At 62.5% G+C, this 57,671-nt stretch carries 48 protein-coding genes and 1 pseudogene (2 of these 49 running past the window's edge); 13 read left to right on the top strand and 36 right to left on the bottom strand.

From position 1 onward, the window contains the following. A protein-coding gene (wbaP, locus tag HD883_RS13070; RefSeq protein WP_179584777.1) for an undecaprenyl-phosphate galactose phosphotransferase WbaP crosses the window boundary here: on the bottom strand, positions 1-989 show its 5' portion. The gene continues 481 nt to the left of window position 1, outside the view; 989 of the gene's 1,470 nt are visible here — the first part of the coding sequence; its start codon is at positions 987-989; the stop codon falls past the left edge of the window. A 493-nt stretch (positions 990-1,482) separates the two neighbouring features. Here wbaP and galE point away from each other — a divergent pair, with 493 nt between their 5' ends. The 4 genes from galE to HD883_RS13050 all read left to right on the top strand — a co-directional run bounded on the left by galE (position 1,483) and on the right by HD883_RS13050 (position 6,001). Continuing rightward, positions 1,483-2,532 carry a UDP-glucose 4-epimerase GalE gene (galE, locus tag HD883_RS13065; protein ID WP_179584779.1) on the top strand — a complete coding sequence of 350 codons (1,050 nt, stop codon included), beginning with the start codon at positions 1,483-1,485 and terminating at the stop codon, positions 2,530-2,532. 155 nt (positions 2,533-2,687) lie between these two features. Beyond that, positions 2,688-2,933 (top strand): hypothetical protein, encoded by a 246-nt coding sequence (locus HD883_RS13060; RefSeq protein WP_179584781.1) that lies wholly within the window; start codon positions 2,688-2,690, stop codon positions 2,931-2,933. Positions 2,934-2,999: 66 nt separating this feature from the next. Further along, entirely contained in the window at positions 3,000-5,201 is a 2,202-nt protein-coding gene (locus tag HD883_RS13055; RefSeq protein WP_306456306.1) for a YjbH domain-containing protein, read from the top strand. Between the two features lie 203 nt (positions 5,202-5,404). Beyond that, positions 5,405-6,001, top strand: a complete 597-nt coding sequence (locus tag HD883_RS13050; protein ID WP_218863152.1) for a hypothetical protein — start codon at positions 5,405-5,407, stop codon at positions 5,999-6,001. A 163-nt stretch (positions 6,002-6,164) separates the two neighbouring features. Here the strand turns inward: HD883_RS13050 and HD883_RS13045 are convergent, their stop codons facing one another. Further along, positions 6,165-6,533 (bottom strand): VanZ family protein, encoded by a 369-nt coding sequence (locus tag HD883_RS13045; protein ID WP_179584787.1) that lies wholly within the window; start codon positions 6,531-6,533, stop codon positions 6,165-6,167. 204 nt (positions 6,534-6,737) lie between these two features. Here HD883_RS13045 and HD883_RS13040 point away from each other — a divergent pair, with 204 nt between their 5' ends. From HD883_RS13040 to HD883_RS13020, 5 genes are all read left to right on the top strand, one after another. After that, positions 6,738-8,144 carry a phosphomannomutase/phosphoglucomutase gene (locus HD883_RS13040; RefSeq protein WP_373563363.1) on the top strand — a complete coding sequence of 469 codons (1,407 nt, stop codon included), beginning with the start codon at positions 6,738-6,740 and terminating at the stop codon, positions 8,142-8,144. An 11-nt stretch (positions 8,145-8,155) separates the two neighbouring features. After that, a complete protein-coding gene (gene pgi / locus HD883_RS13035) occupies positions 8,156-9,781 on the top strand; it encodes a glucose-6-phosphate isomerase (RefSeq protein WP_179584789.1) in 1,626 nt (541 codons plus the stop codon). Positions 9,782-10,581: 800 nt separating this feature from the next. Next, complete coding sequence (locus HD883_RS13030) at positions 10,582-12,039, top strand: capsule assembly Wzi family protein (RefSeq protein ID WP_179584791.1); 1,458 nt, start codon at positions 10,582-10,584, stop codon at positions 12,037-12,039. Between the two features lie 142 nt (positions 12,040-12,181). Continuing rightward, positions 12,182-13,189 carry a lipopolysaccharide heptosyltransferase I gene (gene waaC, locus HD883_RS13025; RefSeq protein WP_179584793.1) on the top strand — a complete coding sequence of 336 codons (1,008 nt, stop codon included), beginning with the start codon at positions 12,182-12,184 and terminating at the stop codon, positions 13,187-13,189. Further along, on the top strand, positions 13,189-14,511 hold the full coding sequence (locus tag HD883_RS13020) for a 3-deoxy-D-manno-octulosonic acid transferase (protein ID WP_373563362.1): 1,323 nt from the start codon (positions 13,189-13,191) through the stop codon (positions 14,509-14,511). The genes waaC and HD883_RS13020 overlap by 1 nt, the downstream gene beginning before the upstream one ends. Here HD883_RS13020 and HD883_RS13015 read toward each other — a convergent pair. The 21 genes from HD883_RS13015 to HD883_RS12915 form a co-directional block, all read right to left on the bottom strand. Next, on the bottom strand, positions 14,480-16,765 hold the full coding sequence (locus HD883_RS13015) for a polysaccharide biosynthesis tyrosine autokinase (RefSeq protein WP_179584794.1): 2,286 nt from the start codon (positions 16,763-16,765) through the stop codon (positions 14,480-14,482). The two genes, HD883_RS13020 and HD883_RS13015, sit on opposite strands and share 32 nt — an antisense overlap. A 12-nt stretch (positions 16,766-16,777) precedes the next feature. Next, positions 16,778-17,209 (bottom strand): low molecular weight protein-tyrosine-phosphatase, encoded by a 432-nt coding sequence (locus HD883_RS13010; RefSeq protein ID WP_179584796.1) that lies wholly within the window; start codon positions 17,207-17,209, stop codon positions 16,778-16,780. Next, on the bottom strand, positions 17,206-18,363 hold the full coding sequence (locus HD883_RS13005; protein ID WP_179584798.1) for a polysaccharide biosynthesis/export family protein: 1,158 nt from the start codon (positions 18,361-18,363) through the stop codon (positions 17,206-17,208). Before HD883_RS13005 ends, HD883_RS13010 begins: the two co-directional genes overlap by 4 nt. Positions 18,364-18,395: 32 nt before the next feature. Next, complete coding sequence (locus HD883_RS13000) at positions 18,396-20,618, bottom strand: YjbH domain-containing protein (RefSeq protein ID WP_179584800.1); 2,223 nt, start codon at positions 20,616-20,618, stop codon at positions 18,396-18,398. Positions 20,619-20,626: 8 nt separating this feature from the next. Continuing rightward, a complete protein-coding gene (locus HD883_RS12995) occupies positions 20,627-21,307 on the bottom strand; it encodes a hypothetical protein (RefSeq protein ID WP_179584802.1) in 681 nt (226 codons plus the stop codon). Positions 21,308-21,490: 183 nt separating this feature from the next. Continuing rightward, positions 21,491-22,675: a DegT/DnrJ/EryC1/StrS family aminotransferase gene (locus HD883_RS12990; protein WP_373563361.1), complete on the bottom strand. Its 1,185-nt coding sequence runs from the start codon at positions 22,673-22,675 to the stop codon at positions 21,491-21,493. Next, positions 22,672-23,343, bottom strand: coding sequence for an acetyltransferase (locus tag HD883_RS12985; RefSeq protein WP_179584804.1), 672 nt, complete (start codon positions 23,341-23,343; stop codon positions 22,672-22,674). Before HD883_RS12985 ends, HD883_RS12990 begins: the two co-directional genes overlap by 4 nt. Next, the gene (locus tag HD883_RS12980) at positions 23,336-23,974 is read right to left on the bottom strand and encodes a sugar transferase (protein WP_306455872.1); all 639 of its coding nucleotides are present in this window, start codon (positions 23,972-23,974) and stop codon (positions 23,336-23,338) included. Before HD883_RS12980 ends, HD883_RS12985 begins: the two co-directional genes overlap by 8 nt. After that, positions 23,971-24,858 carry a hypothetical protein gene (locus HD883_RS12975; RefSeq protein ID WP_179584806.1) on the bottom strand — a complete coding sequence of 296 codons (888 nt, stop codon included), beginning with the start codon at positions 24,856-24,858 and terminating at the stop codon, positions 23,971-23,973. Before HD883_RS12975 ends, HD883_RS12980 begins: the two co-directional genes overlap by 4 nt. Before the next feature lie 40 nt (positions 24,859-24,898). Next, positions 24,899-26,062 (bottom strand): hypothetical protein, encoded by a 1,164-nt coding sequence (locus HD883_RS12970; protein WP_179584808.1) that lies wholly within the window; start codon positions 26,060-26,062, stop codon positions 24,899-24,901. After that, positions 25,965-27,176: an O-antigen ligase family protein gene (locus HD883_RS12965; protein ID WP_179584810.1), complete on the bottom strand. Its 1,212-nt coding sequence runs from the start codon at positions 27,174-27,176 to the stop codon at positions 25,965-25,967. Before HD883_RS12965 ends, HD883_RS12970 begins: the two co-directional genes overlap by 98 nt. Beyond that, on the bottom strand, positions 27,173-28,399 hold the full coding sequence (locus HD883_RS12960; RefSeq protein ID WP_179584812.1) for a glycosyltransferase family 4 protein: 1,227 nt from the start codon (positions 28,397-28,399) through the stop codon (positions 27,173-27,175). The genes HD883_RS12965 and HD883_RS12960 overlap by 4 nt, the downstream gene beginning before the upstream one ends. Beyond that, a complete protein-coding gene (locus HD883_RS12955) occupies positions 28,396-29,739 on the bottom strand; it encodes a UDP-glucose dehydrogenase family protein (protein ID WP_179584814.1) in 1,344 nt (447 codons plus the stop codon). Before HD883_RS12955 ends, HD883_RS12960 begins: the two co-directional genes overlap by 4 nt. Positions 29,740-29,798: 59 nt before the next feature. After that, complete coding sequence (locus HD883_RS12950) at positions 29,799-31,781, bottom strand: polysaccharide biosynthesis protein (RefSeq protein WP_179584816.1); 1,983 nt, start codon at positions 31,779-31,781, stop codon at positions 29,799-29,801. Between the two features lie 422 nt (positions 31,782-32,203). Next, on the bottom strand, positions 32,204-33,301 hold the full coding sequence (locus HD883_RS12945; RefSeq protein ID WP_179584817.1) for a glycosyltransferase family 9 protein: 1,098 nt from the start codon (positions 33,299-33,301) through the stop codon (positions 32,204-32,206). Positions 33,302-33,464: 163 nt separating this feature from the next. After that, positions 33,465-34,367: a glycosyl transferase gene (locus HD883_RS12940; RefSeq protein WP_179584819.1), complete on the bottom strand. Its 903-nt coding sequence runs from the start codon at positions 34,365-34,367 to the stop codon at positions 33,465-33,467. Between the two features lie 37 nt (positions 34,368-34,404). Beyond that, complete coding sequence (locus tag HD883_RS12935) at positions 34,405-35,349, bottom strand: hypothetical protein (RefSeq protein WP_179584821.1); 945 nt, start codon at positions 35,347-35,349, stop codon at positions 34,405-34,407. Between the two features lie 17 nt (positions 35,350-35,366). Further along, positions 35,367-36,677 (bottom strand): TolC family outer membrane protein, encoded by a 1,311-nt coding sequence (locus HD883_RS12930; RefSeq protein WP_179584823.1) that lies wholly within the window; start codon positions 36,675-36,677, stop codon positions 35,367-35,369. Positions 36,678-36,689: 12 nt separating this feature from the next. After that, positions 36,690-37,370, bottom strand: a complete 681-nt coding sequence (locus tag HD883_RS12925; RefSeq protein WP_179584825.1) for a protein-L-isoaspartate O-methyltransferase family protein — start codon at positions 37,368-37,370, stop codon at positions 36,690-36,692. Positions 37,371-37,566: 196 nt separating this feature from the next. After that, complete coding sequence (locus tag HD883_RS12920) at positions 37,567-37,866, bottom strand: antibiotic biosynthesis monooxygenase family protein (RefSeq protein ID WP_179584827.1); 300 nt, start codon at positions 37,864-37,866, stop codon at positions 37,567-37,569. A gap of 17 nt (positions 37,867-37,883) precedes the next feature. Next, positions 37,884-38,858, bottom strand: a complete 975-nt coding sequence (locus HD883_RS12915) for a Bug family tripartite tricarboxylate transporter substrate binding protein (protein WP_257022162.1) — start codon at positions 38,856-38,858, stop codon at positions 37,884-37,886. Between the two features lie 267 nt (positions 38,859-39,125). Between HD883_RS12915 and thiD the strand changes: the two genes are divergently transcribed. Beyond that, a complete protein-coding gene (thiD, locus tag HD883_RS12910; protein WP_179584829.1) occupies positions 39,126-39,968 on the top strand; it encodes a bifunctional hydroxymethylpyrimidine kinase/phosphomethylpyrimidine kinase in 843 nt (280 codons plus the stop codon). Positions 39,969-40,005: 37 nt separating this feature from the next. Here thiD and HD883_RS12905 read toward each other — a convergent pair whose 3' ends face one another. Then, a complete protein-coding gene (locus HD883_RS12905; RefSeq protein ID WP_179584831.1) occupies positions 40,006-41,526 on the bottom strand; it encodes a carboxylesterase/lipase family protein in 1,521 nt (506 codons plus the stop codon). A gap of 407 nt (positions 41,527-41,933) precedes the next feature. Between HD883_RS12905 and HD883_RS12900 the strand changes: the two genes are divergently transcribed. Beyond that, on the top strand, positions 41,934-42,770 hold the full coding sequence (locus tag HD883_RS12900) for a fumarylacetoacetate hydrolase family protein (protein WP_179584833.1): 837 nt from the start codon (positions 41,934-41,936) through the stop codon (positions 42,768-42,770). Positions 42,771-42,774: 4 nt separating this feature from the next. Here HD883_RS12900 and HD883_RS12895 read toward each other — a convergent pair whose 3' ends face one another. The 4 genes from HD883_RS12895 to thiC all read right to left on the bottom strand — a co-directional run bounded on the left by HD883_RS12895 (position 42,775) and on the right by thiC (position 48,709). After that, the gene (locus HD883_RS12895) at positions 42,775-44,334 is read right to left on the bottom strand and encodes a carboxylesterase/lipase family protein (RefSeq protein ID WP_179584835.1); all 1,560 of its coding nucleotides are present in this window, start codon (positions 44,332-44,334) and stop codon (positions 42,775-42,777) included. Beyond that, positions 44,327-45,466 (bottom strand): serine hydrolase domain-containing protein, encoded by a 1,140-nt coding sequence (locus tag HD883_RS12890; RefSeq protein WP_218863154.1) that lies wholly within the window; start codon positions 45,464-45,466, stop codon positions 44,327-44,329. Before HD883_RS12890 ends, HD883_RS12895 begins: the two co-directional genes overlap by 8 nt. 313 nt (positions 45,467-45,779) lie before the next feature. Beyond that, positions 45,780-46,577 carry a thiazole synthase gene (locus tag HD883_RS12885; RefSeq protein ID WP_179584837.1) on the bottom strand — a complete coding sequence of 266 codons (798 nt, stop codon included), beginning with the start codon at positions 46,575-46,577 and terminating at the stop codon, positions 45,780-45,782. Positions 46,578-46,768: 191 nt separating this feature from the next. Continuing rightward, positions 46,769-48,709: a phosphomethylpyrimidine synthase ThiC gene (gene thiC, locus HD883_RS12880; RefSeq protein ID WP_179584839.1), complete on the bottom strand. Its 1,941-nt coding sequence runs from the start codon at positions 48,707-48,709 to the stop codon at positions 46,769-46,771. A gap of 338 nt (positions 48,710-49,047) precedes the next feature. Here thiC and HD883_RS12875 point away from each other — a divergent pair, with 338 nt between their 5' ends. Then, a complete protein-coding gene (locus tag HD883_RS12875; protein WP_179584841.1) occupies positions 49,048-50,232 on the top strand; it encodes an alpha/beta hydrolase in 1,185 nt (394 codons plus the stop codon). 69 nt (positions 50,233-50,301) lie between these two features. Here HD883_RS12875 and HD883_RS12870 read toward each other — a convergent pair whose 3' ends face one another. Genes HD883_RS12870 through HD883_RS12860 form a run of 3 tightly spaced genes read right to left on the bottom strand, consistent with a single transcriptional unit; the run spans position 50,302 to position 52,555 of the window. Next, positions 50,302-51,111 carry a substrate-binding domain-containing protein gene (locus tag HD883_RS12870; protein ID WP_179584850.1) on the bottom strand — a complete coding sequence of 270 codons (810 nt, stop codon included), beginning with the start codon at positions 51,109-51,111 and terminating at the stop codon, positions 50,302-50,304. Beyond that, on the bottom strand, positions 51,108-51,806 hold the full coding sequence (locus tag HD883_RS12865; RefSeq protein WP_179584858.1) for an ATP-binding cassette domain-containing protein: 699 nt from the start codon (positions 51,804-51,806) through the stop codon (positions 51,108-51,110). The genes HD883_RS12870 and HD883_RS12865 overlap by 4 nt, the downstream gene beginning before the upstream one ends. After that, positions 51,803-52,555 carry an ABC transporter permease gene (locus HD883_RS12860; RefSeq protein ID WP_179584860.1) on the bottom strand — a complete coding sequence of 251 codons (753 nt, stop codon included), beginning with the start codon at positions 52,553-52,555 and terminating at the stop codon, positions 51,803-51,805. The genes HD883_RS12865 and HD883_RS12860 overlap by 4 nt, the downstream gene beginning before the upstream one ends. A gap of 176 nt (positions 52,556-52,731) precedes the next feature. Between HD883_RS12860 and HD883_RS12855 the strand changes: the two genes are divergently transcribed. Then, complete coding sequence (locus HD883_RS12855; RefSeq protein ID WP_218863156.1) at positions 52,732-53,787, top strand: substrate-binding domain-containing protein; 1,056 nt, start codon at positions 52,732-52,734, stop codon at positions 53,785-53,787. A gap of 136 nt (positions 53,788-53,923) precedes the next feature. Here the strand turns inward: HD883_RS12855 and HD883_RS12850 are convergent. The 5 genes and pseudogenes from HD883_RS12850 to HD883_RS12830 all read right to left on the bottom strand — a co-directional run. Then, positions 53,924-54,292, bottom strand: a pseudogene (locus HD883_RS12850) (hypothetical protein); the annotation flags it as partial. A gap of 15 nt (positions 54,293-54,307) precedes the next feature. Beyond that, complete coding sequence (locus HD883_RS12845) at positions 54,308-55,426, bottom strand: formate dehydrogenase subunit gamma (RefSeq protein WP_179588589.1); 1,119 nt, start codon at positions 55,424-55,426, stop codon at positions 54,308-54,310. Positions 55,427-55,657: 231 nt separating this feature from the next. Then, positions 55,658-55,885 carry a hypothetical protein gene (locus HD883_RS12840; RefSeq protein WP_179584864.1) on the bottom strand — a complete coding sequence of 76 codons (228 nt, stop codon included), beginning with the start codon at positions 55,883-55,885 and terminating at the stop codon, positions 55,658-55,660. Then, positions 55,882-56,547: a formate dehydrogenase FDH3 subunit beta gene (gene fdh3B, locus HD883_RS12835; protein ID WP_179584866.1), complete on the bottom strand. Its 666-nt coding sequence runs from the start codon at positions 56,545-56,547 to the stop codon at positions 55,882-55,884. The genes HD883_RS12840 and fdh3B overlap by 4 nt, the downstream gene beginning before the upstream one ends. Before the next feature lie 11 nt (positions 56,548-56,558). Then, positions 56,559-57,671 carry the end of a formate dehydrogenase subunit alpha gene (locus HD883_RS12830; protein WP_179584868.1) on the bottom strand. Its footprint extends 1,854 nt past the window's final position, so the window shows 1,113 of its 2,967 coding nt (coding positions 1,855-2,967); its start codon lies off the right edge, out of view; the stop codon is at positions 56,559-56,561.

The following is a 57,671-nucleotide window of genomic DNA, read 5'->3' as shown; positions in this document are numbered from 1 at the left end:
TGGCCGTAGAAGGCGTTTCCGCCGTCTTCACGCACCTTGTAGGCAAAGTACGCCAGCACGGGCGAAAGAAGCAGAAGCAGGAGGGAAGAGAAAACAATATCGAACGAGCGCTTGATCACCCGCGACGCCGTACGCTTCAAATTGGTGTTCAGGCGAAGCATCAGCACTTCGTGGCTGAAGAAGTGAGACATTTCGGCGCCATACAACGGCACGCCGCGCATGGCTGGGATCACCGAGATATCCCGAATGCCGTGTCGGGTCAGGTCCCGGATCCAACGGTCGCGCAGATGGTGTTCGTGGTGTTCAAGCGCGATCACAACCTTGACGTCGGCCAGGAGGTTGAAACTGCTGGCGTTGAAACCGTTCAGGATCGGGACGCTGGTGAGTGTCTGGGAACCAAGCGATTCTGCCGGCGACACATAGGCGATGACATCGAGTCCCATCAGCGGCTGGCTGCGCAGCGCCAGGCACGCTTCCTTGGCGTTTTCCCCGGTGCCTACGATCAGCGTCGGTTTTTTCCAATAACCCGCGCCGGTGAGGATGGTTTTGATCGCCCAGCGGCCCAAGGGCACGCATACCATCGCGGTGGCCCACGTCGTGAACCACCAGATTCGAGAAAATTGCCAGCCGATCAGGGCAATGAATGCCAGTTCGAGGAAAGCGACCAGCACAAGCGTGGACAGCACCTCGTGCAACTCGCTCCAGAAGGGTTTTCTGTACGCATAATGCCGGGCGCTTCCCCAGAACCAGAGAACGGCCGAGAAAACAAATGCGGCATGCGTAACCAGGGGGGAAAATATATTGCTGCTGTTAATGCCGATCCAGCCGGACGAAAAACCAGCAGACGTTGCCGTTGCGAGAGCAAGGGCACCCAAGCCGAAAGCTGTCAGGAAACTCACCAAGTCGGTCAGGCACAAAGCGTACTTGTTAATCCATCGCGCATTTAGCCGCGAGCCGCTTTGTAAAGGACTGAATAGTTCTGCTTTCATAGTGAGGTCTCAAACCATCGACGCACGCTGACGCCTAGTAATTTCACAACGATCTCATCCGCGAATCGCCGGTAGTCGGAGCAGCAATGTGTCGCGGGCCGCGGCAGTTCAGGTACAACACCACTGCTGCCAGTCGCTGAGAACGTGTCAGGCGCTCTCGTAGTGACCCATAAGCAATAAAAGCGCTCACCCAAGGAGCGCCTCTTTGCAACAACGGATTTTAGCCTAGAACGTAATTCGTATGGTTCCCACGGCCGAGACAGTGATTGCAACATAGTGAAACGGCTCGGTCCATCGAGTTGACAGGCAGGCCAGGCAATGGCATCGGGAAAGTACCATCATCCCTTGGCTGTAGAGACCGGGACGTCGTTGCCCCCGTCCATGTCATTGCGACTGCATGCGAGGGACGTGTGGGGATGTAGGTCTTAGTGACTGTGGTGTTTAGGCTGCAAACCATCGAATATCATCAAGCCTAATTCGGGACGGATGAAAAATGCAGAAGAAGTTGTTGGTGACGGGCGGCGCAGGTTATATCGGCAGCCATACCTTGGTGGAATTAATTGCCGCGGGATATGCCCCGATTGTCTTGGACAATTTGTCGAACAGCGATATCGAAGTGCTCAGGCGCGTCAAATCGCTGACAGGCGTCGAGGTGCCATTTGTCAAAGCGGACATTCGTGATGAGGCGGCGCTCGACAAGGTATTCAAAGATGCCGCGCAGGACGGCGACGCCATTGCCGCGGTGATTCACTTTGCAGCGCTCAAGGCGGTGGGCGAGTCGGTAGAAGATCCCTTGCGTTATTACGACAATAACGTGGGCGGTACCCGTACGTTGCTGTCGGCCATGCTGGCCGCGGGTGTGAACGCCATCATATTCAGTTCCTCGGCAACGGTGTACGGCGATCCTCAATTTCTTCCCTATACCGAACAGCATCCGCAAAAGCCCACCAACCCATACGGCTGGACGAAGTTTATGGTTGAGCAGATGTTGTCCGACGTCTGCGCATCCAATCCTTCCTTTTCGGCTGTCACGCTCAGGTATTTCAATCCGATCGGTGCGCATCCAAGCGGACAGTTGGGTGAGGATCCCAAGGGCTTGCCCAATAATCTCTTCCCTTTCCTGACCCAGGTCGCGGTAGGAAAACTCGAACGCCTGCGAGTTTTTGGAAATGACTATGACACGGTGGACGGAACGGGCGTGCGTGATTATCTTCACGTGGTGGATCTAGCGGTGGGTCATGTCAAGGCCGTGAAAGTCGCGGCCGAGCAGAAAGGGTTCCTTCCCGTCAATCTGGGTACCGGGCAGGGCACCAGCGTCTTGCAGATGGTCAAGGCCTTTGAACAAGCCTCCGGCAAAGAGATCCCCCTGGCGATGATGGATCGCCGTGCCGGCGACCTGCCCCAGTTCTGGGCGGATGCGTCCGAAGCGCATCGGTTGCTTGGCTGGACGGCTGAGCGTTCCCTGGAAGACATGTGCCGGGACGGGTGGAACTGGCAGCGGCAGAATCCCGATGGCTACCGCGCCAGTGGGGATGTTGCTTAGCGGTATCTGATACAAAATATCTGATGGTCTAGCCCTTCCGGCTTACGCGTCATGTTTACGCTTGAGGGGTTCCCCGGTATGATCAACACTCGGATTTCCGTGTATGCGCGTCGCTGTCCAGCGGGGTGCTGTTCAACTAATAGGGGGATTTACCCATGAAACTGACCCAGATCGCTGCATTCGCGGCTGCTGCTCTGTTCAGCGTTGCTGCTGTTGCTCAACAACCTGCTGCACCTGCAGCTAACAGCGGCTCCGCTGCTGGTGGCGTAGGTACCGGCGGCATTGCTGGCGTGTCCGGCGCTGCTATCGCTGGTGGCGTGTTGGCTGTTGGCATCGCCATCGCCGCTGTTGCCTCGGGTTCGAGCGACACGACGACCAGCCATCACCACGCTGGCCGTTAATCTGCGGCAACGCGGATAGCGCGGTAGCTTGCTTCTGCGCGACAGGCGGCTTCGGCCGCCTTTTCTTTGCCGGTTTTCTTTTGGTGGTTTCGGTTGGGCAATCTAACTTTGGCTAGACGACGCTCGGGATACCTCGCGTGCCTGTTGGCGCTCGTTCCGTGCTCCCTATGGGCTCAAGCCGCTCAGAACGGACTTACCGGTCTTATCAACACGCCCTCTGCACGCATGCAGGACGACGGCGTGTTCCGGATCGGCGTTACCCATGCGTCACCTTATACGGCCGGATTTTTCAGCTTGCAGGCGATGCCCTGGCTGGAAGCGACGGCCAGATACACCCAGATCGCTGGCGTCGACGGCGGACTGGGACCTGACTACGGCAGCTTCAAAGACAAGTCGGTAGGCGCCAAGGTGCGCCTGTTGGAAGAGGGTGCCTTCGGCATCGGCTGGCTGCCGCAGTTTGCCGTCGGGATGGATGACCGGGGCACGGGCACAGGGATTTTTGCCAGCGAATTTGTCGTGGCGAACAAGAAGTTCGGCGTCAATGGCGTCGGTGTGTTCGACGTCAGCGCAGGCTATGGCCGCAAGCGTCTGGATGGGGCTTTCGGAGGGGTGCGATTTTCCCCCCAGGCCCTTCCCAACTGGCGTCTGGTCGTTGAGCGGGACGCCACCAATTTTGCGCGCGACTTTGCCTCGGCTGAGTCAGGGGTCAATACTCGGCCGGTGGGCAAATGGAATGCCGCGGTGGAGTATACGAAGGGGCCCTTTACCCTTCAGTTGGGCTCGCAGTACGGCAAGCCCTCGGTCGCTGCCTACTTTTCGATTCCGTTCCAGGCCCGAGAATTCATCCCGAAGATCAACGAAGTGGGCCCCTTGGCGAAGGGCGCCTGGTACAGCGACTCTCCACGGCCCACAGCGGCCCAGTGGGACCAGGATCGCGGTTACCGCCAAGGCATGCTGGCGACCCTCCATGACGAAGGCTTTCGCAACGTAAAGCTGGCGTATCGCAATGGCACGATGGTGCTGTCATTGACCAGCGAGCGGTTCCGCTATCAGTCTCGCGGTATCGGCCGCGCGGCGCGTATTGCGCTGGCCTATGCACCGCTTGAGACAAAGGCGATGGAGATCACCTGGGAGAATCAGGACCTGGCCGGTGTCACTTATCGGTTCAGCAACGCTGAAGTACTTCAGCGCTATTTTGCAGGCCTGACGACACGTGAAGCATTGGCTGCCCACGTCGACATCCGCTATGCGGCTCCGCCGAAAACCGCTGCCCAGGCGTCGGACATCGACGAAGTGCTGGATGCCGTGGCATACGAGCGGCCCAAGGCCAATTTTGCGTTCAACCGCGATGGCAACCTGTTCAACTTCCGCCGCGAATCGTATGACCAGAGCCGATTCCAGATCAGCCCGTACTTCTCGACCTACCTGAACGACCCCAGCGGTGCGTTCAAGTACGACGTTGGCCTGGACTTCGCGGCACGTGTGCGCATCGCGCAGGGATGGTGGGCGGACGGAACTATTCGCACCGTGCTGTCGGAAAACGTGTCGGACGTGGTGCAGGAATCGAATTCCGAATTGCCCCATGTACGTAGCGATGCCGCCAAGTACAAGCGCGCGTCCAAGATTAAGCTGGACCGGGCGCTGCTGCATCGCTACTGGCAGCCTGCGGAGCGTATCTACACGCGCGCGTCTGCCGGTATCTACGAAGAAATGTTTGGTGGCGCAGGTGTGCAGGCCTTGTGGGTTGCGCCGGGTTCGCGCTGGGCGGTGGACGGGTCGTTCGACATGCTCAAGCAGCGTGACTACAAGGGCACGGGCTTTCTGGATTACCGGACTAACACCTATCTGATGTCGGTGCACCATCGGGTGCCGTGGCTGGATGGTGTGACGGTGACTGCCCGGGGCGGTCGTTTCCTGGCTGGGGACGAAGGCGTGCGCGGCGAGATCAAGCGCACGTTCAAGTCCGGCATGGAAGTGGGTGTCTGGTACACCGTGACGAACGGGCATGACATTCAAAGCCCGGGGTCGCCCGAGTCGCCTTACCGCGACAAGGGTGTGTTCATGCGCATTCCGTTGGCAACGATGCTGGCAACGGACACGGGTGCGGCGGCGAACTTCAGCCTGCAGCCCTGGACGCGTGACGTGGGCGCGATGGTTCGGTCGCCAGGCGATCTGTATGACCAGTTCGAACGCGGCATGCTGCAGAACGCGACGGAAGGCGATGGCCTGCGCAGCTTCAGCGATCTGATCGGGGAGGACGCGCCATGAAGGTCGTTCTTTTCGCAACGCGGGTCACTGGCGTGGCTGCGGCTATTTTGTTGACGGGGTCGTTGGCGACGGCGCAGGTAATTCCGTTGCCCGACGCGGCACCGCCTGCACCGGGTACTGCGCCGGCACTACAGCAGGCGCCGATTGCCCCCCCCTCACCCCCGCCGCCTCCCGCACCCACCTGCAAGGTGTGGGACGCCGAATTGCAAGTTTCCTACCAAGGCGGCTGCAAGGACGGCTATGCCGAAGGCCACGGCGTGGCGCGTGGCGTTTCCGGCGCCTATTACAACGGCACCTTCAAGGGTGGCAGCAAGGAAGGGCTCGGCCGCAAGGTCTACGCCAATGGTGACGAATACAACGGTAGCTGGGTATTCGATGCCCGCGAGGGCCCGGGCACCTACATCTTTGGTGAAGCGTCCTCGTGGCGTGGCGACCGCTCCGAAGGCCTGTGGGTGGCAGACAGGCGGCATGGCAAGGGCGTATATATCTTTGCGCCGGACAACATCCGCATGGAAACCAATTTCTTTGGCGGTGTGCCGATCGACCCGGCGCCACCCGCCATGGTGCAACGTCAGCGGGCGATGAAGGTGTTGTTGCCGGTAATTGGCGTGCCGGGCACGCAGGTGTGCTCGATTACCACGCAGGGCTCAACATCGACACGGATTGCTCGGGGCGTGGTGACCAATGTGCTGGAAGACCGGCTGCAGGTGAACATTACGACACCTGAAACCCTGCGGGTGAGCGTGTCCAAGATGAATCCGCGATGGGACAACATCACGGAATGGATGCCTTGCAAATGAGGGGCAGATAGCCCCGCTCAGGCCTTCGACGAGTCGCCAGCGTTGTTGGCGCACATCGTCATACTGCTGAAACTAACAGGCCTGTCATCACTGACAGGCCTGTTGTTTTATGTCTTGGCGGTACATACATCTCGGCGGATGACGGGTCATCCTGGCGGACCGATTATCCCGGCTGGTACGACCGCCGCGATTCCATCAGCCGCAGCAGGCCGACGGCGATCAGGGCCGCGGCGATGTCGCAGAACCAGTCCGACCAGCTGGGGGTGCGGTACGTGAACATGGACTGAACGCCTTCGTCGAGGGCGCCCATAAGGCCGATCGCCGCAACGGCGATCCGGCCGCGAAATCGATTGCTGGGGGACTGGCCCAGGTACAGCAGCCCGGCCAGGATGCCGTAGGCCACCATGTGCAGCACTTTGTCCGGGATGATCGAGGACAGTTCGTTCGCCTGGTTGGGAATCGAACCGATGCCGATCATCAACGCGAAGAACGCGAACGCGGCCAGAAAATAGATTTTTCGCAAATGCTTCATGCCTCCTTTATTGCCCATCCGTAGAGCCTCGGTCAACCCAGTCGGGCATCTGGACGAGGCGCATCAACTGCTCTTCCGCTTAGTATGGGACTTTACGGAGTAACCCTGAGTTCCAAGTAACCGGGCGTTACTCCATGCGTGCCGATTGCCGCGCCTATCGTGGATAATCGCCGTCTTTACATACAACATACTCAGGGGAATTTTGTGGGGGCTAACGCTGCTGATGGAACCATCGATATTGCCGCTTCGGCGTTCAAGGCCTATGACATCCGCGGGGTTGTTCCGTCACCCCTGAGTCCTGAATTTGCACGGCGCCTGGGCGCGTCGCTGGCCAATGCCGCGCACGAAGCCGGCGTAAAGGCTGTCGTGGTCGGCCGTGACGGTCGCCTGAGCGGTCCTGATCTGTCGGACGCGCTGCAGGAAGGCCTGCTGGCCGGTGGCGTCGACGTGATCGACGTGGGCATGGTGCCGACGCCGCTGGTGTACTTTGCCGCGAACACGACGCAGACGGGTACGGGCGTGGCCATTACCGGCAGCCACAATCCGCCTGAGTACAACGGCTTCAAGATGATGATGGCTGGCGTGACGCTGTATGGCGACGCCATCACTGGCTTGCGTACGCACATGCTGGAAAACACCCCGCAGACGACGCATGCCCGCGGCACGCGTACCGAAGTGGACGTGGTGCCTGAATATCTGGAACGCATCGTCAGCGACGTGAAGCTGGCGCGCCCCATGAAGATTGCCGTGGATTGCGGCAATGGCGTGGCTGGTCCGGCCGCGGTGCGTCTGTTCCGTGCGCTGGGTTGCGAAGTGACCGAGCTGTTCTGCGATGTGGATGGCAATTTCCCCAACCACCATCCAGACCCGGCCGACCCGCACAACCTGGAAGACCTGATCCGCTGCCTGGAAGAAACGGATTGCGAACTGGGCCTGGCATTCGACGGCGACGGCGACCGCCTGGGCGTGGTGACCAAGGGCGGCGAGATCATCTGGCCGGATCGTCAGCTGATTCTGTACGCACGTGACGTGCTGTCGCGCAATCCTGGCGCTGAAATCATTTACGACGTGAAGTGCAGCCGGTATGTGGCCGAAGAAGTTCGCGCCGCGGGCGGCAAGCCGCTGATGTGGAAGACGGGCCATTCGCTGGTCAAGGCCAAGCTGAAGGAAACCGGTGCACCGCTGGCAGGCGAGATGAGCGGCCACATCTTCTTCAAGGAACGTTGGTTCGGTTTTGACGACGGCCTGTATACGGGCGCGCGTCTGCTCGAGATCGTGTCGAAGAGCGCCAACGCATCGGCCGTGCTCGAGGCCTTGCCTTGCGCCACGTCGACGCCTGAACTCAAGCTGGAAACGGCCGAAGGCGAGCAGTTCAATGTGGTGAAGCGTCTGAACGAGCAAGGCAAGTTTGCCGGTGCGCGTGAAGTCATCACGATCGACGGCGTACGAGTGGAATACAAGGACGGCTTTGCGTTGGCCCGTCCTTCGAACACCACGCCTGTGGTGGTGATCCGCTTCGAAGCCGACGATGACGCCGCCATGGCGCGCATCCAGGCTGACTTCCGCTCGCAGCTGCTGCGTGTGGCCCCCGATGCTGTGCTGCCTTTCTGAGGTCTCGAAGGATGTCGGGATCGAATGACGCAGTCACTGCGGATAGGAATACGGGCGCAACGACCCCCTTGTGGGATGCGAACCCTGCGCCCGCGCCGTTGGCGGATACGCAGGCATGGCGGCAGTTCGTCGTGTCGGCGCAGCATGCGGACCTGACAGCCGCGACGCTGCGGATCGTCAAGGCGCCGCACGTGGCGGTTGACCTGAGCGCGCAGGCGCAGTCGCCGGCCTTGATGGCGGCGGGTGAAGCCTTGCTGCTTGAGCGCGGTTTCGACCCTGCGCGCGCCTGCTTGCTGGAAGGCGGCATGGCCAATTGCACCGAAGCGCGCCCCGCCTGGCACACCGCCTTGCGCAGCGCCGACGCATCGCTGCGCGTGGCCGACCAGGTGGCGACGGAGCGTGAACGTGTGCGCAACTTCGTTCGCCGGGCGGACGCGGAAGGGCGCTACAAGCATGTGGTGAACATCGGCATTGGTGGCAGTGACTGGGGCCCGCGTCTGGTCGTCAGTGCACTGGGCAATGCCGGCACGCGGCGCGAGATGCGTTTTGTGTCGAACATCGATGGTCACGCAATCGAGTCCGGCTTGTTGGGCCTGGATCCGCTGCACACGCTGTTTATCGTGTCGTCGAAATCGTTCAATACGATCGAAACGCTGCGCAATGCCGAACGCGCGATCGAATGGCTGCGCGCCGGCGGCGTGCAGGATGTGAATGCGCATATGGTGGCGGTCACGTCGAACGTGGCGGGTGCTGCCAAGCTGGGCATTACCGAAGACCACGTCTTCAAACTGTGGGACTGGGCGGGCGGCCGGTATTCGGTGTGGTCGTCGATCGGCTTGCCGATTGCGTTGGCATTGGGTGTCGAGACGCTGGATGGTCTGCTGCAAGGCGCGGCCGAGATGGACGCCCATTTTGCCAGCGCACCGATCAGCGAGAATGCACCCGTGCAGCTTGCATTGACGGCGCTGGTGAACCGCAATGTGTTCGGCTATCCGTCGCTCAACATTGCCGCGTACGACGCGCGCCTGACGAACCTGGCACCGTATCTGCAGCAACTGGATATGGAATCGCTGGGCAAGTCGGTGGACGTGTATGGCCGGCCTGTCAGCGTGCCGACCGGGTCGCTGGTGTGGGGCGTGTCCGGTACCGATGCGCAGCACACGTTCTTCCAGTGGCTGCATCAAGGCACGGATCCGACGCCCGTCGATTTCGTGGTGTGCCGCGAAGCGGATCACACGTTTGCCGAGCATCATCGTTTGCTGTTGGCCAACTGTCTGGCGCAACGCGAAGCGCTGCTGCGTGGCAAGTCGTTCGACACGCTGTTGCCTGAAGTAGCCAAGACGGAATCGGATCCGGAACGTGCAGCCTGGCTGGCGCGCCACAAGGTGCATCCGGGTGGTCGCCCGTCGACCTTGCTGGTGCTTCCGCGTCTGACAGCACAGAGTCTGGGCGCCTTGCTGGCCTTGTATGAACACAAGGTGTTCGTGCAAGGAATCGTCTGGGGTATCAATCCGTTCGATCAGTGGGGCGTGGAGTATGGCAAGGTGTTGGCCACGGGTATTGCCGAAGAACTGAACGGTGGGAAAACCAAGCCGCACGACGTGTCGACTGCCCATTGGGTGGATGAGTGGAAGTAACTGATGCGCAGCGCGCATAGGTAGAAAAGGCGTCCGATCGGACGCCTTTTTTCATATTCGGTACTTCGTGTTCACGGCCTCCAGTAGGTCACGTCGATCCCGCAGCGATATTCGAGGCCCGCGTTCTGACACGAGCACTGCGTTTGTGATGCCTGGCTCCAGCCCTGTTGCATCCACATGCGGCTATCGCGATCCGCATTGTTCGCGGCAATGGTGCACGCCCCGGCGGGGTAGGCGCTGACTGCGGTGTAGGTTTTAGTGAGAGTTGTCGCGGCCGACACGCTGAATGCCGTAAGCAAACCGGCGAGTATCCAAAGTCTTTTCATACTGTGCTCCATCCGCTTCTGGTGTGATCAGGCGGCTTAAAGATCGGCGTTCAAACGCCTGTCATCAAACGATGCGCAATGCGTAATTTTCCCCTGCGCGGCCGGAATATTACATTGGGAAGACGACGTAGTTCAGGACACGAAATTGCAACTGTTTGACAGTTCAAATGGAGCGCGATTGATGAGTAGATTTAGGCGCATGGCCGTGTTCGTGCTTCGCGATCTGGCCCATCGCTTCGCAGCTGCGTGCGATGCGTGAGGGCTTACATCCGATGACGTAGCACTACGTAGTTGAATCCCAAATAGTGCTAGCTTCTGGCGTCCATGGCTTCGGCCATCGTTAGAAAAAGCGCTCCGCCCATGTCGAAAAACTCCCGATCTATCGTCCGTACGCCCGTGCGGCGCCGTCCCCTGAACGTCACGCAATCTTTGCTCCTGCCTATTGCCATGTGCTCGGCAGTCGGAAGTTTCAGCGTGTCCCCACCTGCCTTCGCGCAGACCGCAGTGATGGTTGAGGCTGGCAATCAATCCTTGCGCGACGACATCCAGTGGCTGATCGATCGGGGCATCATCGACCTGACGACCTCGACGTGGCCCATGCCTCTTTCTGCGCTTGAATCGGCCTTGGCGTCCCGGCGTGTGGCGAACATGTCGCGGGGGGATCAACATGCCATGGCAGCGGTGGAATCCTATGTAGCTCAACAGCGGCGATCGTTCGTGGGCGTGACGGCAGGCCTTAACACCGACCGGGTGCCGCAGCTGGGCTTTGACGCCACGACACGTGCCCGTGCGGGCGTAGGCGCCTACGGCCAGGCCAGCACGGAAGGATTCGCGGGCAAGGTGCAGGTGAATGGCTTGGCCGACACGATCACCAACCGGCAATCCAACGTCAACCTGGAAGGCAGCTATGCGGCGGCAGCGGCCTTGGGCCAGGTGCTGTACGTGGGCCAGCTGGCGCACTTCTGGGGCCCGGGCCAGGACGGCAGCCTGAACTGGGGCAACGCGGCCACGGCCATTCCGGGCATCGGCTTGCAACGCGGCGCGCAGACGGCGTTCGAGAACAAGTGGCTGTCGTGGATCGGCCCGTGGGGCTATGACCTGTTCGTGGGCCAGATGCAGCACAACACCGCCGTCCCGCAGGCCAAGGTGCTGAACATGCGTGCGTTTGCACGGCCCGTCCAGGGCTTGGAGATCGGACTTTCGCGCTTCATCCAGTTCGGCGGCAAGGGCCGTCCGAACAACCTGGGTGCAGTCTGGGACGCGGTCACGGGCAATTCGAATATTGACGACCCCAACGCGATCGGCACGGATCCCAGTAATGAGCTGTCCGGCATTGATGCGCGGTACACCTTTTCGCTCGCCGGAAATCCCCTGACGATCTACACCCAATTGACGGGTGAAGATGAGGCCGGCGGGCTGCCGTCGCGCTATCTGGGCCAGGTGGGCGCCCAGTTCAAGCACATGGTCGGCACGACGCGGATGCAGTGGTATGCGGAAGCGGCGGACACCACCGCGCGGCGCCTGTTCGGCTTGCAAGACGGACTGCGTGGCTATGCCTACAACCACGGCAGCTACACCAACGGCCTGTACCACGACCAGTTGCCGATCGGCCATTCCATTGGCGGCGATGGACAACTGCTGTCCGGCGGCGTGACGGTCGTGCCCGATGACTATCGCTACTTTTCACGCTACAGCGCCAAGATCCTGCATGCGCAGGTCAATCGCTCCAGCCTGCCCATCAATCAGGCCTTCGACCGGTCCGACAAGTTCTACGGTGGCGAATTCGCCTACAGCTGGATGCTCAAACCGGCCACGTTCAAGGCCGGCGTGACCGTGCTGCGTAGCGTGCACGGCAACACGAATGACGCTTTCAGCCTGATGCTGTCGATGAACGTGCCGTTGGGCGGTGGTTCGACGATGTCGGCACGTTGAATGGCGGATCGCGCCAGATAGGGCGCGGTTTCCTGCGAATTTCGTAGACACGGCGGGGGCGGCAGGGCGCCCGCCGGCGCAGCCGCCAGAGCATAGCGGCTACAATCCGGCTTTCCGCTTTTGTGCTTTCGCCGGCTTTCCCGTGCCCCGCATCCTTCTCGTCAAAACGTCTTCAATGGGCGACATCGTGCACGCGCTGCCTGCCGTGTCGGATATCGCTCGCCATTTTCCTGGCGCAGTCATCGACTGGGTGGCTGAAGAGTCGTTCACGGCCATTCCTGCCTTGCATCCGCAGGTGGCCGACGTGATCCCGGTCGCGTTGCGGCGCTGGCGCAAGAACTGGTTTTCGGCCGAAACGCGCGAAGAACGTGCGGCCTTCTGGCATCGTGTCGGCAAGCATCGCTACGACTGCGTGATCGACCTGCAAGGCCTGGTCAAGTCCGCCCTGCTGGCTCGCCATGTGAATGGCCCGCTGCACGGCTGCGACTTCCGGTCGGCCCGCGAACCGCTGGCGGCGCTGTTCTATCGTTTTCGTCACCGTGTGGTGTTCCAGCAGTCCGCCGTCACGCGCATGCGCTTGCTCGCGGCCCAGTCCCTGGGCTATGCCTTGGAAGGCCCGCCGGAATTCGGCCTTAAGGTCGGCCGCCGTCCTGGCATGCCGCCGCGCTACGCGGCGATCATGCCGTCGGCCAGCCGCGAGACCAAGCTGTGGCCCGAGGAATACTGGAAGGCCGTCCTGCTGCGCCTGGAAGTGGCGGGCTATGCGCCGTACCTGTTTGCTGGCAACGAAGAAGAACTGGAACGCGCGCAGCGTCTGGCCGATGCGGTCCCGCGTGCCCGCGCGCTGCCACGCATGGGGCTACGAGAGGCCGCAGAAGTGCTGGCCGGCGCATCGGTGTTCGTGGGCTTGGACAGCGGCCTGACGCACCTTGCGGGCGGCCTGGGCCGGCCCACCATCGGCATCTATTGCGACTACGACCCGGCCCTGGCGCCGGTGACCGGGTCGGGCTTCATTGCCTGCCTGGGTGGCCCCGGCACGCCGCCGACGCGTGAAGAAGTCCTGGCCGCCGTGGGGCGCGCCCTGCCTGCCGAAGCCACGCACCCGCGGCCTGTCGTTGCCATCAACGACGACACGGAGCCCGACGCGTGATGGCCGCTGCGTTGTGGCGGTTCGTCTATTCGACGTTGTGGCGTCTGCTCACGCCCTTCATCTGGCTGAAGATCTGGCGCCGCGCCAAGCGCGAGCCCTTGTATGGCGTCTTTCCGGCTGAACGCTTTGGGTTCTATCGCAAGGCCATGCCCAAGCCGGGCAATGATGATTTCCGTGCGGCCCCGGTGTGGGTGCACGCCGTCAGCCTGGGCGAGACGCGCGCAGCCCAGCCGCTGATCGAAGCCCTGCTTGAACGCGGCCTGCCCGTGTTGCTGACCAACATGACGGCGACCGGCCGCACCGAGGCGTCCCGCCTGTTCGCGACCGCCATCGCCCAGGGCCGCCTACGGCAGGTGTGGCTGCCCTACGATCTGCCCGGCGCTGTACGCCGCTTCTTCCGCTACTTCACGCCGCGTTGCGGGCTGCTGATCGAGACCGAGGTTTGGCCGAATCTGATCCGCGCGGGCAAGCATTACGCCGTGCCGTTGGCGCTGGTCAGCGCGCGCATGTCGGAAGCGTCGCTACGCAAGAACCTGCGGCTGGCCAGTCTGGCGCGGCAGACCTTTGGCAGCCTGGACCAGGTGCTGGCGCAGACCCAGGAAGACGCGGATCGCCTGACCCAGCTGGGCGCCAGGTCGCCCAAAGTGGTGGGCAACCTGAAATTCGACTTGCGCCTGCCACCCGATCAATTGGATGCGGGCCTGGCCTGGAATCCGGGACTGGCGCGGCCGGTGATCGCCATTGCGAGCACCCGCGAAGGCGAAGAGGGCGATTTCCTTAAAGCCATTGCCGCGCCGCCCCGCACGCAAGACGGTGTCGAGCCCCTGGTGGTGCTGATTCCCAGGCACCCGCAACGCTTCGATGAAGTCGCCGCCATGGTGGACGGGTCCGGTCTGCGCATGAAGCGGCGGTCCGCCATCCAGGGCCTGCCTGCGCCACGCGATGTGAGCAGCGACGTGCAGGTGCTGGTGGGCGACAGCCTGGGCGAGATGCCGTTCTACTACGCCGCGGCCGACGTGACGATCGTGGCGGGCAGCTTTGCGCCGCTGGGCGGGCAGAACCTGATCGAGGCCAGCGCCTGTGGCGTGCCCGTGATCGTGGGCCCGCACACGTTCAACTTTGCGCAGGCCTCTGAAAACGCGATCGAAGCCGGCGCCGCATTGCGGGCCCAGGACGCCGCGGATGCCTGGCGCCTGGCGCTGCAATTGCTCGAGCAACCGGACGACCGCATGCGCATGCGGGAAGCGGCCGCGCGATTCAGCGCGACGCATACCGGCGCCACGCGGCGGGTCATGCTCGAGATTTCAAGCTGGTTGATGTAGAGGCAGCGTCACCGTAGCTGTATTGCTGGTACCGGTAACCACCGTACCGGTAGTTGTACGTCCCATAGTGCCGGCGTGACATGTCCATCGCGTTGAAGATAACTCCTGTGATGGCCCCGCCCCCATGCGAAAGCCGTTTCGCGCTTTCCAGCACCTCGCCCATCTGTGTTTTGTCCGCACGCGCCACGAACAGGATTGTCCCGACATGCGTCGCGAGAGCTGCAGTATCCGCGGCAACAAGGACGGGGGGCGTGTCGATGATCACCAGATCATAGGTGTCAGAAAATACGGAAAGTAGCCGTGTGCATGATTCGGACATGAGCAGTTCGGCGGGGTTGGGTGGCAGCACGCCGGTGGTGATGACATCCAGGTTTGGAAGCACCTCACGATGCGTTGCCTGATTCAGTGTGATCTGTCCTGCAATCAGTTCCGACATCCCTCTCGCGCGGCCGAGTCCGACGTACTCGTGCACGGTACCTTTTCGTAGATCGGCGTCGACCAGAAGGACACGTTTTCCCGCATTGGCCATGATGCCCGCGAAGTTGGATGACAGAAAACTCTTGCCGACGCCAGGAGTGGCGCCCGTGAAGATGACGCGATTGTTGACGCTCTCAAGCATCGCGAACTGCAGGGCGGTACGCAGGCTGCGCAGACTTTCTGCGGCAGGATCATGCGGTGCGGCTGCGATCAACAGCTGCGTTTGTGCCGAACCAGCGATGACGGGCGACGTGGCAGTTCGCTTGAGCAACGACGCTTGCGCTGTGCTCAGCGGAATCGTGGCGTACACGTTCAAACCAGTGCTGATTTCGATTTCCTGAGGACTTCGAATTCCACGGAAAAATGCGTTGCGCAGCAGGGCCAGGCCGATTCCGGCAAATAGTCCGAGTACTGCGGCTAGCGCGATGACCAGCCCTTTTTGCGGCTTGACGGGAATCTCGGCGAGCTGGGCTTCATCCAGCAGACGGACATTGCCAATCTTGCCTTCCTTGACCAGCCTTAATTGCAAGGCATTGTTGACCAGCGATTGATATAGCTCGCTGTTCACTTTCACGTCGCGCTCCATCCGCAGTGCATCTTGCTGCGTTTCAGGCATGTTTCGGATGCGGCCGTTGATGGCGTTGAGTTCGCGCGTCCATGCAGCAATTTGCGCATCCAGGGTCTGGATCGCCGGGTGTTTGCCCGTGAAGCGGGGTTCGAGCTCGCGGCGGCGTTGCTGCGCATCCATCAGCTTGGTCTGGAGGTCGACCGTCTGGCCAAGAATCAGTTTGGCCTCCTCGTCAAACGCTACTGTGCCCTTCTGATTGCGATAGCGGTTATAGACATCCTCTGACTGCTCCAGCTGCAGCTTGTATTGGGGCAATTGCATGTCCAGGAAACTCAGCGTCTTTTGTGCTTCGGCAGCTTTCCGTTCAATGTTCTGACGGACATACTGCCGCCCGATTTCGTTGAGTATGGTGGCAAGCTTGACGGGGTCATTGTCTTGCAAGGTAGCCGCAATGACGCCGGACTGCCGGCCGCGTTCTGCCAGTTGCAGTCTTTCCTGCAGGGACTCGATTGCGCCAAGCCGCGAGGTGCGTGCCAGCTTGAATTGCGCACCTGGTTTGGCCTGAAGATCAGCCACCATCAACCGGACCGGTCCGTGGGGACCCGTGTATTCCAGCAGCTGTCCCACCTGTCCCTGCAAGGGTTCGCCCATGTGGTCGGCAACAAGTGCGTAGGCGCCGTTATCTCCGGCCGTGAGGGTGAAGTCGACGGACTCCATCTGCGCTCCGACGTCGAACTGCGCCACGTCGATCGATTCGGTGCCAGACACGTATCCGCTCAAGCCCATGAAACCAGGCTCCGACAGAGTGGTAGCGCGCCGCGCTAACCAGTTGCCGATCAGCGGGACATAACGCGGTTGCGCGTCGATAAACAACCTGGTGTTTTCGACTGCTTGGCTGATGATCATGCGCGACCGGATGATTTCTATCTCACCTGTGGCGGGCGTCTTGACATCGAACAAGCTTGACGCCTCGCCGAGGAAGCTCTGCGCGGACCCTGCCGAGTCTTCCACCTGGATCAGAATGTTGGCCTGATAAACGGGTTTCGCAGACAGCGCGTAAGCCACGCCGATAGCGATAGCGAGCGCTGTGACAGTACCGATTAGCCATTTGTTGTCCAGCAGTATGTCAACGTATTCGCGTACGTTAAAGCCGTCATCTTCTTGAGTGGCGGGCGCCATGGCGGCAAGCGGGTAAGAGGGTGTGTTCATCGCGAGTCGAAATTAAAGTTTTGCGATGCGGCCAGCCCACGTCTTCACACCCGCCTCGATCAAAGAGAGAGAGTATTCGAACGCAGCGGTCGACAATCGATAGGGGTCAGGCACGTCTTGCCGGATGGCCTCACAAAGACGAAATACCTTGCCGGTCACGAACGGGTAGTGCAGTTCGAGGAACCGGCGCTGCGCTTGGTCCATCACAAGGATCAGATCGGCTTGCTGGCACAGTTCACGGCCGACTTGACGCGCAATATGGCCGGATATGTCCAGGTTGCGTTTGGCCATCAACGCGATGGCCTTGGAATCGGCGTGGCTGCCGATGAGGGCTCCTACGCCGGCTGAAGACACGCGGGTTTGCGGCAGGTCGCGTGCAAGCAGGGCCGCTGCCATCGGGCTGCGGCAGATGTTGCCTACGCAGATGGTCAAAATCGCATTCATCGCGTGGAGATGGTGCTGCCAATGTTGACAACCTGCGCCGAGGGCAGGACCAGGCTGATCACGCGATTCCACGACACAAGGGGCACTGGGTCGATGTACACCACGTCTCTGGGTCGCAGGGCAAAGGTGTCAGCCAGCGCGAAGGCGGCCGGCGATCGTGAGTCGAGGTGAAAAATTGCCGGACCGCCTTGCTGATTCTTTCGCACTACGTATATCTGACCAGGATTGGCGGTCGCAAGGTTGACTCCGCCTGCTTCACCCAAGGCCTCGTTCAATGTGAGCCGGCCGTTACGCATGAGGAGGGCAGACGGACGCAGGATTTCGCCCATGACATAGACCTTGCTTTCTTCCCGATTCCTGACGGTGATCAGGTCGCCGCTTTGCAGCAAGATGCGATTTGGATTGGCGCCCAGTTCCTGCATCAGGGGCAGGTCTACCAGCGTTGTCACGTCCTGGCGTGTCAGCGTCACGAAAGACCGATCGCCGGCGGGCGTGATGCCTCCAGCGCGATTGATAGCTTCGAGCAAGGTCATCGGAACGTCGGTAAAGATCTGCATGCCTGGCCGGCTGACTTCGCCTTCGACGTAGGCGCGGCGGCTGCGGAACGAGGCAATGCGGACGTTCACTTGCGGCTTGTTGATGTATTCAGAGATTCGTTTGGCGATCAGTTCGGATGCTTCGATCTCGGTCAACCCCGCCACGCGGACTCGGCCGACGAACGGAAACGTGACTTCGCCGTCGGCACTCACGATGAAGCCAGGTTGCGCGCTGATGCCGGTCGGGTCTACCGCCTGCGTGATCACCGTGCCGGTGGACGGCACCAGTTCAGGGTGGTCATAGACCACGATGGCGATGACGTCGCTCGGCCCGATGGTGTACGGCATCGGCTCTGCGAACAGCGCGCGAATGCTATCGGGAATCTGCGTTGGCCGCGAGCGTGCCTGCGTCTGCACGAGCGTTGGCGAGATCGGAACGATGACGCCCTGCGGCGGGTTGTCGGCATCAGTGGCGATGTACTGGCCAAGCGTAATGCTGGTCCGTTGCCCTGGATCCGCATAGTCATATCCGGGTGCGGTCAACACGCCGCACCCTTGCATCACAAATGCGATGGTGACGCTCGCAATCAGGTACGGTGCAAGCTTTTTGTGTTCCATGCGATTCAACGTGCTCCCCTTTGTGTCTCGCTTCATCGTGCTGCATCCCGGACTCGGCGCAAGTTGTCTTCGAAATAGGCCAGGCCCGACCGATCCGAGTTGAATGTCGTATTCAATGTCGCGAGTCCTGGCCTGACTGCGTGCGCAACGGAAATGGCGTTGGTCGTCGCGCCGGTTTGTGTTTCTACCGCGTAGCTCCACCGTGGCACGCCAGTCACTTGCACGAAGTTGCCTGGCGACATGTCTTTGCGTGGGCCCAGTGGCAGCGTGACTTCCACGCCAACGAAGGTGGCGCTGACCCGCTGTGTTTCGAATTTGGTCCGCTTTGCATAGAGTGCGACCGCGGTGTCGGCAAACCACTGGCGTAGCACAAGTTGGGCGCCTACGTCGTGGTTCATGAACCTGCCGGCAGTGACTTCTACGTTGGTGCGCGTCTGCATATGGCTGTAGCGGTAGCTGCCAAGCAGAGGCTCGGCAACTCGCGGGGCGGTTGGCAAAATGGGGCCGTAGAGGGGCCCGATCACAGTGCGATCACGGGTAAAGCGGCCGGCTTCCAGGCCGAACCGATGCTTGCCTTCTCCCGGTTCCCAACGCATTTCGCCATACACACCGTCGTATATCGAATTGATCTTGCCGACGCTGGCTGCTGCCGTGACAGCGCTCAGCCCCCATCGCGAGGCCTGAAGCTCTGACACGCCGGGCAGCCATTTTTCCAGTGGCAGTCGCAAGCTTTGCGTCAGCAGCACCCGGTCAACGCCGGCGTGCAGGCGGCGCGAACCGTACACGCCGCGCCGTTCAAAATCACTGGAATTGGCAAGTGGCGCAATGTATCTGGCCTCGGCCGTCGCTCCACGCCACAAGGGTTGCTGCAGGTTGACCGCAATGCCTGCCGAGTAGTCGAAGACCCCATATTCCGTGGCAACGTTGCTGGCCAGAACCGGCTGCAGGCTGACCCGCAACGTTTTCCAGCTTGGGGCCTCATTGCGTACGACCCAGGTGGCGCCCTGGTACAAGGACTCAAGCGCCGTACCACCTGCTGCATACAGTTGCCCCGCGGTGCAGGTGGCCGTCTCTCCAGCCAGCCACTCACGCAGGCAATCAGTCTGCCCGGTAACGCCAACCAGTGGGATCTGGCGCTGACTGAGTACCACGCGGTACCCAGCCTTGGCGTCACCCAGTTGGCGCGCTACGACGCCAAGTGAGACCCCGAGGGCGTCCAGCGCATTCCAGTTGTAGGTTGCATTGTTCACTGTGGCGACGATGGATCCGTCCGGCATCCGGCCCACTGAAATGTCTTCGAGTCCCTTGGCCTTCAGTGCGGCGGCCAGCCCCTCGAGGCCCCCATCGCTGACGGGCTGGGCGGGTTCAAAGCCGACAGGCGCGCGCGGTTGAAGATCTTGCGGAGGCAAGGCCGTCGCTGGATAGGTCGGCTCTACGCGCAATCCGGAATCACGCGCGTAGGCCGGAAGCGGTATGGCGTGAGCGGTTGTGGGCAACGAGGGCGTCTTGTAGAGGGGAATCGCCACACCCACACCAATCCAGCTGCGCTGTGTTACGCCTGAGTCCGTTAGTCTGGCGTTGATGGCGACATGCGCCCGCCAGCCCTGCGGCAACCAGGATTGCGGGGCGAACAGCTTTGCGCCTGCCCATGCATTGGTGTTCACAACCTCGACGGATGTCTGCAGCCACGGGAACGGGCTAAGCGCCACGCTGCCGAAAATTCCGCCCAGGGGCGACTTCACACCACTGTTTCTGACGGCGCTACGCTGCGCGAGGCCCACGCTGACATCCCACTGTCCGCCGGTGTAGGTGCCAACGCCGTAGTAGCTCCGAAAATTGGTGGCACCGCCTCCAACGTCTGTTGCGCCCACGGCGACGCGGTAATGACGTGCTGCGTCCAGTCCGATTCCGGCCTTAACGTTGGCAGACAGGTCGCGAATGCCACAACCGTCGACGTAGCAATTGGAGTTCGTGGTGTTGCTGGCGATCCGTCCGCTGAACTCCAGGTTCGGCAACAGGCCGAACCCGACCACGTAGTTGTGGCCGTCGGTTCCGCCCAGGCGCGTGCGCGACTGGGCCCCTGGCAACTGAGCGTCGTAGGCAAGGTCCACCTTCCCCCAATCAAGCAGATGGGCAGTCGGGGTGATGGCCAGCCCCGTGTAGCCCTGCGGCGTCATGGTCATCTCGGCGGAGACCACCGGGGTGGCAGCAAGAATCAGGGGGAGGGCGGTAATCCCGCAACGCATTGCCATCATCGCGATGCTCAGCCGCCGGTGCCGCCAGTGCCGCCCGTACCGCCGGTGCCCCCAGTGCCGCCGGTGCCGCCACTGGCAGGAGGCGCCAACGTATCACCGCGAGCCTTGGCAGCGGCTTTGACGGCTGCCGCCACGGTACCATCGGGGTTTTGCGTGACGGACTTCGTATCGTCGAGCACTTTGTCCAGTCCTGTCCCATTTGCGACAAAAGTAGCCGACTCGAAGTTCGTGTTGCGCGCCGCTGCAAGAATGGCATCGGCCTCGGCAGCCGATTTGCCGCTGGCAATCAACTGGGTGCGAACCACTTCAATGACGGCGGCGCGATAGTTGCTCACGTTCGAAGGGCTGCTCACGCTGGTGGCAAAGGTAGCGTCCGATTGGATTTTGGCCAGGAACTCGGCCACGGTCAGTGATGCCGTACCGCTGGTGGAGGCAGCCAGGACAACTTCCACGAAGATATCGGTCAGCGGGGTGAAGTTCACGTTTGCACCGCTGAGCAGGATGCTGCGATAGGTGACCGGCGCTTTGGTGGCTGTGCCGATGCAGGGGTAGCTGAACGACACTGGAGGCGTCGTGAAATTTCCTTGCGCGTCGGTGTTCGCGGCCAGCGCGGCGCGATTGGCGCAGGTCATGTTGACCGCGGCGCTGGTCAACGGCGCACCGGTCGCGGCCGTACCTTTGACGCTCAACGGCGCGGGGCCTCCAGAGCCACCGTCATCGCCCCCGCCACCTCCGCACGCGGAGACTGCGCCAAGCAAACCGATCGCGGCAGCGCGCGCGACGATGGCAGGAAGAAAGTGCAAAGTATGGGACATCATCAGCTCTCTTTTTCAGTGGGTCGTCATCTACGTTGGTGGGGTGGTTGCAACCCGTCACGCGGGAGCGGTTGCTTCAGTCAGTACGGTGGAAATGCAGTCGCAGGTGTGCTGGACCTCCTCTTGGCTAAGTGTCGGGTGAACAAGAAACATCAGGCTGATCTCACCTAGCAGCCGCGCTACCGGCAAACGGTCTTGCGGCCGCCATCCGGTATCGTCAAAGGCCGCTTCCAGATAGACCTCGGAGCACGAGCCCTGGAAGCACGGAACCCCCTGTTCGCCAAGCGCCGCAATGATCCTGTCTCTGTCCCAGCCCGACTTCAGCCGTTCTGGGCGGACATGGACGTAGGACTTGTAGAAGGCATGTACAGAACCATCGTTTTGCGCCCAACCTGTCGGGACGTGAAGCGAGTCGAACTGCGCGCAGGTGTCCAGGATGCGTTTGGCATTGCGTGTCCGGGTCGCGATCCAATCGTCGAGCCAACGTAATTGGACGCGACCAATCACGCCCTGCATCTCGAGCATTCGCCAGTTGGTACCGAAGCTGCTGACGACCCATCGAAAGCCCGGTGGATGCTGCGTCTGATAGACAGCGTTCCAATCCTTTCCATGGTCTTTGAAGGACCACATCGCTGACCAAAGGCTTGCATCATTGGTAGTGACCATGCCGCCTTCGCCGCCGGTCGTCATGATTTTGTCCTGACAAAAACTCCAGGCGCCGATGTGTCCGAGGGATCCGACCGACTTGCCCTTGTAGCGAGCCCCGTGTGCCTGAGCACAATCCTCGATAACCTTCAGGCCGTGCCGTGCAGCAAGGGCCATGATCGGATCCATGTCGCAGGGCCATCCCGCCAGATGCACACAGATCACGGCTCGGGTCCTGGGCGTCAGCGCGCGCTCGATCGTCGCAGCGGTCAGGTTTCCACTTTCAGGGCAGACGTCGGCAAACACCGGTCGGGCACCTGCGTTGACGACGCACGACACACTCGCGATAAAAGTTCGAGGCGTCACGATGACGTCGTCGCCAGGTCCTATCGCCAAGGCTCTCAGGGCAACGTCAAGGGCAACTGTCCCGTTGGCCAACGCGACCGCGTGGGTCGTGCCGACGTAAGCGGCAAATTCTTTTTCGAACTCGCGGCAATGCTCGCCGGTCCAGTAATTGACTCGGTTGGAAAGCAGCGTCTCCTGCACTGCTGACGCTTCTTCCGCCGTGAAGGCCGGCCAGGGAGAACAAATCATCATGGCTGAGTACTCCTTTTTTCCAGGATGCGCGCTGGATTGCCGACAACCGTGGCAAGCGGGGGAACATCGTCGATCACCACTGCGCCCATGCCCACGACAGCATGCGCGCCGATGACCAGGGGCCTTCCGGCCGCACCCTGTCTGATGAGCGCGCCAGCGCCAATGTAGGCATGGGCTCGCACATGCACATTGCCGTTGCAAATCGCGCCTGGCGCGAGCGTGACGAAGTCTTCGATGACGCAGTCGTGGGAGACGTGGCTGCGGGTGTTGGCCTGAAATCCTGTTCCGATGCGGACATTGGGTCCCACATAGACAAAGCTGCTGAGGACCGCTCCCTGGCCGATTTGCGAATGCGACAGGACGACTGCGGTCGCTGCAGTGACCGACCAGGGTGTGATGCCATGCGCAGCGATCCGTGACGTTGCGGCTTGCCTTGCTGCACTGTTGCCCATTGTCACGGCGACACGTTTTTCAGCGGCGTCCATGCTTAGAAATTCGGTCAGGGTCAGGACGGCGACGTCGTTGATCAGCCTTTCTGGCGTAGCATCGTCGATGAAGCACAGGCGGTCCAGCGACACATTCGACTTTTCCAATTGGGCGATCGCGAAGGGAAGGATTTCCCGTCCGTGCCCGCCTGCGCCGTAGATGCCAAATAGGATGTCAGTCATTGCTGCCGGCTCCCCGTGACCCGGTAAAGCGTTCCATGGTGGCGTGGTCACTGCTGCTGACACCTTGTCGATTCCAGACTGTTCGTACCGTCAACGCAATGATCTTCAGATCCAGTCCGACGCTTCGGTTGTCGACGTACCAGACGTCCATCGCGAACTTGTCTGTCCAGCTGACTTCGTTACGCCCATTGACCTGCGCCCAACCCGTGATTCCAGGTCGCACCTCATGACGGCGCGCTTGTGCCGGCGTGTACAGCGGCAGGTATTCCACGAGAAGCGGGCGCGGACCCACGATGCTCATGTCGCCACGCAGCACATTCCACAGGCTTGGAAGCTCGTCCAGGCTGCTGCTGCGCAGGGCAGAACCGAAGGGAGTGAGTCGCAGTGCATCAGGAAGGAGTTCGCCATGTTCGTCGGTAGCTGTTGTCATGCTGCGCAGCTTCAACAACGTGAAGCGTTGCCCGTGGCGCCCGACACGTTCCTGTCGGAACACTGCGGGTTTGCCGAGTTTTCTTCGGACCTTGAGCATGATCGGCACCAGAACAAGCAGGGCCGGAAGTGCGGCAACGAGGACGCATGCCAAGTCCAATGCACGTCGGGCGCTATCGGTCAGTGCCTTTCCTTGCATCATCTGGCCTCCAGTTTCTTGACCAGTGCCTGGCCCATGCGCTGAGATGTAGCGATGCACTCCGGCTGACGACTGGTGCGGCAGGTGCGAGACTTCGACCAGCCGTCCCAAGTCGCTTCCTGACCGATCCGCCCCGGATACAGTTCGATGCCTGCAAGGTAGCCCCGACGGACGGCGTCGAGCGTGACGTCAACCGATTTCAGAAAAAGGGCGTATTCCTCGGCGTCGGTGCAGCGGACTCGGGAGTCGGCTTGGCAGGGCAGATAGTCGGCACGGTCGTAGTGGTAGATGCCGCCGAAAACCTCAGCGTTCGGAAAGAGGCGTTTTACGCGGTTCAGGTAATCGGTATAGGCACCGACCGCGGGGCGGTAGTGCAGGAAGAACGCGACGCGCTGCACGCCATCCCTGAAACGTGACAGGTCGCCGTCTTTGATCGATTCCAGGTAGGGCAGGTCGTCCTCGTACACCGTGGCTGCGAGCCTTGGTGTCGTACGGGCATGTGCGATGACCTCCGGGATGCCGCCGATAGAGGACAACGTGTTGGTCTGTAATCCGCGCCTGACGATGGCGGCAAAGTCGTCCAGGCCGATTTCGTAGGGCTGGCCTGGGGGAGGATCGGCAGAGACAAACTGGTCAATGGCCGCAAGGATGTCGGCGGGACTGCGACTTGCCGGCAACGACAGCGCGATGCGGCTGTCCTTGTCCGGATGGCCCGACGTATTGCGTGCAAGGCAGGCACTGAGCGACGCGCCACATCCGACGCGGTTTGCCGTGATCTGGAGCCGTGAGGCCTGCGCAGCAGCGTCTACGCCCCACGAGATGATAGGCAAGGCGTCAGCGCTGGCCGACGCGGTCGTCGACAGCAGTGCGAGCCACAGCGCTCCCATGACACTTGCAGACTGACTCCTTATGGACACGGTGGGCACCTTATCGATCCAACTTTGCTTTGAAAAAAAAGACGTACAGCAACGAGGCGACGACGGACAGCAGCGCGGTCACCGTTACCGGATCCCGGATCACCGCGAGGGCGCACAGACCACTTGCTGCGAGGGCTGTCTGGTAGAGAAGAACGTCAGTACCTAGGCTCCGGCGAAACAGGAACCACGAGTACGCGCGGTACAGCGAGAAGAGCGACACGGCGCCGCTATAGGCGATTGCCACGAACACCATGGGCAAGTGCAGCCGATCGAGCCAGGACGCATTGGGGACGATGCTGGCGATGGCGTAGAAGCCGATGCAGCACACGGCAGTGACGACTGCGCAAGCCAGGAAGCCGAAAGCCAACGAGGGCTTGTTCGAGTGCCCGAATGCCGTGGCAAGCAGCGAGTAAGTCCGATTTACAAACACCATGCACAGTTGCCAGCAGACCTCTCCAATACTGAATGCAATCGCAAGCGAGTCATCGACTTGACGGCCGAGAAGCTTCAGAAAGACCGGCACGCTGCGCAAGTTGAGCAACAACAATGCGTTCGATACGACCTTGGTCGCCCAGGACGGGTATCGGCTGAGCAGGCATCGGTAGCCCCGCAGATCGAGCGGTATGCCGCGGCCAGGCAGAACGGACCCGAGCACAAGAAGGGTGATGGCCAGTGTCGCCATCGTCGACAGATTGAAAAGGGTGATCAGATCGTTTGCTGTTGCGGCGTGGGTGCCCATCGCGAGCAGAAGAAGCAATAGCCAACGCACGTTGCTGACCAACTCGTAAGCCAGAGGAGAATTTCCTCGAACCAAGCCCGCGGCGTATGAAAGAGTGGCGATCGTCATTGATGCTGAGGCGATCATCACGGCGCGGGGGCTGCCACTCCATAGCGCGCCGATGATCGTCGCGGCAACGGCGACCAGGAACGCGACATGCAGTGATCCCAAAAAGAATCGCTCACGACGACGCTGCCCGCGGCTCAGGAGCACGATCTGGTCTTCGGCGCAGCAAGACACCACCCGTCCGACCAAAAGCGCGATCGTGAGGTCGACGAAGTAGTTGGCGAACTCACCCTTAGCCATGCCGGGTACCACCAAAATCAGAAATGCCAGCTTGGCCAAAATGGCGAAGCCTTTGATGACGTGCCCGATGATGAGCGGCAGGTGTTTCATGTGCAGACCAATTGAGGCGCCACGACGCGAGGATGAAAGCCAGCGGGAACCGCAAATAGCTTGCGTCACCGCTGAAACCACTTGCGATGAGAAAAAAGAGTGCGAGGACGCGAGTCTGGTTAGGTACGCGGCCGAACATCGTCGCAAGTGCTAATAGAAGCAGGACGGCGATCGGCAAGCCGAACTCGGCGGCCAGCTCTGCATAAACATTGTGGGGATACTCGAATTGACTGCCGCTGGCGGTCTGCCAGTTGGCCAACCCGACGCCGAGCGCGTAATTCTTTCGAATCAGCTCGGCGGTTTGATCGAGCATGTCAAGTCGCGTAACGATGGATCCTTCGTCACTCTTGTCGATCTCATTGGTCAGGATGCGACTGAAGGCAGCGAGCCGCGTATCGTTCAACGGCAGTACGCTGCCCGAAGAAAACAGCAGTGCAGCCAGAAGCAGCAAGGGGGCCATTAGCAGGGCAATACGGCTGAAGGCACTGCGGCGAAGGTTCAGCACTGCAAGCATCGCCATGCTCGCGAGTAGCGCGACAATGGCGCCCTTCGACATGGGCCACACCGTCGCAGCGAAGAAAACCATGGCGGCCAGGAAATACCGGGGCGCGCCTGTCGTGATGAGTCGGTGAAGGGCGATCAGGCACATGCTTCCCATCAGCCATCCAAACACGATCGGACCGTTCAGGAAGAATCGGATGCTTCGATCCCAGAACCCATAAGCGAGCTTGTAGCCCAAGGTAGCGAGCAAGACGGCAAGCGCGACCAGCAGCAGTTTGTCGAAGGCGCTTGCGACGCCGACGCGCTCCCGCAACCGATAAAAGAGGGCCGCAGCGCCAACCGTCCCAAAGGCGATGGCATCGAATTTCTGTAGGGCGTACGTGTAGTCGCTCGACCGCAGGGCAGACCAGAGCAGGAGCGGAACTGCAATGCCAAGAAATGTCAGTGCCGGAATGGCGAAGCTGCGTCGCTTGAGTACCGAAGTCACTACGCAAAGAAAGAAAATCAGACTGACCGACTTGGCAACGACGTAGATCGGCTCTGTCTCGGTAAAAGGAAGCAGACCCCCAGCTACCAAGGAAAAATAGAATGCGGCAGCAAGCACCAGGTTCATGCCGCACTCCGATTATTGCCTGCTGCGGCGATCAACACTTGCTCGAGATCTCCGGCCAAACGGTCTCGATCAAAGTCTTTGGTTGCAAGCCGTTTGGCAGCCTGACGCGCGTTGGCAAGCCACTCTGCATCGTGCAAGGCTGCTGCGATCTTTCGGGCAGCTTCACGTGGCGACAATTGCCAGACGACCAACCCCGCGCCCGTTGTGGAAAGCAGGTCCGCCATCCAGCCTCCATGGTTGATGACCATAGGCCGGGAGGCGGCAAGCCCGTCGAAGAACTTGTTGGCCGAATTTGCGCGCATCTCGGGTAAATCGACGAAGAAACTGCAGGCCATGGTCGAAGCTGCCAGCAACGCAGGAACATCCCGTTTCGGAATGCTGGGCTCGATAAACAGGTTGCGATCGAGCGTCCCGTTGGCGCGCGCGCGCGTTCTCAGATTGGTTTCTTCTTGTCCGGCTCCAACGAGTAGCACTCGAGTCTCGGGTGAAATACGGAGCAACTCCGCGGCAATCTCGACGAGGGTGTGGATTCCGTTGATCTTTCCGAAGGTGCCACAGTAGACAAGCAAAGGCCGGTGCGCGAGCCACGGACGGTCGGCGCGAAAAGCCAGGCCACCCGCTTCGGAGTTTGCATGGTCGTCGTTATCGCAGCTGTTTGGAATGACCACGACTTTTTCGGGCGAGATGTTGCGTTGGACGACGCCGTCTTTCATTCCCGGAGACAAGGCGACGACGGCCGCTGCCCGGGTGTAAGCCGTTTTCTCGAGCAAGCGGGCAGCGATTTTGAGTAACGGATTGCGAAGCGCGCCGATGGCAATCGGTAATGTCGGCCAGAGGTCGCGCACTTCGAACACCATGGGTGTTCTACGCCGGATGCTCGCGGCGATGGCGGGGATGGCGACAGTGAGCGGTGTGCTGGTGGCGAAAATCACATCGCTGGGAATGGACATAGCTCGTGAGGAGGCTTTCGACGCAAACCTGATGAACGCTTTGATACGGTCGCGGTTCCCCATATGGTTCGAGTACGTAACGGGCAGCCAGTGGACCTCAATGCCTTCTTCTCGCGTGACGAACCAATCTGTCGCCTCCGCAGGATCCCGCCAGGATGTGATGACATGAACTTCATGTCCGCGTGCAACCAGGCGGCGGGCCATCTCGAACGATCGTGTACCGCCGGCCATTTCAAGCGTGTTGAAGTATTGATGGATGTACACGATCCTCATGGCACGACCGCCACTTCGGCCGCCCGTCCTATCCCGTAGTACGTCAAGCCGGCGGCAGCGCAGCGTGCCGGGTCGAACACATTCCTGCCGTCGATGACCAGCCGTCGGCCCAGTTCTTGCGCAAGCACCATCAGATCGACCGAACGGAATTCCGGCCACTCGGTGCAAATGACGAGTGCGTCGGCGCGCTGCAAGGCAGCATGGCTGGATTCGCAGATCGTCAGGGCGCTAGCCGCTGCGTACAATGCCGCGCACGCAGTTCCGGCTTCCGGATCGTAGGCTTGGATATGGGCTCCGGCGGCCAGCAATTGGTCGATGAGTTGAAGGCTGGGTGCTTCGCGAAGATCATCGGTATTTGGCTTGAATGCGAGTCCCCAGACCGCAATACGCATGTCGCGAGGCGGGCCTCCAAGCGCGTACATCAGCTTGGTATAAAGAACTTGCTTCTGGCGGTGATTGACTTCTTCGACCGCGTAAAGCAGCGCGGGGTGATAGCCGGCCATATGGGCCGACCGGTTGAGCGCTTTCACGTCTTTCGGAAAACATGATCCGCCATAACCACAACCGGGATAGATGAAGTCGTAGCCGATGCGCGGATCGCTTCCGATACCCCGGCGAACTTCTTCGACGTCAGCATTCAGTCTTTCGGCGATGTTGGCGATCTCGTTCATGAAACTTATTTTTGTTGCCAGCATGGCGTTGGCTGCGTACTTGGCCAACTCCGCAGCGCGAACACCCATAAACATCATCTTGTCGCGATTGCGGTTGTAGGGCGCATAGCATTCGCGCATGAGTGCCTCAACGCGGTCGGAATCCGTGCCGACAATGATGCGTGCCGCGCGCTTGAAATCGCCGATCGCGGCGCCTTCCTTCAGGAATTCCGGGTTGGAACACACATCGAAATCGATGTGCTTCTGTCTTTCTTGCAGGGCGCGCTGAATGATCGTGGTCACCAGATCGGCCGTGCCGACGGGCACCGTGGATTTGTTGATGACCAGCTTGTAGTCGGTCATGTGTTGGCCGATTGCCTCGGCTACCGCACGGACAAAGGTCATGTCGGCTTCGCCGTCAAGCCCGGAGGGCGTGCCAACAGCAATGAAAGCCAGTTCGCCAAAATTCACTCCTTGCTGCGCATCAGCCGTGAATTGCAGCCGTCCGGCAGCCAGGTTTTCACGAATCAGGGATTCCAGGCCTGGCTCGTAAATGGCGACCTTGCCGCTGCTCAAGGCGTCCACTTTTGCCTTGTCGACATCGACGCACAGCACGCGATGACCCGCGTCCGCCAGACATCCGCCTGTGACCAGTCCTACGTATCCACTGCCAAAGATGGTGATCTTCATGAAGAAAGTGATGTCATTTCGAAGTTGGTTGTCGGACCCTCGCCATTCACGGCAGGTTTTTATCGGCTCAGCGCTGTCCGCCCGGTGGGCGCCACCGATGGCACGTCGTCCTGCCAATAGGACAGCAGCGCGCGAACCGGTTGCGCAGGAGGCGCTGTGTCGCCAGTCGGGCGTTGCCACTGGGAGTAAGGCGCATACTCGGGGACGATGAGTTGCAGCGCCGACATCATTCCGGGCTCGGAGTTTTGACGGCATTGGCCCAAGAGAGTCCGAAGCAGGACGTCCAGGCTGGCAAGCGAGAGCGAGTTCTCGCGCGAGCTCATGATGCGCGGGTGCTCGCTGCGGCTCACATGGCTTCCGATAAGCAATTCTTCATAAAGCTTTTCGCCAGGCCGCAATCCGGTCACGCGTATTTCGATATCGCCTTCCGGGTTGGTCTCGGACCTCTCGCTCAGCCCTGACATTTCGATCATCGACCGAGCGAGGTCGATCACCTTGACGGGATCGCCCATATCCAGCACGAAGACTTCTCCGCCTGAGGCCATTGCGCCGGCTTGGATCACCAGCTGCGCTGCCTCGGGGATCAACATGAAGTACCGCGTGATGTCGGCATGTGTGACGGTAATCGGGCCCCCATGCTGGATCTGTTCCCGAAACAGGGGCACGACCGAGCCCGACGAACCCAGAACATTGCCGAAGCGGACCATGCTGAAGGTCGTCTGCACATCGCTTTCAGCCGCGTAAGCCTGGAAGATGAGTTCGGCGCACCTTTTGCTTGCGCCCATCACGTTTGGAGGTCGTACTGCCTTGTCGGTCGATACCAGGACACAGGTCTGTACGCGATTCTGTGCGGCAACCTTGGCGACGACCCAGGCGCCTTCGACGTTGTTTCGCAGCCCGACGGCCATGTTCGTTTCGACCAGCGGCACGTGCTTGTAGGCCGCGGCGTGGTAGATCGTGTCGACGCGATGGACCCGGGTGATGCGTTCCAACAAAGGCTCATCGAGCACCGAACCCAGCACGCCAATGACCTGGCAATTCGGGAAGCGTGTTTTCAGTTCAAGCTCGATGGTGTAGAGCGCGAATTCGGAGTGCTCGACCATCAGCAAGGTGGTAGGGCGTCGGGACAGGATCTGCCGGCAGAGTTCGCTTCCAATTGATCCGCCAGCGCCCGTGACCAGCACACACTTGCCTTGCACACAGCGCGAAAACAGCGCCTCCATAGGAGGTACGGACTTGCGACCCAGCAGGTCTTCGATCTGTACTTCTCTGATTGTGTATTCCAGGGCACTGCTCTCGGCCAGTTGATCCAGAGATGGCAGCGTCTTCACGAGGATGCCCATGCTGGCGAAACGATTGACGATGAATTTGCGACGCTCGGGGGAGGCATGAGGAAGCGCCAGGACTACCTCGTCGATGTCGGCGCCATAGACCACGCGGATCACATCGTCCATGCCGTAGACACGCAAACCCGACAAATGGCGCCCCACGAAGCGGGAGTCATCGTCGAAAAAGCAAATGGGAGTGTGGGTGCGGCCGTCTCGCATCGAATTGACCAGCTGGAATCCGGCTTCGCCCGCACCATAGACGGCGACGCGGGGGCGTTTCAGTCTTGCCGCAGGGCTTTGATGTAGCAGGTGCCGAACGAACAGACGTGAAAAAAGCACATATGAAAATGCAATGAACCAGTAGATGAGCAAGCTGGCGCGAGGTGGCGGGTGTGCACCCAACGCAATCGTGATCCCGTAGGTGCCAATGGCCAGCACGGCCAGGCTGACTCCTGTCGTACGAAGCATCCGAACGTCGAAGAAGCGGACGACGTTTCGATACAGGCCGCTCAGGTACAGCACCGGAATCGTTGCAAGCGCCATGACGGTGGCTGCAGCAAATCCATATTGCTCGAGATAATCTGCCTCGCCCAGGCGGAGCAGGTAGCCAAGCATGAGGCAGATGGGCAGGGCGATAACGTCCGCAACGACCATGATCGCGATCTTTTGCGGTCGCGTCAGCGAGAGAGCAAATGTGCGGAAGCGTGACGTCATTGGATCGATCCGAAACTCGCACCTTTGCGATAACCTGAAGATTCAGTGAGATTTCAGAATCGATGGTAGAGAGGGATTAATCCTTGGTATGTAGGCCGAAACCTAAATCGCGGTGAGATTTCAGTCTTGCAGGCGGGTAGGGTCATAAGGCTAGGTTATGACGGCTTTGAAATGGCTCAACCATTGGCGAGGCCCGCAAATCAACGGTCTCTGGGATGTCAGGCTGCTTGCGATTTCTTTACGGATGAGCAGCAGCCGAAGTCATTGAAGTCAGGTTATGGAAAACACTGATTAGCGCTGAGCCAGCGAGGTGGAGAGCCGGGCGATGAAGGTGGCGGATAGAGGACAGGCGTCACCAGCCTGCCGGTCCTCTTCAGAGAAGGGAGGGGAGTGCCACGGGGGTGAAACGGAAAAGGGCTGGTCTAGCGCCCGATCGTCGTGGTGCGCTGACCCGCAGTGACGCCCGTGCCGCGGGCGCGCGTTTGCGGCGGCAGGGTCGGCGTGGAGACCGATGCTGCAGCACGTGGCCGCAGCGCCAGCAGGTTCGCCCACTGGCGGCCCAGCATGCGAGCATAACCATGGCTCAATTGCGGCGCCGGACCAAAGGCCCGGGGCGTACCAGCCACATGCTTGCGCAGCCGTTCGATTGCCGTCGCAACACGCGATACCGGCAGCAGGTGCTTCCAGAACGCTTCCCGCAACATCCGCCCGGGCATCAACGGAATCGGCGTCAACGTCACGCTGGGCGACCAGCCGGGTGACCAGCGGCGGGCGATACGGGGCCGCATGGCCAGTGACACAACGGGCACGCCAACGTTCGATGCCAGATGCGCGATCCCCGAATCGTTGCCGACAAAAATGCCTGCGGACACCAGCCATCCGGCCAGGTCGGCCAGTGACGCGTGCGACACCAGCCGATAGCCACAGGATTCGACCCACTGCCAACCCGGACGCTCGGTGGGCGCAACCACGAAACAGGGTTCGTACCCTTGCGCTTCCAGTTGCCTTGCCAGGCGCAGGAATCGCTGTGGCAACCATTGTTTGTGCAGGGCGCTTGCGGTCGGATGAATGACGGCGCGGCGGCGTGCCACGCGGGTGTCGACGGTCGCAGGAAGTTGAATGCCGTTCGCGCGCGACAGTTCGGTCAGGCCGAACATCTTTCGGCAGACATCCAGCTGGATATCCAGCATCGGTTTGATCTGCCGGTACACGGGCCACTCATCCATAACCCAGGCGCGCGGATGCCAGGTTCTGACATCGCCGACGACGTCGGCGGCATAGGCGTGGATGACGGTGTCGTACCCGTCCAGGCTGTCGCGCAGGCTATGGGCCTGCAGCGCGGGCTGGATGTCGAAGCGGGGAAACCAGTCCTTGAGCACGCTCAAGTGATGGCTGAAGACGGTGACCTGAATGCCATGCGCGACGAGATTGCGCACGATGACCATGGCGATCAGCGTGTCGCCAAGTCGTGCCGACATGACGAACGCAACGCGTCGTCCTTTCTCGATGATGTATGACATGGGCGTCCCTTCGCGTGCGCGAGGCCACGTACGCCAGGGGCCGCGCTGAGCAGCCCGGAAGTGAGCCCTCTCTTCGATATATATATCACGCGTTACATCACAGCTTCCTGACTGTGGTAACACGCCGACACGGTTGTGACCGAAGAGCGCGCAAACTGACGCTTCAGGAGGCGTCCACAGGGCTACCTGTTGTTTTACGCCCGAAGCCCAGCCTCGCCCAAAAGGATGGCTTACGTGTCCGCTTGTTGCCTTGGTAGCCGCGTTGTGATGCCTTGATCATGCGGCCGAAGGGCTCATCTGCCTTGTATAACGCGAGGTTATAGCCTGCACGCAGGGCCTCGTCGTAGTACTGGTCGAACAAGGCTTTGAGGTCGCTGCGGGGATGCGGAAGGATGGCGCCGTCGAACCAGTGTTCCTGGCCTTGCGCTGCCAGGCGGGGCAGCGCGTAGCTGTGCGAAAACTGCGTGCCCATGTCCGAGTAATGCAGGATCCGGATCGCATCGACTGGCTTCTTTTCACCGTCCACATTGTTGTAGTCGGTGTGCATGGGCTGGATGAGTTCGGCGTGGTCCTGGAAGTGGCGCATCAGGCGCTGGTGCGCGCCCGGATCGTTGCGAAGATCATTGATCTCCGGAAGGTGTCCTTTCGCCGCGGCGTTGTCCCACACCGATACGCAAAAGCGCCAGGACGTCTTGCGGCCTTTGCCGCTCAGGACCTTGCCGGGCTCGAAGGGCATGCGCCACAGCTCGGCCATGTCGCACAAGACCAGCATGTCGGCGTCCATGTAGATGGCGCGGCCCTGGTAGTTGCAGGCGGCCGGGACGGCCCAGCGAAAGCCCGAGAAGGGTGTCGCCCAGGTCTCGGTGCGCCAGCCCTTGTGGTGCTCGGGGTCGGAATACCAGAGGCTGCCGGGATCTTTGGACAGGCGCATCCATTCGATGTCGACGGGCATCGAAGCGTGCTTCTTGATGCTGTATTCCAGCACCATCATCTGTTCAAGATCACAGTCGTTGGGGTCGCAGCCCACAAAGATGCGGATGCGGTCTTCGGAAGTGCGGTGGTCCATCCTGCTGTCGTCCCTGCGGGTGTGTACTGCCAGCGGGTTACGTAGTTCCCACAGGCTTGTTGCCTGCAAGCATACGCCAGTCGCGTTTTTCGATGCGGTCGGCCACCAGAGCACTGTTGGGGGACAGGTTGACGAGACGAACGCCTTTATCGGCCAGCAGATTCGCTGCCGCCGTGAAGGCCGGCAGGATGTGATGCGGCAGGTACTGGTCCAGCGTGGTGGGCAGGGTGTCGGCGGGCGTCTCGTAGAAGCGCGGCACTTTGGCGGCGTCCTGCAAGTCGACACCGTGCAGCACGATCTCGGTATGGCCCAGCCACGCCATGATCTGCAGGGCGCTGTAGGCCACGGTGCCGGCATCGAACAGCCCCTGGCGGATGTCGTGCGCGTAACCCAATACCCGTGCTTCATCGAACAGGGTCAACGCGCCGGCGGGGGCGTCCGCCATGACGGCCTGCACGCTGCGCAGGGGCAGCCTTGCGCGGTACTGCGGATTTTCGATCAGGAAGATGCGGCAGCGAATGTCGTCCGGCGGAAGCTGCTGCAGCACATGCCACAAGGACAGCGGCGTCGTGAACAGCAACAGGTCTTGGGTGACGATGCGCTTGACCAGTTGCGGCCGCGCCCGCACAAAGCCGGTGTCATTGAAGCAGTAGGTGTCGAACGTGATGGGATGGGTGTCGGTCAGCGCGATGGCGCCGTTCACGCCCATGACGTCGGTCAGGGCCAGCTGTGCGTAGTCGATGTCATTGACCGACGGGCCGCTCGCGATGATGTGACCGGTGCCGCCGCGGCACCCGCGCGTCAGCACGTGATTCATCAACGGAAAGTCGCGGCCGCGGTACGAAAAGCTGTCGATTTCGCCGGCGGCGTTGCGGCCCACCCGCACGTGCGGCCATAAGCGCTCGTTATGCCGGTTCAGCCGCGAGTGGGTGTGCCGGTATAGCAGCTTGAGCAGACTGTTGGAGAGACGGTGCGACGACATGCGGGCCGCGTCAATCGCTAGCGCAGCAGCCGGTTCACCGACTCGACGTCGTCACCCGTCAATATGCCCGCCGCGGCCTTCAATTGCAGGCCGGACAGCAAGGCGTTGTACCGGGCGGCCGCCAGGTCGCGTTCGGTCGAATAGAGCTGTTGCTGCGCGTTCAGCACGTCGATGTTGATCCGCACGCCCACTTCGTAGCCGGTCTTGTTGGCTTCGAGCGAACTGCGGCTGGACGTTTGCGCGGCTTCCAGCGCACGGATCTGCGCCAGGCCCGAATTCACACCCTGGAAGGCCACGCGCGTGTTCTGCACGGCGACGCGCCGCTGGACTTCCAGATCGTTGCGCGACCGTTCGAGCAGCGCCACGGCCTCGGTCACGCGCGACTGGGTGCCGAAGCCGGCAAAGATCGGCACCTGTACCTGCACGCCCACCGACCGCGTGGTGTACGGGTTGTCGATCACCACGTTGCCGACCAGGCCTTCCGCGCGCTGCACCGTGCCGACCAGGTCCACGGTGGGGTAGTGGCCCGCCCGGGCGATCTCGATCGCGCGATCGGCCACTTCGGTATTGATGCCGGCCTGGATTACCGCCCAGTTGTTGCTGCGGCTGCGGTCGACCCAGTCGTTCATGCGCGCCGGGATCGGACCGGGAATCTGCACGCCAGGCGGCAGTTGCGCGAGCTGACCGGTGCGGTCGCCCACGATCTGCTGCAAGGCGCTGATCCGCACTTCCAGGTCGGCTTCGGCCTGGATGCCTTGCGCTTCGGCCAGGTCGTACCGTGCCTGCGCTTCGTAGGTGTCGGTGATGGTGGCGGTGCCGATCTCGAAATTGCGCTTGGCGGATTCGAGCTGTTCGGCAATGGCGGCCTTCTGGGCGCCGATGAAGGTCAGGTTGTCTTGCGCGGCCAGCACGTTGAAGTAGGCCTGCGCCAACCGGACGATCAGGTCCTGCCGGCCGAGTTCGAGCTGGATCTCGCTGATCTCGACCAGCAGCTTGGATTGCTCGTAGTTCTGCCAGGACGCCCAGCGAAACAGCGGCTGGACCAACTGCACCGCGTAGGTGGTGTTGGACAGCCGCGTGTTCGGGATGCGGGTCGTGCTGGTTTCGGTGCGGTTACCCGTGCCGTTGATGGCAGGGAAGAGGCCGGCACGCGCCTGGGGCAGCTTTTCCAGGCCGGCCAGGTACGCCGACCGGACCGACGCAAAGGTGGCGTCGTTGGCCAGCGCAGCCTGGTAGGCCTGGAGCAGGTCGATGGCCGATGCAGCAGGGGCAAACACGCAGGCGCAGACGACCGCGCCCAGCGATACAGCTCGCGACATCGCGCGCATGGACAGCTCCGTTCAGAACTTGAACTTGGATACAGGGGCGGCGCGCAGGGGCTTCACGACCGTTTCGAACAGCGACACGGTCTCGAAGCTCGCAGCCGTGGTGCGGGTGATGATGCGCGCGGTCATGGCAGGCGCCTGACCGACGATCAGCACCAGGCGGCCACCGACACGCAGCTGGTACTTCAGGCCGTCCGGCACATCATGCAGCGAACCCGTGACCAGGATCGCGTCGTATTCGGTGGAGCCCCAGCCATTGCTGCCATCGCCGACTTCGACGGTGACGTTGGTGATGCCGGCGCGCTTCAGGTTGGCCTTGGCGAAATCGGCCAGACGCGGCTGGATTTCGACGGTGGTGACGCTGTGGGCCAGGTGGGCGATCAGCGCTGCCTGGTAGCCCGAGCCGGTGCCGATTTCGAGCACGCTGTCGGTGGGCTTCAGGTTCAGTTCCTGCAGCAGGCGGGCTTCGATCTTGGGCGGCAGCATGAATTCGCCGGTGTCGCCCGATTCCAGGCGCAGCGGGATTTCGGTGTCGACAAAGGCGAGCGAGCGCAGGGCAGGCGGAACGAATTCTTCGCGTTTGACGGTGGAGAGCAGGGCCAGCACTCCCTGGTCAAGAACATCCCAAGGGCGGATCTGCTGTTCCACCATGTTGAAACGGGCGTGCTCGACGTCCGGAAGGGTAGCAACGGTCATGGCTGTAGTAACTTTTCAAAAGTTGAAGCGGACGCAATTCAGGGTAAACCCCGCGGCATTTTACTCGCTACCAACCGTTGAGCCGAGCGCCAGCGGCACCTTACCAAAAATCGATGGCAAAGTGGTCATCTATGTGACGGGAATGTCCGGGTGCAGCGTCGGGTGTGCCTGACGTTGCGTGCACGCCACCGGCAGGTCAGAAACCGGTCAACGCCACCGTCGTGTGCTGAACCTGCGGCGGGCTGGCAAAGTAGGGACCCACTTCGGCACGCCAGGTCTGGAAGTCGGCGGATTCGCGAAAATGCACCATGTGGTCTTCAACCGTATCCCACGTCACCACCAGGAAGTAGTGGTCGGGCTGTTCGACGGACCGCTGCAGCTGCATGCCCTGGCAGCCCTTGGCGCGCTGGAACAGCGGGGCGCAGCGCTGCACGCCCGCTTCGAAGTCGGCGTGGGTGCCGGGGCGGATGTCGATCTGGGCGATTTCGTAGACCATGGGCGTTCCTGGAAGCGTCAGTGTTCGGGCTTGATGCCGGCGTCGTGCATCATTTTGCCGTAGGCCGCGTACTGGGCGCGCGTGGCGCGGGCCAGGTAGTCGGGCGTCGAGCCGCCGGGTTTCAGGCCAAGGGCTTCGAGCTTGCCGCGCACCTCGGGATCCTGCAAGGCTTTCATGATTTCGGCGTGCAGGCGCGCGCGGATGTCGGCGGGCGTGCCGGTCGGCACCATCATGGCGAACCACGAGCTGAACTCGAAACCGCGCAGGCCCGACTCCGAAATGGTGGGGGTGTCGGGGTACTGCGCCATGCGGCCCGGTGTGGCCACGCCCAGCAGCTTGAGCTTGCCGGACCGGATCATGGGCGCCACGGTCGCAATGCCCTGGAAGCCGACCTGCACGTCGCCGCCGGCCACGCCCAGGGCCGCCTGCGTGGCGCCTTTGTACGTGACGTGTTCGATCTGGATCCGCGCGTCGGCCGCGAACAGGGCCATGGCCACGTGCTGCGGACTGCCGATGCCGCCCGTGCCGTAGTAGATGCGCTTGGGGTTGGCCTTGGCGACCTTGATGAAATCGGCGGCCGTGTCGAAGGGCGCATTGGGCGCTGTCACCAGGCCCCATTCGATCGTGGCCACCAGCGAGATCGGCTCGAAGTCCTTCATGATGTCCCAGTTCAGGGACGCCTGAAGGTGGGGCACCATGGTCATGAGGCCATCGTGGAAGGCGCCGATGGTGTAGCCATCGGGGGGCGACTTGGCGACACGTTCGGCGCCGATCACACCCGCCGCGCCGGGCAGGTTTTCGATGATGATCGCCTGGCCCATATTGGTCGACATTTTCTGCGCCATGATGCGGGCGGCGTTATCGACGGAACTTGCGACGGCAAGGGGCACGACCATACGGATCGGCCGGTTCGGGTAATCCGACTCGGCGCGTGCGCCCAAGGCGGCGCAAGCCAACAGCAAACCCGTCATCAGCGGGGTCCAGCAACGCATGGGTACTCCTGTCCGTGCACGGCAGAGCGCCGCACCGCAGCATGGTACGCATGGTTGGCGGCGGGTGCGCCCCAATCCGGTGCCAGCAAGGCTAGGGAATGCCCCTAGACGAGCCGCAGGCCGCCCTGGCGATGCCGCCGCGCGGCCCAGGCGCAGCGCGGGCTTTGTACAATGCGGACCGGGTTGCAAGCCTTGCGTCTCGCCCCCACCTCGTTTCCCTTGTTATCCCTTTTCATTGGCCGCGGCTCGCCCGGCAGGCAGAACCTCATGTCATCGACCGATCGTGTCATTCCCAAGACCCTGACCATTGCGGGGGTCGACCCGTCCGGCGGCGCCGGCGTGCTGGCCGACGTGAAGGCCATGAGCGCGCTTGGCGCCTACGCCTGCGGGGTCATCGCCGCCCTGACGGCGCAAAGCACGACGGGTGTCACGGGCGTGCTGCCGATCGAACCGGCCTTTGTGGCGCAGCAGATCGACACGCTGTTTGCCGATGTGAAGATCGATGCGGTCAAGATCGGCATGCTAGGCCGCAGCAACGTGATCGAAACGGTGGCGGACCGCCTGCAGCACTGGAAGCCCGTGCATATCGTGCTGGACCCGGTCATGATCGCCAAGAGCGGCGATGCGCTGCTCGAAAAGTCGGCCATCGGCGCGATGCGTGAGGCGCTGATCCCCGGCGTGACCATGCTGACACCCAACCTGCCCGAAGCGGGGGTGCTGCTGGATCAGCGGCCGGTAGAGACGGTCAAGGAAATGCGGCGCGTGGCCGAACGCCTGCGCGAGGCCATGAACCACAACGGGCACCGCTGGGTGTTCCTGAAGGGCGGCCACCTGCCCGGCAACATGGCGATCGACCTGCTGCATGACGGTGGCCAGATGATCGAGATGGCGTCACCCCGCATCGAGACCAAGAACACCCACGGCACGGGCTGCACGCTGTCGGCGGCGCTGGCGGCCTTGCTGCCGCAGACGCGGGACGTGCCCGAGGCCGCCCGGCAGGCCAAGGCCTACCTGACGGAAGCGATCCGGCAGGCCGACACCCTGCACGTGGGTGAAGGCCATGGGCCGGTGCATCACTTCCACGCGATGTGGAAGCCCGCCGAGCGTTAAGGTCAAGTGACGACGCGGCCCCGGCGGGCCACGACGCTTACAGCGCCAGCCCCAGGCTTTTCCAGAACGCGCACTTGTGGGCGGCATCCGCATCGAACGGCGCCGTGGCGCCCGGCAGCAGCTTCAAGACTGACGCTGCTGACGTGTACGCCGGCCAGGTTGCCAGGCCCGCGCCATTCGGGTTGCCGGTGTTGATGAAGTTGGCCCAGTAGCCAATCATTTCCGTCGACAGGGTTGTCGATGCGGCCGGGGGCGGCGTGGTGGCCGTAGGGAACACGTACTTGAGTTCCGCGGTATGCGTGGCGCCATTCGGGCTGGACGCCGGGTCCGCAAATTCATACGCGTACAGTGGCGCCGTGCCGGCCGTCTGCCGCAGTTCGAAGGTGCGGATGTTGTTGCACACCGATATCTGCGGCGAACCCAGGGTCGGGTTGAAGTCGCTGGCCACGGCCTTCATGGCGTCGGTCCCGGTCGGGTAGCTGGTGCGCGGATAGGCGCCGGCAATCGCCGCCGCATTCGTGCTCCCGTGAATGGCCGTGATCGCGGTCAGATACTCCGCATCGTTGGCCGGATTGGCCACGCCCGCACCCGTTTCGAACGTGTTGTAGCCGATCAGCATTGGCACCTTGCCGAGCGCCGTGCGCGGCTGCACCGGCACGTCCACGCCGCCCACGCTCGGGAACAGCACCGACCGCGGCAAGGCAGCGCCCGCCGCGCGGGTCGATGCGATCGGCAGGGCAGGCGCACGCAGGCATGCCGCCACCTGCGTTGGCGTGCCGGTGCATCCCAGTTGGGCGGGCAGGGCGGCTTCAGCGGCCAGCTTCTGCGTCAGGCTGTCCCAGTTGAAGGCGCAGGGGCCGCTCATGACCAGCGCCTGTTTGAACAGGCCTTGCGACGCGGGCGAGGCCAGGTGGTTGCAGGTGCTCATGCCGCCTGCCGAGTTGCCGCCCAGCGTGACCTTGGCCGGGTCGCCGCCAAACTGGTTGATGTTGGTCTGGACCCAGCGCAGCGCGGCCCGTTGATCCATCAGCCCATAGTTGCCCGTATCGCCATTGCCGCTGTCGAGCGCAAAGTTGGCAAGGTAGCCAAAGATGCCGAGCCGATAGTTGAGCGTGACAACGACAAAGTTGCCGGTCTTGACCAGTTCCGTGGGGTCGGTGCCGGCGCCACTGCCTTGCGAGAAACCGCCGCCGTGCACGAACACGAACACCGGCATGTTGGCCCGCGTCACGGGGTAGGGCACCGTCACGTTCAGCGACAGGCAGTCTTCAGTGGTGTTGCTGGTGCAGGGCTCGCCTGCCACCGTGGCGTCCAGGGTGCCGGTCCAGGCCGCCCTGGGCTGCGGCGCCCGCCAGCGCAGATCGCCAGTCGGGGCGGCGGCGTACGGAATGCCTTTGAACTGCGCAACGCCCTGCGTCACGGCGCCCTTGACCAGGCCCTTGTCCGTCGCGACAGCATTGACATTCAGCGCGACCGGGCCGGCCGGTGTCGCGCTGGTGCTGTCATCGTCACTGCCGCCGCACCCGGTCACCAGCGCCGCCGTCGCCGCCAGCGCCATAGCGCCTGCGCATCGTCTTGCCCATCGTCCTGCCCTGCGGCCGAACGCTTCCCTTGCTGCCGATCGTGTCATCCTCGTCTCCTTGTCGACGTGCGCGCGGGTCGCTCGTGATCGGGCGCCCGGCGTCTGTGCCGCAGAGTGTGTGACCCGCGTGCAGGCCTCGCAATGCCGCTGGACAGATATCGTGTATCGACGGCGTTGATAGTGCTGCAGGGCGCTGGGCAGCCGCCGATGCCGCGGGCACGTGCCCAGGGTATGTCCCAGGCGTTACGCGTACCAACGGTTGAGCACGGCGCCGAAAACCGGGATTTACCGGCCGTTCATACATTCGTGATCGCCGGATTGTCCGAAAAATGGTATGAATTCGGCACCGCCACCCACCACCCCAACACGCTTCAGGAGAAGCCATGCGCAGCGTCTGTTTCCTTCAAGGCAACGAGATCAAATTCGGTCTACGACAGGGCGATCAGGTTGACGAGATCAACGATCCGTCGATTGCGTCGATCGAAGACTTGTTGAGCGCGCTCATGGAGGGAAGGCGTCCGTCGACCGGGGCGGTGCATGTGTTTGGGGAACTGGATCTGCTGCCCCCCGTGCCGCGGCCCGGCAAGATCCTGTGTATCGGCTTGAATTACGTGGACCATGCCAAGGAAAGCGGCCACGCCGTGCCCGACTATCCGGCCGTGTTCATGCGTGGACCGTCGTCCTTGACCGGCCACAATCATCCGCTGCTGCGGCCGGTGTGCTCGGACCGCTTCGACTATGAAGCCGAGCTGGCCATTGTGATCGGCCGCAGCGTGCATGCCATCAGCGAGCAGGACGCGCTGAACTACGTGGCGGGGTATGCCTGCTTCAATGATGGGTCGCTGCGCGACTATCAGATGAAGTCCGGTCAATGGACCATGGGCAAGAATTTTGACCAGACTGGCGGCTTCGGCCCGGACCTGGTGACGCCGGACGAATTGCCCGAGGGCGCGGCCGGTCTGCGCGTCGTGACCCGCCTGAACGGCGAGGTCCTGCAGGACGGCAACACGTCCAACATGATTTTCAGTGTGGCCAAGATCATTGAGATCCTGTCGGAAGTGATGACCCTGGAGCCCGGTGACGTGATCATCACGGGCACGCCCGCCGGCGTCGGCTTTGCACGTACCCCGCCGATTTTCATGCAGGCGGGGGACGTGTGCGAGATCGAGATCGAGCAGATCGGCACGCTGCGCAACCCGATCGTGGACGCAGCGTTCTGAACGCCTAACGCGGGTTCAACGCCGCATCCACCTTGCCGATGAAGTCGAGCTCCTTGCCGCGCGGCGCATTGGTCACACTCAACGGCGCATCCAGCACGTACACCGGTTCGGTCGCCACGTCGTAGCGCGGCCAGTTAGTGATCGTGCCGCCGTTGGGGTTGCCCGTCTTCACGAAGCGGATCCACGCGTCTTTCATGGTGGCCGACAGGGTGCGGTCGTCCTGGTTGTAGGGCGCGGCGTTCAGCACCGCGTCGCCGCGGACGTAGGGCAGCTCGGCGCCGTGCAAGGGATCTTCGCCGGTGCCACTGGCGCGACGCTTGAACCAGTAGCGATAGACCGGGACCCCTGCTGTCGTCATGGCGCGGGCGATGCCCCGTGTGCCGAACACGAACTGGTTGTCGCTGAAGCTGTCGGCCACGGCGCGGGGCACGGCGGCATCGGCCGCGGCGGGGTAGACCGTCAATGCTTCGGCCCCGAAGTTGGCAAAGATGGTGGGGTCGCGCAAGTACGCGGCGTACTGGGCCAGGGTCTTGACGGGGTAGTTCAGCGTGAACGACGTGCCCTCGTCGGTGTTGTAGCCGACCAGGGTCGGCACGGCCTTGAAGGTGCCGCGTTCGAACGCGGGCCGTTCTTCGGCGGGCAGCACGACCTTGTCGAGCGTCGGACCGATCACGCGCGGTTCGGCCAGCGCGCGGATGGCGGTGCCCGACCCGGTGTTGCGGATGACCGGCAATTGATCGGCAGGCAGGGCCCGCAAGGCGTCGATGTTCGCGCCAACCGCCAGTCCATCCTGCTCGGCTTGTGGCAACGTCTTCCAATGCCGGAAGGCACCCGGGCTGTCGAGGATGACCTGGTCATACAGTCCGGCAGCTTTCGGGCTGACCATCAGGGCCGTGATGGCGCTGGCGCCCGATGACTGTCCCCATACCGTGATCTTGCTCGGGTCACCGCCAAAGTTCTGGATGTTGTCGCGCACCCATTTCAGGGACGCGGCAATGTCCAGGAGGCCATAGTTGCCCGAGGTCTTGTCGGCCGACTCGCTGCTCAACGCCGGATGAGCCAGGAAGCCCAGCGTGCTGACGCGATAGTTCATTGAGACGACCACGACACCCGCGCGGGTCAGCGCGTCGGCATCGATGTTGCCGTTACCGCCGTGAAAGCTGCCGCCATACACCCATACCAGCACCGGCCGCTTGTCATTGGCTTGCAGCGCGGTCTGGGTCGTCCATACGTTCAGGGTCAGGCAGTCTTCGCTTTGCAGGGTGGTGCCGCCCTGGATGCAGGCGGGACCAAAAGCCGTCGCGTTGCGGGCCGTCGTCCAGGCGGGCGCGGGCTGCGGCGCTTTCCATCGCAGGTTGCCGACGGGGGGCGCAGCGTATGGAATGCCCTTGAAGGTGGTGATCTCGCCGACGGTCCCGGTGACCGGGCCGGACGCGGTACGCACGGTGGCGATGGGGGCCTGGGTCGTGGGTGCATCATCGGAATCGCTGCCGCCGCAGGCGGTGACGAGCAGGGTGACTGCAAGGGCGGAGCCGGCGGCGGCCAGGCGTTTGTGGTCAGACATGATCTTTGAGTACTCCGTCGACAAGCTTCAGGAAATCGGTGCTGGACACGCCGGCCTTGTTGACCGGGGTGTCGCCCAGATTGCGCGCCACGGCGAATTCATCGCTGACCGATCGGCGATGCACGATGACGGTGTTGATGGCCGGCAGCACCAGGATGAACTGGCCATAGTTGCCGTTCGCAAGGAAGGCGTTGCGCCAGTCGGCGCTGGTGCGCGTGGCGGTAGGAATCCACCACAGGTACCCGTAGCCGTTGTCGGCTTCGCCGGCAATGTCGCTGCGGGGCACCCGCAATTGCGTGCTCTGCGCGACCCAGTCCGCGGGGACCAGTTGCGTGTCGTTCCAGCGGCCGCCGTTGGCCATCAACACACCCAGGCGGGCCATGTCTCGGCCCGACAGGAAGAAGTGATAGGCCAGGTAGCGCGACACATTGGTCTTGAAACCCAGCATGCGTTGCCGGCTGGCGTCGTAGTCTTCAAAGCCCAGGGGGTCGGCCAGGTCGGTCTTGAACGCGTCGAAGATCGTGCGGCCCGTCAGCTTTTCGAACAGGAAGCCAACGACGTTGAAGTCCCAGTTGTTGTAGATGAACTTGGTGCCGGGCGTGACGGTGCCGCGTTCCGGAATGCCGGCGGCGCTGCCGGGGCTGCCGGCCGGGTGATAGACGCCCGACCGCGCGGTCAGCAGGTCGCGGATCCTGGCGGTCTTTTCAATTGGAAGCAGGCCGGCGTTGTCGTCGATGCCCAGCGATCCCAGGGTCGCATCCAGGTTGATCGTGCCGTTGGCCACGTATTTGCCATACAGCATCGACACGATGCTTTTGCGGGCGGACGCCAGGTAGGCGACGTCGTCGATGTTGCTGTACGAATAGGCGATCTTGCCGTTGCGCACGATCATGGCCGACGTGGTTTCGAGCGGGTACAGCGCCGTTTCGAACGCCTTGACCGATGCGGATGAAAAGCCTGCGTCTTCGGGCTTGGCGTAACGTTCCCACGTCGTGCCCGGAAGCATGCTGGGCGCGGTGGCGGCTTCGGCATCACTGCCGCCACAGCCAGCCAGCGGCAAGGTCATTCCCAGCGGTACAGCCAATGTCAGCGCGCGCAGGACTGCGCGCCGTTCCTGATGAACGGTTTCCAAGGTCCCCTCCTGTCGTCTGTTCGACGTGTCTTGTTGTGGCCAGCAGATGTGGCTTCAAGGCAGGAAGATACGCTTGCGAAACTGTTCCATCCATTGCATATCAGGGATGTTTTGATGCGCCCTGTGCATTAATCGCACGAACGGCGATTTTGTTGACCCTGTCAACCAGACGGTTGCGATTCGCAACTAATTGATTTGAAAGCGCAAATTTGCTCGACAGCAGACGTGACAGGGCCGGCATGACGCCGGCCCTGGAACTGTAAAGGTGCGGTAAAAGCCGTTCGCCGTCCGACGGCGAACGACGTCCCCGCCTTTACGCCGATTTCAGCGGCGCAATCATGCCGCCCATCGGCGAACTGGGCGCCGCGCTGTACAGCTTCTTGGGCATCCGGCCTGCCAGGAAGGCTTCGCGGCCGGCCTCGACACCCTTCTTCATGGCCGATGCCATCAGCACCGGGTCTTGCGCCACGGCAATCGCCGTGTTCATCAGCACCGCGTCACAGCCCAGCTCCATCGCGATGGCCGCGTCGGACGCGGTACCCACGCCCGCATCCACGATCACCGGCACCCGCGCCTGATCAATGATCAGCTTCAGGTTCCAGGGGTTCAGAATTCCCATGCCCGACCCGATCAGCGACGCCAGCGGCATGACTGCCACCACGCCGATGTCTTCCAGCATGCGCGCCTGGATGGGATCGTCGGTGCAATAGACCATGACCTTGAACCCATCCTTGACCAGGGTTTCGGCCGCCTTCAGCGTCTCGGGCATGTTCGGGAACAGCGTGTGGCTATCCCCCAGCACTTCCAGCTTGACCAGGTCATGTCCGTCCAGCAGTTCGCGCGCCAGGCGCAGCGTGCGGACCGCGTCTTCGGCGTTGTAGCAACCCGCCGTGTTGGGCAGCAGCGTGAATTCGCTCGGCGGCAGATATTCCAGCAGACTGGGTTCACCCGCGTTCTGACCGATATTGGTCCGGCGGATCGCCACCGTAATGATTTGCGCGCCACTGGCCTGAATCGCCGCGCGCGTCTGCGCAAAGTCCTTGTACTTGCCCGTTCCGACCAACAACCGCGAGCTGTACGACTTGCCCGCAATAACCAGCGCATCTGACATAGAAAATCCCGAATGAATAATTGAACGGTCGCAGCTTGAACTGCTGCGCCCGATAGAAAATTGGCGGGGGTGGATACCCCGGCGCGGCCTGCTCATCAGCTTGGCTATCGCTGACTGCCAGGCACCGATGCAGCCAGTGTACAACCCGCCAAAAACGACTTCCGATCCATGCGCATCGAACATGAACATGCTCAAACCGCGCGATACACCTCGCCCCCTTGGCGAAAGAACTCCACGGACTTTTCCTGCATGCCGAGCACTACGGCGTCGGCTTCCGACGCGCCAATGTCGGCCGCATACGCCCTGACTTCCTGCGTGATCTTCATCGAGCAGAAATGCGGACCGCACATCGAGCAGAAATGCGCGGCCTTCATCGACTGCTTGGGCAAGGTTTCATCATGGAAATCCTTGGCGGTATCCGGATCCAGCCCAAGATTGAACTGATCTTCCCACCGGAATTCGAAGCGCGCCTTGGACAAGGCATTGTCCCGGATCTGCGCCCCCGGGTGCCCCTTGGCCAGGTCCGCGGCATGCGCCGCGATCTTGTAGGTGATGATGCCGTCCTTCACGTCCTTCTTATTGGGCAGCCCCAGATGTTCCTTGGGCGTCACGTAGCACAGCATCGCCGTGCCATACCACCCGATCATGGCCGCGCCGATGCCCGATGTGATGTGGTCATACCCTGGCGCGATGTCGGTGGTCAGCGGCCCCAGCGTATAGAAGGGCGCTTCGTCACACTGCGCCAGTTGCAGGTCCATGTTCTCTTTGATCAGGTGCATCGGCACATGCCCCGGCCCTTCGATCATGACCTGCACATCGTGTTTCCACGCCACCTTGGTCAGCTCGCCCAGGGTCTTCAGCTCGGCCAGTTGCGCCGCGTCATTCGCGTCGTAGATCGATCCCGGCCGCAAGCCATCGCCCAGCGAAAAGCTGACGTCGTACTGCTTCATGATCTCGCAGATGTCTTCGAAGTGCGTATACAGAAAACTTTCGCGATGATGGGCCAGGCACCACTTGGCCATGATGGATCCGCCCCGCGACACGATCCCCGTCATGCGCGATGCCGTCATCGGCACGAAGGGCAGGCGCACGCCGGCGTGGATCGTGAAATAGTCCACGCCTTGTTCGGCCTGCTCGATCAGCGTGTCGCGAAAGATTTCCCAGGTCAGCGCCTCGGCCTTGCCATCCACTTTTTCCAGCGCCTGATACAAGGGCACCGTGCCGATCGGCACCGGCGAGTTGCGCAGGATCCATTCTCGCGTCTCGTGAATGTGCTTGCCGGTCGACAGGTCCATGACCGTATCGCCGCCCCACCGGATCGCCCACGTCATTTTTTCGACCTCTTCCGAGATCGATGACGTGACCGCCGAATTGCCGATGTTCGCGTTGATCTTGACCAGGAAATTGCGGCCGATCGCCATCGGTTCGATCTCGGGATGATTGATGTTGGCGGGCAGGATCGCGCGGCCGCGGGCAATCTCGTCACGCACGAATTCCGGCGTGATCACCGCGGGAATGGATGCGCCGAACGACTGGCCCGGGTGCTGTCTTCCCAGCAGCGCCACCATCCGTTCCCCCTGCGGACCCGATGCGGCCAGCGACGCCAGGTACTGCTCGCGCCGCAGGTTCTCGCGGATGGCCACAAACTCCATTTCGGGCGTGATCATGCCGCGCCGTGCGTAGTGCATCTGCGTGACGTTGGCGCCGGTACGCGCGCGGCGGGGCGCACGGGTCAGGTTGAAGCGCAGGTCGGCCAGCGCCGGATCGGCCAGCCGCGCCTGGCCGTAGTCGCTGCTTGGGCCGTCCAGGGTCTCGGTATCGCCGCGCTCGGCAATCCAAGCCGCCCGCAAGGCAGGCAGGCCTGAACGGATGTCGATCTGCGCATCGGGATCGGTGTAGGGCCCGCTGCAGTCATAGACCGTGAGCGGCGGATTGGTCTCGCCGCCGAACGACGTGTCCGTCACGGACTGCGTGATCTCGCGAAACGGGACACGCAGGTCGGGCCGCGAGCCTTGCTCGTAGATCTTGCGGGACTGGGGCAGTGGCTGGATGGCCAGTTGATCGACCTGAGCGGTCGATGCAAGAAATCGCGGCGTGTCGCGCGTGGTGGTGGTGGTGGTGGTGGTGTTCATGGAAGCTCCAGAAAAAAGTTTTCGGAGCCGAACCAAGGAAGGAATTTTCCGGGAGGATATGGCCGATCGTGGCACCGGGATCGCCGGTGGAATCGGGCATGGAAGGCAGCGTGGGCCAACACTCGAGCCCAGGGCGGGCTCGCCGGAAAACGCTCCCTGCATCGGCATTATCCGTACAGGTGCTAAGGGACTTTCTCACCCCGGCGGATGTGGCCTGTGGCCGCGTCCGCACGTGGACCCCTGCGTCTTGAGGCGCCAGTATAGGCCGGAAGGCAGGCCCCCGGTCAACCGGCCGTCTGCGATAATGCCTGCTGCTTTTTTTCGCATCGAGGTCGTCCATGTCCCGTCTTCAGGCCCGCGCGCCGCACGCGCCCCGCATTGCTGTCCTTGCCGCCGCCGTGCTGTCGATGTGTGCGGCAGGTACTGCCTGGGCGGATGGGCCGGTCGATAGCATCAAGCAGGTGGCCGCCGCATCGCGCGGCAAGAAGCCGGGCAAAGACACCGAGGCCGCGTCCGCGCCGGCGCCCGCACCCACCGGCCGCTTCGTGGTTCGGACCACGGCCGGCGTCGGCGACATGCCGGTCTATGCGTGGCCCGCGCAAGCCGTTGACGCCCTCAACCATTCCGGCATTCCGTCGACCGCCACGCGGGCAGTGATCGTGGTGCACGGCATCCGCCGCAACGCCGCCGAAGAACTGGCCGACGTGCAGCGCGCCATGGGCAAGGACCGCGACAACGTCATCCTGATCGCGCCCCGGTTCTCGGAACCCGCCGACCTGTCGTCGGGTGGGTCAAGCGATCGGGTATTAACCTGGCGCAAAGGCAACTGGTCCGACGGCGAACCCGCCACCGGCCCTGCCGCGATCAGTTCCTTTGACGTGCTGGACGAGATGCTGATGGCGCTGTCCGACCGCGCCCAGTTTCCGGCCCTGCGGCAGATCGTGGTCGCCGGCTTTTCGGCGGGCGGCCAACTGGTGCAGCGCTATGCCGCGGTAGGGTCGGTATTCGCCGCCGTCGAACGCACCGGCGTGATCCTGCGCTGGGTCGTTGGCGACCCCGGATCGCTGCTGTACTTCGATGACATCCGCCCCACCGCGCGCGGGGGCTTCGCGCCCTTTCGCGCGGCGGCCTGCCCCGCCTTCAACCAGTGGAAGTACGGCTTTGAACAGGCGCCCGACTACGCCGCCAACCGCAACGTGCAATGGCTGGCGTCCGATTACGCGCAGCGCGACGTGGTGTACCTGCTCGGCGGCAACGACACGAATGCGCTGCATCCGGCTCTGGACAAAAGCTGCGAAGGCGAAGCGCAGGGCGTGCACCGCTATGCACGGCTGCGCAACTTTATCGGCTACATGAAAGCCCGCGAACCGCAACGGCTGGTGCACCGCTGGGGCGTGGCCCCGGGCGCGGGCCACAGCGCCGGACAGGTCTATACCTCGGCCTGCGGCAAGGCTGCATTGTTCGACTCGCCCGGCTGCACGTTGAACGCAGCAAGTGGCGCGTTGCCGGCGATGATTCCTTAGGCCGCGTGCTGCACATCGAAAAAAAAGGGCTGCCATTGCGCAGCCCTTTTTCATGAACGCAGCACGGGTTTACTTGGCCGTATTCGCATTCGGAAAGAACAGCTGCTGGCCATTGATCTTGTACGCGGCGACGGTTTCTTGACCGGCTGGCGAGATAACCCAGTCCACGAACTTCTTCGCGTCCGCCACTTTGGTCTGCGGGTGCTTGGCCGGGTTGACGACCATGGTGCCGTATTGGTTGAAGAGCTTGGTGTCGCCTTCGACCAGGACGGTCAGGTCGCCGCGATTCTTGAAGCTGAGCCACGTGCCGCGGTCGGCCAGGACGTAGCCGCCGCTGGACGAAGCCATGTTCAGGGCCGGGCCCATGCCACAGCCGCAGGCCTTGTAGCCCGTGCCCTTGTTGTCGATGCCGGCCTGTTTCCAGTAGCGCTGTTCGGCGGCATCGGTGCCGCTCTTGTCGCCACGCGACACGAAGTCGGCGTTGACTGCTGCGACGTTTTTCAGGGCGGCGACGATGTCCTGGCCCTTGACCTTGGCGGGGTCGGACGCGGGGCCGACCAGCACGAAGTCGTTGTACATGACCGGGTAGCGTCTGATGCCATAGCCTTCGGCGATGAATTTTTCTTCGGCTGCCTGATCGTGCACGAAAAGCACGTCGGCATCGCCGCGGCGGCCCATGTCCAAGGCCTGGCCGGTGCCGACGGCGACCACTTTGATGTCGATGCCGGAGGCTTGCTTGAACGCGGGCAGGAGGTGGCTGAAGAGGCCGGATTGTTCGGTGGAGGTGGTGGATGCCATGACGATGGTGGACTGGGCCTGGGCCGCGGTCGTTGCGATCATCAACAATGCGATGGCACCGAGGGATTTGACGGCGTTCATATTCTTTCTCCTTTGACGAACAGATGCGCTTCTTCGGGCAAGGTCCCGTTGAAGAACTGATCCACGGGCAGGTCCGCCAGCAGGCGGCCGTGCTCGAGGTACATGACACGGCTGGCCAGGCGCTTGACCTGGCCAAGGTTATGGCTGCTGAACACCATGGTCAGCGCGCGGCCGTCGGCCGGACAGGAAAATTCCTGCATCAGCGCTTCGACTTCGCGTTTGGCGTGGGGATCCAGATTGGCGGTGGGCTCGTCCAGCAGCAGGACATCGGGGCGCATGGCCCACGCTTGCGCCAAGGCGACGCGTTGTTGTTGGCCGCCGGACAAGGCGCGCGCGGACCGCTGCGCCAGGCCGTCCATCTCGACCCGTTCCAGCGCGCGCTGCGCGAGCGGCCGGGCGTCGCGCCACCGCGTGCCGCGCAGCCAGAGGCCTAGGGCGACGTTGTTCAGCACACTGGTGCGCAATAGATACGGGCGTTGAAAGACCAGCGCCTGGCGGTCGCGCGCAACGCGTTCAACGGTGCCGCTGCTGGCCGGCAGCAGGCCGTGCAGCAGGCGGAGCAGGGTGCTTTTGCCGCTGCCGTTGGCGCCGACGAGGGCGACACGTTCACCATCTTCAATCCGCAGGCTGATGGCGGACAGGGCCGCGACCGATCCGTAGTGGACATTGACCTTGTCGAGATGAAAGAGGCTCATGACACGATCGCTCCGTGCGACCCGCCGCCATAGCCACCGTGCGACCCGCCGTCGCGCTGTTCCCGCCACCGCCGCAACACCGACACCAGCGTGTTCAGCAGCAGCACCACTGTCAGCAGGATCAGCCCCAGGGCCAGCGCCAGGGGCAGGTCGCCCTTGCTGGTTTCCAGCGCGATCGCGGTCGTCATCACCCGGGTATAGCCTTCGATATTGCCGCCCACGATCATGACCGCGCCGACTTCCGACACGGCGCGGCCAAAGGCCGTGATCACGATGGTCAGCAGCGCGAACCGTTCGTCCCAGGCCAGCAGCAGGCTGCGCAGAAAGGTGCCGGCGCCCAGGGCCTGCAACTGCTCGCCATGGCTGCGTTCGGCGTCTTCCACCCCTTGCCGTGCCAGCGCCATGACCACGGGCAAGACCAGCACGGTCTGCGCCAGCACCATGGCCTTGAACGAGAACAGCCATCCCAGAAAGCCGAGCGGACCGGAGCGGGACAACAGCAGATAGAGCAGCAGGCCGACGACGACGGACGGCAGTGCCAGCGAAGTGTTGAGGAGGGTGAGGACGATGCCGCGGCCGCGAAAGCGCGCAACGCCCAGCCAGGCGCCCAGCGCCAGGCCGATCACACAGGCAATCGCACAGGCGGATCCACTGACAGCCAGCGATCGCAATACGATCGCGATCAGGACGGGATCGAACGCGAGAATCAAGGTGAGCGCAGTGAGTGCGCTGTCGGAAATGCTATGCATACTGAAGAATCAAGGCAGGCGAAAGGGTAGCCGACCCCCACGGATGAGGCGATATGAAGCACTGTGCATAGGGACCGGTTGCGACGGCTTTGAGGCATACTGCCGGCGTGCATCAAGTCGAACTTTCCTACTCTTTTGGCGTGTCCCGCGCGTCGGCCGCCATCCGCAACCCGCTCATGGATCTGCTCCAGGCCATCCGGGCCCATGGTTCCATTTCGGCCGCGGCCAAAGGCATGGGCCTGTCGTACCGGCACGTCTGGGGCGAACTCAAGAAATGGGAACAGACGCTGGGCCACACCCTGGTGGTGTGGGAGAAGGGCCACCCGGCGCGCCTGAGCGAATTCGGCGACAAGCTGCTGTGGGCCGAACGCCAGGCGCAGGCGCGGCTGGCTCCGCAGATCGATGCATTGCAGGCGGAACTGGAACGTACCTTTGCGGTGGCCTTTGACGACGCGGCGCATGTGGTCAGCTTTACGGCGAGCCACGACGACGCGCTGAACCGCCTGCGCGACCATGCCGTGGCCAGCGACAAGCTGCATCTGGATATCCGGTTCACGGGCAGCGTCGATGCCATTGGCGCATTGAACGAAGGCCGCTGTGAAATGGCGGGCTTTCACACCACCCTGGCGCCCGCCACCGGGTCCTTGTCGGAACGCACCTACAAGCCGCTGCTGCAACCCGGGCAGCACAAGCTGATCGGCTTTGCGCGGCGCACGCAGGGGCTGATGGTGGCGCGCGGCAACCCGCGCAGCCTGATGACCCTGCAGGACCTGACGCGGCCCGGCGTGCGCTTCGTGAACCGGCCCAAGGGCACGGGCACGCGCCTGCTGCTGGACGAATTGCTGGCCGATGAAGGCATCGCGCCAGGCGACATCGTGGGCTACGAACAGACCGAGCCTTCGCACGCGGCGGTGGCCCATGCCGTGGCGTCGGGGGCCGCGGACGCCGCCTTGGGCATCCAGCTGGCCGCGCACGCGCAGGGCCTGGATTTCGTGCCGCTGCGCCAGGAAAACTACTTTCTGGTCTGCCTGAAATCCACCCTGGATCTGCCCGCCACGCAGGCCTTGCTGGGCGTGCTGCGCAGCGAGGCATGGCAGCAGCACCTGGCGCGGATGCCGGGTTACGAGCCGTCCCATACCGGCGAAGTGCTGGCCATGAACCGGGTGCTGTCGTGGTGGGACTTTCCCAATAAAAAAGCGCCCCGACCGCAGGCGCTTTCCGACGAGGCATGAAGGCACGGCGTTGAGCCGGCCTTCCTGGCACGCATTACTTCTTGGACGGTTCCGCCGAATTGCGCGTGGACGGTTCCTTGACGGTGGCGGGCTGGCTGGACTGCGCGGCCGGGGCCGTGTCGCCGCCCGACGTCTTGCTGCCTGCATCCGTCTCGCGCGTGTTGTGCGGGCTGGCGGCAGGGGTGGCCGGCGAATGGGCGCCAGCGGCTTCCAGCGGGCGCTGGTCCAGGTCGGTATTCACATACTTGAATTCACCCGGGTCCGAGCAGGGCGGCGTGGCCACGACCGGGCCGACCGGCTTGCCGGCGGCCTGCGCGCTGGTGCGATAGGCCGCCGCCACCTTGTCTTGCGACTGGCACAGCTGGTAGCCGTCCACCTTGGCCTGCCAGGCCTGCTTGGCGGCGGTTTCGGCGCTCTTGGCCTTGAGCTCGGGCGTCGGAGCCGGCAGCTTGGCCATGACGGGCATGGCCGCCACGAGCAGCACAACGAATAGCGATTTTTTCATGATCGTGGATCTCGTTCAGGCACGGGCCGGACGGGTCGGGGTCTTGGCCACCGACGGGTCAGGCGTGCGTTGCGCAGGGATCTTCCCTGCCTTGATGTCGTCGTACCAGATTTCGTGGTGTTCACGGGCCCAGGTCTCGTCGACGTAGCCGGTCTTCATGGCGCGATAGGCGCCGTTCATGCCGAACGTACCGAGGTAGATATGGCCCATGATCATGCACATCATCAGGATGGTCGCCACGGCGTGGACCATGTGCGCGATCTGCATGTTGCCGCGTGTGTATTCGCCGACCGGCAGCAGGTGGTCGAGGAACAGGCCGGACAACGTCACGAAGATGCCCAGGAACAGCACGCCGCCCCAGAACACCAGCTTTTCACCGGCGTTGAAGCGGCCGGCGGGCACGTGTTCGCCGTTGAACAGGCCACCGCCCTTGCGGATCCACAGCCAGTCCGACTTGTCCGGGAAGTTGTCGCGCACGAAGGCGAAGAACATCACGATCAGCGACACGACGAATGCCGGGCCGACGAAGTTGTGGATGGTCTTGAGCACCCAGGTGATCGGCCCGAAGATCTGGCCGCCCAGGATGGGCAGGGCAAAGAACTTGCCGAAGGCCATCACGATGCCCGAGATCGCCAGAATGCAGAAGGCGATCGCGTTGACCCAGTGGCAGGCGCGTTCAAAGTACGTGAAGCGTTCGATCAGGCGGCCGGTCGGCTTGCCGTGGACCTTGATCGGGCCCTTGGCGAAGTAGAACAGCAGGATCGCCACCAGCACGATCAGCATCAGCGCGCCGCCGTACGGAATCAGCCAGTTGTTGCGCGTCTGGCGCCACGCTTCGCCCGCGGTCGTGAACATCGATCCGGGGTACTGCGTGAACTTCTGGATCAGGATGCCGGCTTCGGGCGCCTGGCTGTGCGGCAGGCTGGAGTATCCCGGCTTGCCGGAATTGACTTCCCGCCAGATGGGCGCGTTGTTGCCCGGCTGGACGCGGCCGCGCTGGGCGTTGTTCTGCTCGGCGTAACCCGGATCCGCACTGGCATCGGGTTTGACTTCAAAGATGTTGGTGCTCTGGATGCCGCCCAGGCTGCCGGCGCCCGTGGTGGGTGCACCCGTCGGCGATGCCGTGGTCGGCATGTTCGAAGGGGGCGCAGCCGTCGGGTTGGCCGTGGAACCCGGCTGGGCGTCGCGCGCCACCGGCGCTTGCAGCGGTGCCGAACTGGGCGCGGGCGTGGTGGCCGGCGAGGTTGCTGCGGGACCCGTAGCAGGACTCACGGACGGATCCGCGGTCTGCGCGCCCGCGGGCGACAGCAGCGCCGCGCCCAGGAGCAGTGTTGCGAAGGATGACCGTATCATGCCGCTCTCCGGTCAGTGGGTCGTCTTGTTGTACTCGTTCTGACCTTGCTGGGCCCGAACCTTCAATTCCTGCTCCCAGCTATTGCGGTCACCCGGCGTCCAGCCCGGCTGCACGAACTTGCTGCCGGTGCCCTTGTAGGCCTGCTGGTAGTTCGCGTTGGAATGCAGTTCCTGCTTGTGTTCGGTGCAGCCGGCCAGCGCAAGCGCGGCCAGCGACACGATCATGGCGTGCTTGATCATGGCTTGGTTCCCGGTGCGGCAGCGGCGGGCGCGGCGGTGCCGGCCTGTTGCTGCTGTTGCGACGGCTGGCCAGCCTGGCGCGAGCCGTAGGCGGTGCCCCAGCCCCAGACTTCGGCGCCCTTGCCACGCGCCACCACGCGGGTGCGGAAGATGTCGGCAACCACGTCGCCGTCACCGGCGAGCAAGGCCTTGGTCGAGCACATTTCGGCGCAGGCCGGCAGCTTGCCTTCGGCCAGACGATTGCGGCCGTACTTTTCGAATTCGGCTTCGCTGCCGTGCGCTTCCGGGCCACCGGCGCAGAAGGTGCACTTGTCCATCTTGCCGCGGACACCAAAGGTGCCTTGCGACGGGAACTGCGGCGCGCCGAACGGACAGGCGTACGAGCAGTAGCCGCAGCCGATGCAGACGTCCTTGTCGTGCAGCACGACGCCTTCGTCGGTGCGATAGAAGCAGTTCACCGGGCAGACGGCCATACAGGGCGCGTCGCTGCAGTGCATACAGGCGACCGAAATGGACTTTTCGCCCGGGATGCCATCGTTCAGGGTGACGACCCGGCGGCGGTTCACGCCCCAGGGCACTTCGTGTTCGTTCTTGCATGCCGTGACGCACGCGTTGCACTCGATGCAACGCTCCGCGTCACAGACAAATTTCATTCTGGCCATGATGCCGTTCCTTAAGCTTTTTCGATGTTGCAGATCGTGGTCTTGGTTTCCTGCATCATCGTCACGCTGTCATAGCCGTACGTTGTGCCCGTGTTCACTGCCTCGCCGCGCACGATGGGAGCCGCGCCCTTCGGGTAGTGGTCAAGCATGTCCTTGCCTTGCCAGTGCCCCGAAAAGTGGAAGGGCATGAACGCCGTGTCGGGACCGACCCGCTCCGTCACCATCGCCTGCACATTCATGCGCGCGCCGGTTGGCGTCGTCACCCACACCCGCGAACCGTTGCGGATATCGCGCGCCGCCGCGGCCTTCGGGTTGATCTCGACGAACATTTCCTGCTGCAGTTCGGCCAGCCAGGGATTCGAGCGCGTTTCTTCGCCGCCCCCTTCGTACTCGACCAGGCGGCCGGACGTCAGGATGATCGGGAATTTTTCGTGCAGCTTGTCGTCGATGTTCTTCTGCTGCACCGACTTGTACAGCGTCGGCAGGCGCCAGAAGGTTTTGATGTCGTCGTGGGACGGGTACTTCGCGACCAGGTCGGGGCGGATGCCGTACAGCGGTTCGCGGTGCTGCGGGATGGGGTCCGGGAAGTTCCAGACCACCGCGCGCGCCTTGGCGTTGCCGAACGGATGCACGTTGTGGTTCTTGACCGCCACGCGGATGATGCCGCCCGACAGGTCGGTCTTCCAGTTCTTGCCTTCTGCCTGCACCTTTTCTTCGGCCGTCAGCTCATCCCACCAGCCCAGCTTTTTCATGAGCAGGTGGTCGAATTCCGGATAGCCGGTGGTGATGTCCGAATCTTTGGAGTGCGAACCGTCTTCGGCCAGCAGGCTGACGCCATTGCGTTCAACACCGAAGTTGGCGCGGAACGTGCCGCCACCGTCCATGACGGTCTTGGAGTTGTCGTACAGGTTCGGCGTGCCCGGATGCTTGAATTCCGGGGTGCCCAGGCACGGCCAGGGCAGGCCGTAGTAGTCGCCGGTCAGGTCGTAGCCGGTTTCCTTGTCGATGCCGCCCTTGGACTTCAGGGTGGTGACGTCGAACAGGTGCTGGTTGCGCATGTGCGCCTTCAGGCGTTCCGGGCTCTGGCCCGTGTAGCCGATCGACCAGCACGAGCGGTTGATCTC

It is taken from the genome of Pigmentiphaga litoralis (assembly GCF_013408655.1).
Lineage (GTDB): Bacteria > Pseudomonadota > Gammaproteobacteria > Burkholderiales > Burkholderiaceae_B > Pigmentiphaga > Pigmentiphaga litoralis_A.
Note: the sequence above shows the minus strand (reverse complement) of the source record. Positions and strands in the feature narration are given on the sequence as shown.

Coding starts and splice junctions, on each gene's coding strand:
- HD883_RS13020 (WP_373563362.1), top strand. CDS start 13,189: ATGGCCGCTGCGTTGTGGCGGTTCGTCTATTCGACGTTGTGGCGTCTG.
- HD883_RS13015 (WP_179584794.1), bottom strand. CDS start 16,765: ATGAACACACCCTCTTACCCGCTTGCCGCCATGGCGCCCGCCACTCAA.
- HD883_RS12900 (WP_179584833.1), top strand. CDS start 41,934: ATGCGCAGCGTCTGTTTCCTTCAAGGCAACGAGATCAAATTCGGTCTA.
- HD883_RS13000 (WP_179584800.1), bottom strand. CDS start 20,618: ATGATGGCAATGCGTTGCGGGATTACCGCCCTCCCCCTGATTCTTGCT.
- pgi (WP_179584789.1), top strand. CDS start 8,156: ATGTCGGGATCGAATGACGCAGTCACTGCGGATAGGAATACGGGCGCA.
- HD883_RS12965 (WP_179584810.1), bottom strand. CDS start 27,176: ATGAACCTGGTGCTTGCTGCCGCATTCTATTTTTCCTTGGTAGCTGGG.
- HD883_RS12980 (WP_306455872.1), bottom strand. CDS start 23,974: ATGATGCAAGGAAAGGCACTGACCGATAGCGCCCGACGTGCATTGGAC.
- HD883_RS12960 (WP_179584812.1), bottom strand. CDS start 28,399: ATGAGGATCGTGTACATCCATCAATACTTCAACACGCTTGAAATGGCC.
- HD883_RS12940 (WP_179584819.1), bottom strand. CDS start 34,367: ATGGACCACCGCACTTCCGAAGACCGCATCCGCATCTTTGTGGGCTGC.
- HD883_RS12985 (WP_179584804.1), bottom strand. CDS start 23,343: ATGACTGACATCCTATTTGGCATCTACGGCGCAGGCGGGCACGGACGG.
- HD883_RS12930 (WP_179584823.1), bottom strand. CDS start 36,677: ATGCGCGCGATGTCGCGAGCTGTATCGCTGGGCGCGGTCGTCTGCGCC.
- HD883_RS12845 (WP_179588589.1), bottom strand. CDS start 55,426: ATGCCGACCACGGCATCGCCGACGGGTGCACCCACCACGGGCGCCGGC.
- thiD (WP_179584829.1), top strand. CDS start 39,126: ATGTCATCGACCGATCGTGTCATTCCCAAGACCCTGACCATTGCGGGG.
- HD883_RS12905 (WP_179584831.1), bottom strand. CDS start 41,526: ATGGCGCTGGCGGCGACGGCGGCGCTGGTGACCGGGTGCGGCGGCAGT.
- HD883_RS13010 (WP_179584796.1), bottom strand. CDS start 17,209: ATGAATGCGATTTTGACCATCTGCGTAGGCAACATCTGCCGCAGCCCG.
- HD883_RS12870 (WP_179584850.1), bottom strand. CDS start 51,111: ATGAACGCCGTCAAATCCCTCGGTGCCATCGCATTGTTGATGATCGCA.
- HD883_RS12925 (WP_179584825.1), bottom strand. CDS start 37,370: ATGACCGTTGCTACCCTTCCGGACGTCGAGCACGCCCGTTTCAACATG.
- HD883_RS12920 (WP_179584827.1), bottom strand. CDS start 37,866: ATGGTCTACGAAATCGCCCAGATCGACATCCGCCCCGGCACCCACGCC.
- HD883_RS13005 (WP_179584798.1), bottom strand. CDS start 18,363: ATGGAACACAAAAAGCTTGCACCGTACCTGATTGCGAGCGTCACCATC.
- HD883_RS12915 (WP_257022162.1), bottom strand. CDS start 38,858: ATGCGTTGCTGGACCCCGCTGATGACGGGTTTGCTGTTGGCTTGCGCC.
- fdh3B (WP_179584866.1), bottom strand. CDS start 56,547: ATGGCCAGAATGAAATTTGTCTGTGACGCGGAGCGTTGCATCGAGTGC.
- HD883_RS12950 (WP_179584816.1), bottom strand. CDS start 31,781: ATGACGTCACGCTTCCGCACATTTGCTCTCTCGCTGACGCGACCGCAA.
- HD883_RS12875 (WP_179584841.1), top strand. CDS start 49,048: ATGTCCCGTCTTCAGGCCCGCGCGCCGCACGCGCCCCGCATTGCTGTC.
- HD883_RS12895 (WP_179584835.1), bottom strand. CDS start 44,334: ATGTCTGACCACAAACGCCTGGCCGCCGCCGGCTCCGCCCTTGCAGTC.
- HD883_RS12885 (WP_179584837.1), bottom strand. CDS start 46,577: ATGTCAGATGCGCTGGTTATTGCGGGCAAGTCGTACAGCTCGCGGTTG.
- HD883_RS13045 (WP_179584787.1), bottom strand. CDS start 6,533: ATGAAGCATTTGCGAAAAATCTATTTTCTGGCCGCGTTCGCGTTCTTC.
- HD883_RS12935 (WP_179584821.1), bottom strand. CDS start 35,349: ATGTCGTCGCACCGTCTCTCCAACAGTCTGCTCAAGCTGCTATACCGG.
- HD883_RS12840 (WP_179584864.1), bottom strand. CDS start 55,885: ATGATCAAGCACGCCATGATCGTGTCGCTGGCCGCGCTTGCGCTGGCC.
- HD883_RS12975 (WP_179584806.1), bottom strand. CDS start 24,858: ATGGGAGCGCTGTGGCTCGCACTGCTGTCGACGACCGCGTCGGCCAGC.
- HD883_RS13060 (WP_179584781.1), top strand. CDS start 2,688: ATGAAACTGACCCAGATCGCTGCATTCGCGGCTGCTGCTCTGTTCAGC.
- HD883_RS12860 (WP_179584860.1), bottom strand. CDS start 52,555: ATGCATAGCATTTCCGACAGCGCACTCACTGCGCTCACCTTGATTCTC.
- thiC (WP_179584839.1), bottom strand. CDS start 48,709: ATGAACACCACCACCACCACCACCACCACGCGCGACACGCCGCGATTT.
- HD883_RS12865 (WP_179584858.1), bottom strand. CDS start 51,806: ATGAGCCTCTTTCATCTCGACAAGGTCAATGTCCACTACGGATCGGTC.
- HD883_RS12855 (WP_218863156.1), top strand. CDS start 52,732: ATGGATCTGCTCCAGGCCATCCGGGCCCATGGTTCCATTTCGGCCGCG.
- HD883_RS12955 (WP_179584814.1), bottom strand. CDS start 29,739: ATGAAGATCACCATCTTTGGCAGTGGATACGTAGGACTGGTCACAGGC.
- HD883_RS12945 (WP_179584817.1), bottom strand. CDS start 33,301: ATGTCATACATCATCGAGAAAGGACGACGCGTTGCGTTCGTCATGTCG.
- HD883_RS12990 (WP_373563361.1), bottom strand. CDS start 22,675: ATGATGATTTGTTCTCCCTGGCCGGCCTTCACGGCGGAAGAAGCGTCA.
- galE (WP_179584779.1), top strand. CDS start 1,483: ATGCAGAAGAAGTTGTTGGTGACGGGCGGCGCAGGTTATATCGGCAGC.
- HD883_RS12970 (WP_179584808.1), bottom strand. CDS start 26,062: ATGAAACACCTGCCGCTCATCATCGGGCACGTCATCAAAGGCTTCGCC.